Genomic DNA, 57,671 nt, shown 5'->3' on the forward strand with positions numbered 1-57,671 from the left:
GCGTGGTTTATTGCGCTGTGGCTGTGCTGGAAGATGAAGGAGAAGCGGGCCCGATCGTTGAATGGTGAGTTGAACGCCAAATCTGCCTCGTCCTGAGGCAGACATCTTAGCCATAACCCGATTTTGCTGACGTTTCCCACTTTAGCGCCTGACTCATTTCCATCTCCAGTCGAATAGCAGCACAGTTCGTCTCAAGATGCTCCACTTTACTTTCAAAGTCGCTGAGACTGCTGCTCTCTATTTCGAGGATCATATAGGCGATCTCATGGCGACACTCTTCACCAAAGGTCTTCAACTTTTTCTCTTTAAGCAGCCACTGAACCAGCAACTCTTTTTTCTCCTCTTCTGGTGTTCGCCGCTTACTGAATTTCAGAAAGCGAACCTGAAGCAGCAGCTGATGGTAAAAGAGAGCAATGCTATCGAGTTGTTTTAGATGCATGTCGCATCCTCTTTTATGAGTCGATAAAAATGAGGAACCAGCCTGCTTTCACAGGCTGAGTAAAGCGCTTAAAGCGGGGAAGCAGGTGCAGCAGCTTGATCGTAGCCACCCCAGACTGACTGATCGAACTCAATCATTGAGCCGGTCATCAATCCGGACTCTTCGCTGGCGAGGAATGCCACTGCGCGCGCCACTTCTTCCGGTTGGATCAGGCGGCCAAACGGCTGAGACGCTGCCGCTTTCTCCAGCCAGTTATTCTCTGCGCTGTGATATTGCTTCATGATGCGATCTTCGCCTTCCGATGCCATCCAGCCAATGTTGAGGCCATTCACACGAATGCGGTTACGCAATAAGGCGTAGGCGGTGTTGCGTGTCAGGGTGGCCAGCGCGCCCTTGGAAGAGCAGTACGCGGCGATAAACGGTTGCCCCGCCAGCGATGACATCGAACAGATATTCACGATGCTGCCCGCAATGTTATCGCGGCGCATCAGCTTGATGGCTTCCTGCATCAGGAAGAACGGGCCACGAACGTTGGTGGCGAAGATGCGGTCGAAGAGTTCGGGATCGGTATCTAAGATAGTACCGCGATCGCTCATGCCGCCGGCATTAACCAAAATATCGACGCGACCATGCAGTTTATCTGAGGTGGCGATGACGTGACGGCAATCCTCTACGTTAGATAAATCCGCACGCACGAAATCCACTTTGGTTTCACTTTCTCCGTTTAAACGCTCGGCAACCTTGGTCCCTTTCTCCTGATTCCGGCCACAAATCACCACTGCGCTAGCGCCCAACTGCGTAAACTGACGCGCAATCGCTGCGCCCACGCCTTGCGTACCACCGGTAACCACGGCCACTTTACCTGTTAACTGGTTCATCATATTGCTCCTGAAATGACTGAATAACCGGCTGCGTCGAGCGCAGAACGAAGTGTTTTATAACCAATAAGCGCGTATTCCAGCGGCGGTGCTTTCGCTGGGTCTTGCTCTGCTTCCACCACAAACCAGCCCTGATAGCCGATTTGCGCCAACTTATTAACAATGGCACTGAAATCGATCATGCCATCGCCGGGGACGGTAAAAATCCCTTGCAGCACGGCATCAAGGAAGGAATCGCGATGTCGATCTAAGGTGCGCAGGACCTCTTCGCGCACGTCTTTGGTATGTACGTGAATGATGCGATCGCCATGTTTTTCCAGAATTCGCAGTGGATCGACGCCTGCAAACACCAGGTGACCGGCGTCAAACAGTAGCCCAACCTCTGGCGTGGTGACGGCCATCAAGCGGTCAATATCATGTTCATCCTCAATGGCGGTTCCCATGTGATGATGGAAAGCCAGCGGCACGCCGTAGTCCTGGCAAAACGCTGCAAACTGGATCAGTTTTTCGCCGTACTCGCGCATCTGCTCATCAGTAAGACGACAGCGCTTCGCCAGTGGCACATGTTGCTGATTTTGGATGGTGCCGGCCGTTTCGCCATATACCAGGCAAGCCGCGCCGCAATCACGAAACAGCTGCATTTGCGGCAGTGATTTTTTGATCTCCTCCTCCACGCTGTTGTCCAGCAAGGTGCCGGAGTACCAGCCTGACACCAAATCCAGCTGATACTCTTGCAGTAGCGGCTTTAGCGCGTCAGCAGTTTTGGGAAACTTACCGCCGGTTTCAACACCCTGAAATCCCGCCTGATGACTTTCAGACAAGCAGGTCGTGAGCGGCGTATCCCCACCCAACTGCGGCAAGTCATCGTTCGACCAGGCAATGGGCGCGATGCCCAGTTTGGCTTTTAACATCATAAACTCCCTGATTAAATGCCGACGCGCTGCGCCTGGCGACCTTTAACGTGCTCTTCACGCGCCTGGTTAACGCTGTCTCGTGCGCTGACTTCCGGCACGCCGACATCCCACCAGGCATCGCCCGGCGTCCAGTCAAACGGATGAGTATCGATGGAGATGACCGTGGTGCGATCGTTACCTTTGGCCCAGCCGATCGCTTCCTCAAGCTCATCCAGCGAGGAGACCTTGCGCGCCAGTGCCCCCATGGATTGCGCATGAGCGACGAAATCGACGTGAAACGGCTCCTGTACCCGACAATCCTTCAGCAGGTTATTAAATGAGGCGCCGCCCTTGGCATTTTGCAGACGGTTGATCACCGCATAGCCGCCGTTATCGCACACCAGCAAAATGAATTTGTGGCCCGAAAGAACGCTGGAGTAGATATCTGAATTCATCATCATGTAGGTGCCGTCACCAATCATCACGAACACGTCGCGCTCCTGCTCAGCCATCGCCACGCCCCAGCCAGCGGAGAGTTCATAGCCCATGCAGGAGAAGCCAAATTCGCAATCAAACGTGCCTGGATTCTTCACCCGCCAACCTTTCACCAGTTCACCGGGCAGTCCGCCCGCCGCGCTGATGATGTAATCTTCTGCCGCCGCCGCTGCATTCACTACGCCAATCACCTGCGCGTAGGTGGGATCGCCCTCCGATACCGTGCGTTCCTGCCGCGCCGCAATCAGTTCGTTCCATTTGGCAAACGCCCGGCGACCTTTTTCCAGCCAGCTATCGGCTGCTTTCCAGCTGCCGAGCGCCGTGTGCAGTTCGCTAATGCCTTCACGGGCATCACACTCCAGCGGGATGGCCAGATGCTTGTGCGCATCAAAGCGCGCGGCGTTGAGCGCAATAAATTGAGCTTTATGATCGAATACCGTCCATGAACCGGTGACGAAATCCATCAAACGCGTCCCCACCGCAATCACCACATCTGCCTCGGCGGCCAGCGCATTGGCCGAGGTTGAACCGAGAATGCCAATCGGCCCGCAATGAATGGGGTCATCGTGGGTAAACGCGCCCTTTCCGGCGATGGTTTCCACCACCGGGATGCCATGCGCCAGGGCAAACTGCGCCAGTTCTGCTTCAGCCTGCGAATAGCGCACGCCGCCACCAGAAATAATCAGCGGACGTTTAGCCTGTCTCAGGCACTCAGCAGCGCGTGCCAGCAGTTGGCGATCGGGACGTGGACGTGGTATCAGATGCAAACGCGGAGCAAAGAACTCTTCTGGGTAATCCCACGCCATCTCCTGCACGTCCTGGCATACGCCAATAAAGGCTGGGCCACAGTCGCCGGGATCGAGCAGGGTTGCCACGGCTTGTGGCAGAGAGGAGAGGATCTGTTCAGGATAGGTAATTCGATCCCAGTAGCGCGACACCGCTTTAAAGGCATCATTCACCGTTTGGGTCGGATCGTTGAAATGCTCGACCTGCTGCATTACCGGATCGGGATGGCGACGGGCAAAGCTATCACCGCAGATCATTAAAAGCGGCAGACGACTGGTATGTGCTACGCCCGCAGCGGTGAGCAGATTGGTGGTGCCAGGACCAATCGAGGCGGTAACTACCATGATTTGACGTCGCACCATCGCCTTGGCAAATCCCACGGCGGCAAACGCCATCGACTGCTCATTCTGCCCGCGCCAGGTGGGTAATACATTTTGCGCCTCTTCTAGCGCTTCGCCCAGGCAAGTGACATTACCGTGGCCAAAAATGCCATACACGCCCGGAAACAGCGGCACGCGTTTGCCATCCACCTCGGTAAACTGATTGCTCAGATAGCGAACTATCGCCTGAGCCGTCGTGCAACGAATCGTAGCCATATCCTTACTCACTTTTCAGAGATGCTGCTGTGCAGCATGGTGTTATATTTCACAACTTAAGTTGCTAAAAACAAATAACCGCAATATAAGTTGCAACTTCAGGCGACAAAACTCCCACTCTACTGCGAGCGGGAGCCCGTTAATTCAATTATGCGCGGTTGCGTTTACGCTGTGATTCTGTGCGCTTCTCACGTTCAGTAATGGTTTCGATGCGCGGCTGCGCGACTTCCGGCTGCAATACTGCTGCCAGCGCCATGGCGATGCTTTGCGCCAGACAAACCGGCGCGGCCAGCGATCGCGAAAAGCTGTACTCCTCTTCCGGAATGTTGAACAGCACGCTGGCGCTTTTAGCTAACGGTGATAGCGGCCCATCGCTAATGGCGATGACCGGAATGGTGCGCGCGCTGGCATGGTCGGCAATGGCGATCACCTCTTTGGCATAATGGCGAAACGCGATGGCGATAAGCACGTCACTTTCACGCATATTGTTAGCCATTTCCGGCGCCAGCCCGCCGGCGGAATCTAGCAGGATCACCCGGCGGTTCAGCATGGTGAGCATATAACGCAGCAATAATGCAATCGGCTCGGAGCGCAACTGACCGGCGATATAGATAGTTTCCGCCTCCTTCAGATACCCCGCGGTCGCATCGAGATCGCTTTCCGCTACGTTGCTCAGCAGCTCCTGCAGCGTAGCAATGTCCCGTATCACCAGGCTTTGCAAAAAGCCGAGGCTGCCCTTCTGCTCATTCTTACGTAGATCATTCTCCAGGGCGGTGATGCGCTCGTTGTAACCCGGTGCCGCCGTGGCGAGTCGGGTCTGAAATACGCTCTGCATCTGTTTGAAACCGCTATAGCCAAACACCTGCGCAAAACGCACCAGCACCGAGGGGTGCAGACCACATTTCGCGGCTACAGCGTTAATCGATTCCAGCGCCACCGTGTTCGGATTTTGCGTCACATAACGCGCCGCCTGCTGATGCCGCACCGACAGCTGCGCATAGCGTTTAGTAATCTCATCCACAATTTGCTCGTAATTTTCATGCGGCAGCGTGGTCTGCATCTTCTCAATCTTGCTCATCCATCATTCCTTTTCGGCGTACAGCCCATCTCGCCAGCACGCTACCGCAATAAAAATTGCAAGTAAAATCTTAATGCAATTAGTTCTAACGCATTCGCTGCCAACAGGGAAAAGCTCTGCGTGATATTTGTGATTAGGTTCGAAGAATTCACTTTTAGTCTGATTGAAACACCTTTTTCGAAGAAATCAAACCGACTTTATATTCTGATTTATATAGATAATTTAAACTAAAACCTCAATTTAACCTCACGCCTGCCATTGCATTGCAATTTTTATTGCTCCGATCCTAACATTGCAACTATCAATGCTGCTGAGGGATTCCCATCCCAGGTCTTCCCTCCCAGCTGACCGTTTCAGGCTGTCGCTTGAGCCTGAAACTGCTACCGGAGGAATGGATCAACATGTATCAAAACTTTGGACAGTTTATTAACGGCGAATGGTGTCAGGGCAGCGGTGCAGAACCGGTGATCGTCACCGATCCCGGCAACGGGCAAACGCTGGGTGAAATTGCCGCCGCCTCTGTTGCCGACACCCAATCTGCGCTGGCCAGCGCAGAAGCGGCGCTGGTCGCATGGCGAACTACCTCAGGCTGGGCGCGGGCGGATTTGCTGCAGGCGGTTGCAAAAGAGATGACAGTAACAGCGGCAGAAGCCGCTGAGATCATCTCGAAGGAGAGTGGCAAACCGTTCGCGCAGGCCAGGCGCGAATGGGAATTATCGACCGACCAATTTATCTGGTACGCCGAAGAGGCGCGTCGTATCTATGGCCGCATTGTAGAAAGCCGGGTGCCAGGCGGACGCTGTGAAGTGTCGCACGAACCGGTCGGCGTGGTGGCGGCGTTTACCGCGTGGAATTTCCCGGTGGTGTTGGTGGCACGCAAGCTTGCACCCGCGCTCGCCGCCGGCTGCACGGTGGTGTTGCGTCCCTCCAGTGAAGTTCCTGGCTCCGCCATGATGATTTTTGAGTGTCTGCGCAAAGCGGGACTGCCGGCTGGCGTGGCCAATCTGGTTGTTGGGCCGACTGCCGCAACCTATGAACCCTTGATTGCTTCGCCCGTGGTGAAGAAAGTCTCACTAACCGGCTCAACGCAACTCGGTCAGCAGATGATTCGGGATTCAGCGGCCACGATTAAGCGCCTTAGCATGGAGTTGGGCGGCAACGCGCCGGTCATCGTCTATGACGATGCCGATCTGGAAAAAGTGCTCGACCTTTCCGTGGTCACCAAATTTGCCAACTGTGGCCAGGTTTGTGTCACTTGCGATCGCTTTTATGTCCACCAAAGCCGCTATCACGACTTCGTACAAGGCTTTGCCGAGCGTGCGAAAAAAATCAAGGTCGGATACGGGCTGGATGAAGGCACGCAAATGGGCCCACTGATCAATCCTCGTCGCCTCAAAGCCATCGAGACGATCGTGGCGGATGCGCGCGAGAAAGGAGCACGCATCGTGGCCGGCGGCGAACGTATCGAATTAAACGGCGGCTACTTCTTCGCTCCAACCGTGATTGCCGACGCCCCCGACGACGCGCTGGCGATCGCCGAAGAAAATTTTGGTCCGATTGCCGCCATCACCTCATTTAGCGACATCGACGATCTTTGGCGCCGCGTTAATAACTCTGATTTTGCTCTTTCCGCTTACGCCTTTACCCGCGATCCGGCCCGCATTCGTGAAACCGTGGCGCGCCTCGAATCCGGCATGGTCGGTATTAATAGCTATGCGCTGGCCGCTGCCGAAGTGCCGTTTGGCGGCGTGAAAGCCAGCGGCATGGGGCGTGAAGGCGGAAGTGAGGGTATTCACGACTATATGAACGTCAAACTGGCGCAAATCGTGCTGTAAGGAACGGATTGATGAAGCTGAATAATATCAAAGCACGCTGGAATGCAGGGCAAACCGTACTCAATGGCTGGCTTAGCATCGCCAACGCCTTCACAGCTGAAATCATGGCTGAGCAGGGTTACGACGCACTAACCATCGATTTGCAGCACGGTTTTGTCGGCTATGACCAGGCAACGCATATGCTGCAGGCGATGCGCGCCAGCGGCGTTGCCCCAATGGTGCGCGTGCCCTGGTTAGAGCCGGGCATCATTATGAAGTCACTGGATGCCGGTGCGTGGGGCATTATTTGTCCGATGATCAGCACCGCAGAGCAAGCGCAGGCGCTGGTCTCCTGCGTGCGTTATCCACCCCACGGCAGCCGCAGTTTTGGCCCAACGCGCGTGACATTCTCCGCCGGCCAGGATTACGGCCAGCATGCCGACGATCACGTGGTGTGCCTGGCGATGATCGAAACCGCCGAAGCCTTTGACAATATCGAAGCGATTGTCGCTACCCCCGGACTGGACGGCGTCTATATCGGGCCAGCCGATCTGACGCTAGGACTTACCGGCAGAAAATATCGCACGGGTTTTGATCGCACTGAACCGGAAATTGTCGATGCGATTAAGCATATTCTCGCCACTGCGCATCGTGCTGGGAAGAAAGCGTGTTTGCACAACGGTTCTGCCGCTTATGCGGCCAACGCGGCGCAATGGGGGTTCGATTTAGTCACGCTTTCTAACGACGTCCAGCTGTTACGTGGCGCAGCAGCCAGCAGCGTGCAGCAATTCCGCGAACTCAACGGTGACGGCCAGGCAACGCAATCAACCCAGGCGGGAGGTTACTGAGATGCCAAACATTCTGGTTGCCGGAAAAATTCATCCGGCCGGGCTCGATATTCTGCATAACGCGCCTGGATTCAACGTGCAGTTGGTGCACGAGGTCAGCGTGGCGAGTTATGCGCCCTTTATTGCCGAAGCGGATGCGCTATTAATCCGTACGCAGCCGCTCACGGCTAAAGAGATCTTTGCTGGAAAAAATCTGCGCATGGTGTCACGTCACGGCGTGGGTTATGACTCGGTTGACGTTGCCGCTCTTACCGAACGCAACATTCCGCTGACCATTGTCGGCAATGTGAATTCACTTTCCGTGGCGGAACATACGCTGTCCTTGCTGCTGGCTCTGGCAAAACGCATCTGCTATTTCGATAGCAGCATTCGTGAGGGTGAATGGAATCGTCGCAACAGTTTTTCCGCCGTAGAGGTGGCTGGCAGAACCTTATTCATCCTCGGTTTTGGTCGTATCGGCCGCGAAGTGGCGCGCCTGGCGAAAAGCTTCCGCATGAAAGTCATCGCCTACGATCCTTTCCTGCCCGATAACAGTTTCGTAGAAAGCGGCGTAACCCGCGTTGCAGACATTAATGAGGGCCTGCAACAGGCCGATGCGGTCACTATCCATTTGCCTTTAAGCGGTGATAAAGCGGTGATTGGCGCGGACGAACTGGCGCTGATGAAACGCCACGCCATTTTAATCAATACCGCGCGCGGTGGCATTGTCGATGAAGAGGCGCTGGCAACCGCCCTGCAAAACGATGCATTGGGTGGCGTGGGTCTTGATGTATTACAGCAGGAGCCGCCCGCGCTAAATACCGCGCTACTGGACCAGCGCGACAAATTAATTCTCAGCCCACATTCCGCAGGACTTACCGAAGAGGCGGCGATGCGAATGTCGATTTCCGCTGCCACCAATATCGTCAACTTTTTCACTGGTCAGCTCGATACGGATCTGGTGGTCAATAAGCAGGTTCTTGCGCTTAACGACCTGATGAGCCAATTGCCCTGATAACAATAAACCTCTCGACCCGGAGAACATCATGCTCAAAATTGCCATCCTCGGCGCTGGCCGCATTGGTCAGGTTCATGCCGCCAACGTGGCGCGTCATAAAGACGCTCAGTTGGTTATGGTTGCCGATCCCTTTAATGAAAATGCCCATGCGTTAACGGCTTTATGGGGTGGTCGCGCGGTGCAAGATCCGCTTGAGGCGATTAACGATCCCGCTGTCGATGCCGTGGTGATCGGGACACCGACCGATACCCACGTTGAGCTGATGCTGGCCGCTGCCAACGCGGGCAAAGCCGTGCTGTGTGAAAAGCCGGTCGACCTTGATATCCACAAAGCACTGGCGGCCGAAAAAGCGCTGGGCGAAAAGGCCAGCAGAGTGATGCTGGGTTTTAATCGCCGCTTCGATCCCGGCTTTAACGAAATTCATCAGCGGATTGCTAAGGGAGATATTGGTGACCTGCACCAGGTGGTGATCACCAGCCGCGATCCTGGTTTGGCACCGTTGAACTATCTCAAGCATTCCGGCGGTATCTTCCGCGATATGGTGATCCATGATTTTGACCTCGCGCGCTGGATTTTGGGTGAGGAACCCGTTGAGGTGTTTGCCAGTGGCAGCCGCCTGTTTGAGCCTTCGCTGGAAGCGTTAGGGGATTACGACACGGTGATGGTGCAGCTGCGCACCGCCTCCGGTAAACAGTGTCAGATCAACTGCAGCCGCCAGGCGGTATATGGCTACGATCAGCGTCTGGAAGCGTTTGGATCTGGCGGCATGATGATCAATGACAACCATCGTGAAACCACGGTGCGCCATTTTGGCGCCCAGCACACCGAAGTACGTGGCCCGCTGCTGGACTTCTTTATGCAGCGCTATGCCGATGCGTATCGGCTGGAAATCGACGCTTTCATTCAGGCCATCGGCAACGGCAGCGCGCTACCTGTCAACATTCATGATGGCTGTCAGGCGCTACGACTTGCCGATGCCGCTCAGCTGTCAGCCGACACTCAGAGCGTAGTGAAATTGAATTAAGGACTTTATTGGCAAGGACGCCACCCTAATTTTCGTTATTACTCTTTAAATCATGCACAAAATTAAGCGCGTTGTTAGTAAACCCTACGTAAGTGAAGTTAATAATAAAACACCCGACATCAGATTAGTTCTGAGACTAATAATTAACGTGGAAGATCATTATGAAAAAATTCATCTTACTCTGTCTTACCTTACTTTCACTAAGCTCTGCAGTGAATGCCGTACAGGTCGGCGTCAGCATCGCCCAAATGGATGATGTATTCCTCTCTCGCCTGAGAGGCTATATTATCGAGCAGGCGAAAACCCATCCGGATATGAAAATTCAATTTGAGGATGCTCAGGGCGCCGTTGATAAACAATTGAGTCAGGTGCAAAGTTTTATTAACGGTAAAGTCGACGTAATTATTGTTAACCCGGTTGATACCCAGGGAACCAAAAATATGGCTGATGCGGCACGCGCCGCTAAGGTACCCCTCATCTTCCTCAACCGTATGCCTTCAGATGCGAAAATGGGTGATGGCGTGAGCTATATCGGCAGCGATGAAATAGAAGCCGGACGTTTACAGATGCAGTATCTGGCAGATCAAGTGAAAGATCGTAAAAGCGTTAACGTCGCCATCATGAAAGGGTTATTAAGCAATGATGCTACCCGCTTCAGAACTCAGGGAGCAAAAGAGATCATTGCCAAACATCCTAATATGCATGTGATTGTTGAAGATACCGCAAAATGGATGCGTGAAGATGGCATGAATCTGATGAATAACTGGATTCTATCGGGCGACAAAATAGATATTCTTTCTGCCAACGCAGATGAAATGGCTATTGGTGCCGCCATGGCCATTAAAAGTAATGGCATTAAAATTGGTAAAGATATTTTAGTCGGTGGTACCGACGGCGGACCAAATGGATTACAGGCGATTAAAACCGGCTTACTTACCGTTACCGTATTCCAGGATGCAAAATCACAAGCTTATGGTGCGGTGGATATGGCGGAAAAAGCCGCCAAAGGTGAAAAGGTCCAGGATATTAACTTTATTCCGTTTCAGTTAGTCACACCGAAAAATTACCAGAAGTTCATGACAAATTAACCGTCGTTTTTTCTGTGTCTGACGTTGGCACCTGTGAAGGTTGCAGGTGCATTTTTTTAATTTGGAGACGTTATGAAAACCATTAAAGGCCCTGCGGTATTTCTGGCGCAGTTCGCTGGCGACGATGCACCGTTTAACTCTTTATCTGGCATGGCTGGCTGGGCAGCGGAAAAAGGATTTAAAGGCGTAGAAATTCCCAGCTGGGATCAACGCCTCATTGATTTGGCGCAAGCCGCCGAGAGCCAAACCTATGCGGATGAGATCCTTGGCGTACTGGCTGAACATGACCTGCAGTTGACCGATTTAGCCAGCCACTTGCAAGGACAGCTGGTTGCACTGCATTCTGCGTTTGATTTACCCGCCGATAGCTTTGCCCCAGCCGGTCTGCGCAATGACCCACATGCACGCCAGCAGTGGGCAACTGAACAGCTTTATCTGGCAGCGCGCGCATCACGCCGCTTAGGCCTGGAGAAACATGTCACTTTTTCGGGCACGCTGCTGTGGCCATTTCTCTATCCCTATCCGCAGTGGCCAGAAGGCTTGATTGATGAGGGCTTTAACGAGCTGGCACGGCGCTGGACACCGATTCTTAACGCATTCGACGAACAGGGAATCGATCTCTGTTACGAAATCCACCCCACGGAAGATTTGCATGATGGTTTGACCTTTGAGCGTTTTTTGGAAAAAACCCACCACCATCCACGCTGCAACATCATGTATGACCCCAGTCATTTGGTATTACAGGGCATTGATTACCTGACCTATATCGATCACTACCACCAACGCATTAAGGCTTTCCACGTTAAAGACGCTGAATTTAGGCCGAATGGCAAAACTGGCGCCTATGGCGGCTACCAACCCTGGACCAGCCGCGCTGGTCGCTTTCGTTCACCCGGCGATGGCCAGACCGATTTCAGCGGCATTTTCTCTAAATTGACCGGCTACGGCTTCGATGGCTGGGCAGTGCTGGAGTGGGAATGCTGCTTTAAAAACCCGGAAGATGGCGCACGTGAAGGCGCTCAGTTCATCAGCGACCACATTATTCGCGTTACCGATAAACCGTTTGATGATTTCTGTAAGTCCTGGGCCGACCCATCACTTAATCGTAAAATTTTGGGCATTGAAGGAGCAAAACATGCATAGGTCACCGTTGAGTGGACGTCGTATCCGATTAGGCATGGTTGGCGGTGGCGAAGGTGCCTACATTGGCGGAATCCATCGTTTTGCCGCACGTCTTGACGATCAGTATGAACTGGTCGCGGGCGCGTTTGACGTTGATGCCGAGCAGGGGCATCGCTTTGCAGCGCAAAACTACATCGCGACTGAGCGATCTTACCGTGATTATGCCAGCATGGCGCAGGCTGAGGCGGCACGCGCTGACGGCATTGATGTGGTCGCCATCTGCACACCAAACTTTACCCACTTCCCCATCGCGAAGGCCTTCCTCGAAGCCGGCATTGATGTGATTTGTGAGAAACCGCTCACCACCACGTTGCGCGATGCTGAAGCGTTGGCCGAGGTTGTGAGTCAGACCGGACGCTTTCTGGGTGTCACTTATACCTATTCTGGCTATCCGCTAATTGTGGAAGCCCGGATGCGCGTCCAGGCCGGACTGATTGGCAAAGTGCGAACGGTGCAGGTTGAGTATCCGCTGGAGTGGATGGCAACCGGCGTCGAGCTGAAAAACAATCAGCAGGCGGCATGGCGAGTCGACCCGCAAAAGAATGGGCGCGGCGGCTCGATTGGCGATATTGGTACCCATTCCTATCATCTCGCGGGATATGTGACCGGATTAAAAGCGGAGAGCGTGATGGCTGATTTAGCCACCTTTGTAGAAGGACGTGCTCTGGACGATAACGCCCACGTACTGATTCGCTACGAAGGCGGCGCGCGCGGCATGCTGTGGTCTTCACAGGTGGCGATTGGTTGTTCCAATGCGCTGCGGCTGCGGGTGTACGGTGAAACCGGCAGCCTGACATGGGCGCAAGAGCAGCCAAACGAACTGATTTACACCTCATTGGAAGGGTATACCCAGATTATTAAACGGGGACGTGACGATCTGGATGCGATAACCCGGGCGCGCACCCGCACACCACCCGGCCATCCTGAGGGTTATATCGAAGCCTTTACCAATCTGTATAGCGGCTTCGCGGCTGCACTGCGGGCGCGTGATGAAAAACGTGCTGTTTCAGGCATTGGCGCAGTTATTCCACAAATCCATGATGGCCTGAAGGGCGTAGCCTTTGTCGATGCGGTCGTCGATAGCCATCAGCAGGGAACGGTGTGGAAACAACCGAAATATCGCTGATGCCTTCTGAAGCCTGACGCCGTCAGGCTTCTTAGGTGTACATGTTGTAGCGCATGATGATATTTATACGCGAATAAGGCGCATAGTTGCGCTCTTCCGGCAAAAATCCGTGAAACTCCAGCAGTGTTTTAAAGGAGTGTTGCGCATCCAGTTGCAGATTATGCTCAATCAGCGCATCGATTTTTCCCGCCTGCATCAGGGCGCGATTCTCCCGGTCCAGATCGTGCCCAACAAAAACCTTCGGCTGAATGTTACGTTCATCCAGCGCCCGCAAAATTCCGCCATTTCCTCCGCCTACGGTATAAACCGCATCGATGTGAGGATGATCCTGTAGAAAGAGTTGCAGGGTTTCATACATCAGATGATCGATGCCCGATCCACCCGCGATAACCTTAATCTGATACTGCGGAGAAAAGGATTTCATCCCTTGCTGAAAGCCACGTATGCGATCCTGCTCACCGACAAAAGCTTTATTGCCGGTGATTGCGGCAATGGTGCCCGCTTCGCTTCCCAACCACTTTGACATCAGGAAGGCCGCCGACTGGCCCGCGCTAACGTTGTCCATGCCGATATAACGCAGGCGATGACTGCCGGTGATATCCGTGACCACCGTGACCACCGGAATGCGCTGCTTAATCAAATTATTAATAACTGGCACCAGCTGACTCGAATTCATCGCTTTCAGGATGATGCCGTGCGTGCTGAGCGAGCACTTTTTCAACAGCCGTTCAACCTCGTCCACCGTCATCTCTTCACTGCAGTGGAAGCGGAGCTGGATTTTAAATGAGGCGAAACTGGATATCTGGCTGCTGAACGCCTCTTTCACCAGCTCACTGAAACGCTCCGGCGTATGCATGATGACATCGAAATAAAGGGTTCGCCCTTGCGCCAGACTGCTTTTCTGCTGCAGTTCCAGGTCGGCTAAGGCTTGCTGGATGCGGTGCTGCGTTTGAGGATGCACGCGACCGCGATTATGCATGGCGCGATCAATGGTGGCGAGGCTCAAACCGGACTGAGCTGAGATCTGTTTCTGGGTAAATTTAGGCATAGGTCACATGATGTATGAGTGAGGTTTTTTTGACGTGCTGTTAATGAAATGTAGCTGCTATTTTAACACTCATCAACCCTGTCATGCCGACTGCTGATAACCTGCTGGCGTGCGATGACGCTCTATCACTCCATCAAGAAAATGAGGTCGTTATGATGTCACCCTATTTTGCCCGTGAAGATCAGGTCTCTGTTGAAGACTTCAAAACATTCTGTACCCAGCAGCTCGATGCCAGTGAATATCCGCTGGCGAGCGAAGCAGCGGCAAACGTGCTAATTTACGATCGTGCCACGCTGGATAAAGCGGCCGAAAAAGATAAAAAAGCGCTGCTGAGCGAGCTGCACAAAGCGCTCTCATACGGCCCTGGCGTGTTCGTGGTACGGGGGTTATTCAGCGATCTTGACGTTATTGATCGCACCTCGCAGGTTTTCGAAACCATTATGAGCAATGAGGCCAAATCCAAAATTCAGGCCGATCACTTCTCGCGTGCAGGCAACAATGGTCGTATCTGGAATGCGCTGCAAAAACTGGGTGAAACCAGTCCGCAAACCTTCGTGGATTACTACGCCAATCCGACGTTGGAGATAATTTGTCAGGCCTGGCTGGGCCCGGCGTGGAGCATGACCTCGCAAGTGAATCAGGTCCGCCCCGGCGGTGAAGCTCAGCAGCCGCACCGGGATTACCACCTTGGCTTCCAGCAAAGTGCATTCGCTGCAGAATTCCCGGTGCCGGTGCAGATTCTTTCGCAATATCTGACCCTGCAAGGTGCTGTAGCGCATTCTGACATGCCGCTGGCGTCGGGCCCGACCCGTTTATTGCCGTGGTCGCATCAGTATGAGCTGGGTTATATCGCCTATCGTGACCCGGGGTTTGTTGAGTTCTTTAATCAGAATTACGTCCAGCTACCGCTGGAAAAAGGTGATGGTCTGTTCTTTAACCCGGCGCTGTTCCATGCCGCAGGTAACAACACCACCACCGATCACGTCAGGACCGCGAATCTGCTGCAGGTTTCCTCCGCATTTGGCGTGCCGATGGAGAAAGTGAACCACGAACAGTTACTCAAGCTGATTTACCCCTTGCTAAAAAACAGCCAGCTTACCCAGCAGGAGCTGAACACCGTGATCAACGTGGCTGCGCGGGGTTACTCCTTCCCCACCAATCTCGACACCGATCCACCGCTGGGCGGAATGGTGCCGCAAACGCAGCAGGCACTGGTACACGAAGCGGTGGAGCAAGCGTGGAGCGCCAGCCAGTTTAATCAAAAGCTGGATGAGCAAAGTACCAGAAGGGAAGCGTAAAGTACCAGGCCGGGCAATTGTCCGGCCTGATCACTTCATCAACACCTGAAACTGCGGGTTAAACTCGTCGAAAATCGGCAGCGCGGCGGCGCCTAACGCAGCGGTATCGCTGCCGGTCATGCCGATTTTTAAGCGCGTTCCGGTGAGGTAGCGGCCACGCACCGATTGATACAACGGCGGCAGGCGGCGAATGATTTTATCCAGCAGTACGGCGGGCATCATGCCGCCGATAATCACGCTTTCGGCATCGAAGATGCACTCCAGCAAGTTAATCGCCTGACGCAGCGGCGTTAACACGGTATCAATCCACTTATCGAACAGCGCCGGGTCGACTTCGAGTAAATCTTCCGGTAAGGCGGTCATCGGATCGAGGCCACAAAATTCATAGGCAGCCTGCAGTGAAACATAACGCTCCAGACAGCCGTGATTGCCGCAGTAACATTCGCGTCCGCCCGGTTCCACCACCACATGCCCGACTTCCCCGGCGTTATGCGCGTGACCGCTGTAGACATGGCCATCCATGATGATGCCCGCGCCCAAACCGGTGCCAATGTAGAGATAGACAAACGAATTGAGCTGGCGCGCCACGCCATGAAAACGTTCGCCAATCGCCGCCACCGTGGCATCATTTTCTAATGTGACCGGCACGCCGCTCATGGCGGCCAGTTTGGCCTCAATATCCACCTGTTCCCAGCCGTGCAGCGTGGTGGGCCCCATCGAAGAGATGCCCTCAACACCAAACGGACCGGGCATCACCACCCCCATTCCCAGCACTTTGTGCCAGCGCTCGCCCAGCTGCGTTTTGATCTCGCTCAGCACCTCGGCGATGCGCGCTAATGTGGCATCCGGTTGCGGCTTTTGCACCAGAATAAGGCGGCGGAAATGAATTTCGCCTGTGAGATCCACCAGCACAATCAGCAGCGTTTGGTGATCAAGATGAATGCCAATCGAGAAGGCGCTGGCGGGATTGAGCGTTACTGGAATCGCCGGTTGGCCACGTCCTTGTTTGCGCGGCGCGCGGCTGGTAAGCAGTTCGGCTTGCTCCAGTTCCGCTACGATATTCGACACCGTTTGTGGCGTCAGCGCGGTGAGACGGGCCAGTTCGGCGCGGGTCAATTCGCCGTGCAGGCGAATGGCTTCAATGATCACGCGACGATTGTGCGCCCGTGCATGTTCCAGATTGGTTCCCGATGTTTTCACCTTGCTCCCTTCCCTCTTCAACCGCGCTGTGAATAGCCGCATCAATATCCCTGATCGCCCACAGTGATTACAACCCCTTCGGGTAGTTGACTGGGTGTTGCTCAAGAAGAGTGACGTATATCTTAATGGTTTTTCATCGGGAGGCGGAGAATCTGAAGAATAGCGTGATGTTCCCTGATACCTGCTTCCCTTCTGGCGTCTTCCTTTTATTTGCGGTCATGTTCAAGGGCGAGCCTTACTTTTTTGCCTTCAGGACACAGCGGTCACTATTGTCAATGTGAATTGAGAAAATTGATCTGAGAAGGGATTTTTATTCAACTTATTACTTTAATTAGTTTTTGCGTTGTTGATGTGCCAAAACCTTTGTATACCAAGAACACTCCGTGTTTGTTAGTTCCCGGATGGAATAGTTGTAAAAGATGTCATGAAAAATCCTAAAACAACCTTATTAAGTCTAGGTTTAACAGCACTATATTATCTTTATAAATCATTGATTATAAGAGAGTGTTTACTTGCCCTGGAGCTTTGTACTGATTATCTGTTAATTTTAGCTAAATATACTTTAGTAAATTTTTTGTTTTCCGATGCGATGAATTGAAACAAAAAAGCAACATTTGTGTTTTTAAACTTTAAAAACTTCACTATGTAGTTTTTTGTATCGCATTGAATATTCATAGTGGTGATTTACTTTAATAAATTAGTCCCATTGTCACATTTCCTCCATTTTAATAACATTTATTACGCCAGAGGATCACTAAAGCTTGTCGAATGGAGAAAGCGCTGACATGGAAATGGGAACGGTAAACTTCTAAGGAGTCTTTGTGCCTTTAGTCTCTGACGAGCTTCTGTATGGATACACGATTTTCCAGCATCTTGAGTATCGGCTTTCAACCAGAACGCTTATTAACATCAAGAATGGACGTATTAAAAGATTCGGAACGACGAAAGCGAGACTGTTCGAGTATCTCCTGGCGGGGATGCAAAATGAAATTGTCTATGATAATGACATTATCATAGACGTTTTTGAAGATTATGGACTCCGGTGTTCGAAATCCTATTTGTTGTCAATGATGAAGAAAATCCAGAATGCGTTTAATAGCGTGGGCTTTGAACGCTACCCTTTTACCAGAATATATAGGAAAGCGTACAAAATCGACTGCGAATCTTTAGAACGCATATATGTTTTTAAACCTTCTTCACAATGTCGATGATTAATTTCGCAAGGAATACATTTTGACAGCGCTATTAGTTTTCTCACGAAACTTTGCCATAAGCCAGGCCGTCACCTCATTGACCTCAGCCAATGGGAAAATATTTTATTTTGACAATCGGTTGGAGTTTTTAGTCAGCGCGACCGTCCTAAATAACTCTTACATTCTTATCGATACAATAGGCGAAAATAGCGAGGACATTCGCTGGCTCTATCACCGACTTGCAGCGAGGGAGTTATTACGTCTAACCTATTTTATTGCACCAGACAATAACAAGGAGAACATTTATTTAAAATTCTTCCGTCTTGTCACCACGCTTAAAGATCTTAAGCAGCTGTGCGATCGCGTCTCTAAATATCGGGTAGCAGAAAGCCCATGCGTATTAAAAGACGTGTTGTACCAGAGACTATCGACGCGACTGTCGAACGATCATTTAAACTTTCTTCTAAGGGTTTATGATAAATCGACAAGCCAGTATCGAATTAGAAATAAATGCGAAAATAACAAGAATTACTATGTAAGAAATCGTCTGGCGCTAGGCAGCGGTCTGGAGATGAAACAGCTTATTTTACTTTTATCATCGCACAGCCTGAGGTAATCATAGATAAATAACGCCCATTTATTGCCACGAACTAAAGAATTTTAATTTAGCGGTCCTGTTCCGCTCTTCCTGCGCAAAAAATAATTTTGTGCAGGCAACTTCAATCCTGAGGATATATAGCAATGCAAATTAAGTTAAGCAGTGTCTTTCGAAATATGGTTGTGGCTGCAGCTGTTTCTGGAATAACGTTTGCCGCCAGTGCAGCAGATGGAAAGATCAACTTTACCGGCACCATTCTGGATTCTGCCTGTACGATTGATACCAATACGGCGAATCAGACCGTTAACCTCGGCAAAATCCCGAAAAGCTCATTTAACGCGGCCGGGGCCGTTGCTGCCGCAACCCGGTTCAGCATTGTGTTGAACAACTGCCCTGCGGCCGTTACTTCTGCCTCCATTAAGTTTGATGGTAATGCGGACAGCTCCGACACCAATATTCTTGCACTAAACAGCGGTCAAACAGCGAAAGGCGTTGGCGTAGCGTTTTATGAAGAGGATGGCATCACCGCGATTCCGCTGGCTACCCAGTCTAAGAGCATCACGCTTGATACCAGCGCAGGCGAAGAACCCGCTAACAGCAATAAGATGACCTTCGTAGCGAAATATAAGGCGACGCAGGCTGCCGTGGTAGCGGGAACGGCAAACGCAACGTCAGATTTTACCATTACTTATCAGTAACGCGCCGGGCGTACCTAAGGTGCGCCCTATTGTCTCTCGCTGAAATGTCGGGGAAGTATGATGAGTCAACTTATTCGAACGATTGTATTATTAGGCGCTTGCTTACTCTCCCTGCCGGGGCAGGCAAGCATAACCGTCGGCGGAACGCGCTTAATTTATAACGAAACTGAAAACGAAGCCTCACTCCCTGTGAGTAACAGTCAGGATGGTGTTCCCTATTTAATTCAGTCATGGGTTGAGTTAAGTGAAAACTCAAAGGAGCAGGTTCCTTTTATCGTCACGCCGCCGCTTTTCCGCCTAGACGGTGGTCATGAAAATACGTTGCGGGTCATTTATACCGGCGAAAAGAAACTGCCTGAAAATCGCGAGTCTATTTTTTGGCTAAACGTTAAATCTATTCCTTCGATGACCCGGTCAGATGAAAATCGGCTGCTCATTGCCGTTAAGACGCGCATGAAGCTTTTCTACCGGCCTGCGGCTCTGACCTCAGAAAAAGCAGGTGAGGCATGGACGAAATTAACGTTTGAGCCGCGTGGGGAACGGCTAGTAATTATTAATCCGACGCCATTCTATGTTTCTCTTCATTCATTAAAAGTTGGCAATAAAACCATTGCACAGCCGCCAATGATTTCACCCTTCAGTTCCGAAACGATAGCAGGAAGTGGAAATCAGGTGACATGGAAAGCAATAAATGATTTTGGTGGGGTAACCACAGAAAAGCGCCAAATGCTGAAATAAAAAATATTAACATTACGCTATGTCACTCGCGCAGGTAAGCAAGGTGAATACTGTTTCTTTTTCTCGATATGCATTTTTATCTGACTCGTGGCCTCACCGCGTAAGTCAACTCTCGACAATAGCACTCTTTATTTCGGGCGTTTTTCCCGCAGCCGCGGGCGAACTTTATTTCATGGCCGATGCGCTTGAAAAAACACACTCGACTTCCGGGAGCATCGATTTGGGCCGCTTCGAGCGAGGAGAGCAGTTACCCGGCACCTACAGGGTGGAAATCTGGCTTAATGAGAACTATATCCGAACGGAAAATATCTCTTTTGTTTCTGTAAAAGGGTTCGGGCTGGCACCGGAGCTTAACCGTGGTGTGCTGGAATCACTCGGTGTCAGGGTTAAGGCATTTCCTGAATTAGCCATGCTGCCGACCGAAGTCATTATTACCGATCCCGGCGCATTTATCCCGGATGCCACCACCCGGCTAGATTTTGACAAGCAGAGACTGGATATCTCGATCCCTCAATCGGCGCTTAACACGCGTGCGCGCGGCACCGTTGACCCGTCGCTGTGGAACCAGGGCATTTCTGCATTGCTGGTAAATTACAGCATTAACGGGTCGCGCAACTGGAGCAGAGACGGTGAGACGCAAGAACAGTTTTACACCAACCTGCAAAGCGGTATTAACGCGGGGCCGTGGCGTCTGCGTAACTACAGCATCGCGACGAAGAACAATGGAAAACAGTCATTTTCGTCGCTAAATACCACCCTGAGCCGCGACGTCCAGTTTTTGAGAGGTCAGTTTCAACTGGGGGAAACCAGCACACCCGGCGAGGTGTTTGACAGCGTGATGTTTCGCGGCGCGCAGATTTTCTCCGATGACACCATGCTGCCGGAGAGCATGCGCGGCTTCGCCCCCATCATTCGGGGGATCGCCCGCACCAACGCCACGGTTACCGTGAAGCAAAACGGCTACACGGTTTATCAAACCTACGTGGCGCCCGGCAGCTTTGAAATTCGCGATCTTTATCCTACGTCGGCGAGCGGCGATTTGGACATTGTCGTTGCAGAAGCCGACGGCAGCATCCAGCATTTCGTGCAGCCCTTCTCTGCGGTTCCCGTCATGCTGCGGGAAGGACGCGTGAAGTATGCGTTGAGCGCAGGAGAGTACCGAACCACGAAGAATGGCGCGCAAACGCCCTCATTCGGCCTGGGCACACTGGCCTATGGCCTCTCCAATAATCTCACGCTGTACGGCGGCGTCCTGGGGGCGAGCAACTATGCGTCCGGGGTAATTGGCACCGGCCTCAGTTTTGGAGATATAGGCTCGCTGTCGGCGGACATTACCGCTGCCGATAGCCAACTCGTTGATGAGAAAAACCGCCGTAGCCGCGGGCAGTCCTATCGCGTGCAGTACTCGAAAACGGTGGCCACCACCGACACCACCGTGACGCTCGCCAGCTATCGCTACTCCACGCAAGGGTTTTATACCTTTCAGGAAGTGAATGAATTCAGCAGCCAGCGCTACAACAAGCGAAGCCGACTGCAGCTCAACCTTAGCCAGTCGCTGCAAAGCTGGGGAAATTTCTATATCTCGGCATACCAGCAGGATTACTGGAGCAAGCGGGGCTATGAACGCAACGTCAGTACCGGCTTTAACACCAGTATTCGCGATATCAATTACTCGCTTGGCTACACCTACAACGAAACGCCGGGCAAAGATCGTAAGGACCAGATTGTAGCCTTCAGCTTGCAGGTGCCACTGAGCAAATGGCTACCGCAAAGCTGGGGCAACTACAGCGTGAATATGCAAAAGAACGGTCCTGAAACGCACCAGGTGGGGCTGAGCGGCACCGCACTCGCCGATAATAATCTGAGCTACCTGGTCCAGCAGGGCTATACCTCTTCGGGTGGGGAATCGAGAAGCTCCCTAAGTGGAACCTATAAGGGCGGCTATGGCACCGTGAGCGCGGGCTACAACCACAGCCAACAGAACAGCCAGCTGAATTTCGGCCTGCAGGGCGGGATCGTCGCCCATGAGCATGGCGTGACGTTCTCTCAGCCACTGGGAGATACCGTGGTGCTGCTTGAAGCGCAGGGCACATCCGGCGTTAGGGTGCGCAATAACCCCGGCGTTAAAACGGACTGGCGCGGCTACGCGGTGGTGCCCTATGCCAGTGCCTATCAGGAAAACCGTATTGCGCTAGACACGGGTTCGCTGGGGGTGGACGTGGATGTTGCCGAGTCGGTGGTCAATGTCGTGCCTACGCGCGGCGCCGTGGTGCGCGCTACGTTCAATACGCGAACAGGGGTTCGGGCCTTGATAACGCTGATGTATCAGAATTCGCCGGTGCCCTTTGGCGCGACGGTAAAGCTCAACGAAAGCGATGCGATGAGCATTGTGGGAAGCGACGGCGAGGTCTATATGAGCGGCCTGAACGACGGTGACGGCCTGACGGTACAGTGGGGAGCGAAAACCTGCCGCGCCAAAATAACCTTGAACACGTTACCGGGTAAAATTCAGCGCACCACCGCAGCTTGTCTTTAAATTTCTCATTGCGTTGATTCGCACTATTACTTTTGCGAGAGAAGGTCTGCGCCTCGCCTAAAATGAAGGAATATAAGATGTCCACCGTATTTAAAATCTCGACGGCTGTTATGGGTAGCGCTATTTCTCTAAATGCATTTGCGCTGTGTTCTGCAAACGACGTATCGATCAACTTTGATAACAATATTGTCGTTCAACGGGATGCGCCCGTTGGGACGGTATTAGCAACTATAACCACCAGTAATCCCATGCAATGTGACCCTGAGGGTCAGATAATTGGATACGATGGCTCGTGGTTTATTCAGCTCTCGGGGTCGAATGCGGATTATGGCACCTCGCCGCTGGCCAACGTGCGGGCGACGGAGGTCCAGGGCATTGGCATCCGATGGAAGAACTTTTCTAGCACCACGGGAACCAGCGAGTTTGTCTCACGAATGAACCTTAATAACGCGAGCTGGAGGCGAGGGATCCTCCAGAATGGCGTATCAACGTTCACGGATACCTTTGAGCTAATCAAAACAAGCACCACCCCGGCGACGGGCTCTATACCCGCGCTGACATTAAATATGGAATACAGCACGCCGGTCAGTAATAACATTACCCGCCTGCCGCTTTATAAATACATATTTTCGCCGATGAATATCAGCACCGCATCCTGTCAGATAGAAGATAAAAATTTGAATATTAATATGGGGATTGCACTGTTGCCGAAGTTTAATGGCGTGGGCAGCACCCAAAATCCGGTGACGTTTTCCATACCGCTTATCTGTAGTGAACAGACCGCAGTAAATGTGACGCTGGATAACGTCAGCCCGCTTGCCGACCCTGCCAACGGCGTATTGGGGTTAAACAGCAGCTCGACAGCAAAAGGTCTGGGCATTCAGCTGAAATACAACGATGTGCCCGTTCAGTTCGGCAAGCTCATTAATTACGGTATGACAACCTCGCCAGGGGAGGTCGTTAATATTCCCATTAAAGCCGCATATTACATGACCTCAGCGAATGCGCAGTCAGGCTCGGTGAGCGCCACGGCGTCATTTACCATGACCTATCGTTAAACTTTATATGAAATGTCCTGGTGCGGTGATGAGCGAAAGGGACCATCTGGCCCAATGACGTTGGTTTGCCATTGCGGCATGCGCCTTAATGTCGCAATGCGCAATGCATCTGCACCTAAACCATGCATCCTGAAAAGCGTTAATGCGACCTCCATAGGCTTGCCCTCGTTTGTACCCGCCTGAATATCTATGATCGGCCACACAATTTACAACCTGTTTACCTGACAGGCACAAAAATCTGTGCAAAGTATTCACCAGCGGCAAACAAGATTTATGCCCTGGCACGTCAATTGCTTTAGCTAACCGATGTCAGCCGCAGCAACCTGACAACCTGTGCGCGTTATTAAATCCATCAAATTGATTTAATAAAACACCCTCTTTTTGCATCAAGGCGGAAACACCATGAAAATCCGATTTAATCCAGTCATGAAAGGATGTTTTGCAGCAGTTCTGTTAGCCAGCGCAGCCAGCGCGGCAGCGGCCACCACGTTGAATGCGCTGTTTATGACGCAGGCGGCGTACAGCGAAAATGATATCCGCGCCATGACGCAGGCGTTCCAGAAAACGCACCCGGATGTGCAGGTCAATCTCGAGTTTGTACCGTACGAAGCGCTACACGACAAAATTGTCGCGGCGCGTGGCGCGGGCGGTAACGGCTACGATGTGGTGCTGTTCGATGCCATCTGGCCAGCGGAATTCACTAAGTTTGACTTATTGCAGGACGTCAGCAGCCGCATCAGTGCCGACGAAAAAGAAAAGATTTTCCCCGGCGCAATGAACACCGTCGAATTCAAAGGCAAAACCCTTGGCATGCCGTGGATCCTCGATACCAAATATCTCTATTACAACAAAGCGATGCTGGAAAAAGCCGGTATCACCACGCCGCCACAAACCTGGCAGCAGGTGATGGACGATGCGCGCATCATCAAGCAGAAAAACATCGTTAAATATCCGCTGGTGTGGAGCTGGTCGCAGGCGGAAGCGCTGGTGTGCGATTACACCACGCTGGTGTCGGGTTTTGGCGGCACGTTCTATAACAACAACAAACTTGATTTCTCCTCCCCAGCCTCGCTGCAAGCGGTAAAACTGATGAAAAGCTCGCTGGATGAAGGGCTGAGCAATCCGGCATCGCGTGAGTATCTGGAAGAGGATGTGCGTAAAGCCTTCTCCAATGGCGATGCGGCTTTCGCGCTCAACTGGACCTACATGTACAACATGGCCAACGATCCTAAGCAAAGTAAAGTCGCCGGTCAGGTGGGCATCGTTCCCGCACCGGGTGACGCGCCGGGCAAATTCGGTGCGGTTAACGGATCAATGGGCCTTGGCATCACCAAAGGCAGCACGCACGCGGATCAGGCATGGCAATACATCAGCTACATGACCTCGCAGCCGGTGCAGAACCAATACGCCACGCTGAGCCTGCCGATTTGGAAAAGCTCCTATCAGGATCCGGCCGTGCTTAAAAATCAGGAAAGCCTGATCGCTGCAGCGGATAAATCGCTCAATGTGATGCTGTCGCGTCCGGAAACTGCCGACTATTCACGTCTCTCCAACACGCTGCAGCAGCAGTTGCAGCAGGTGCTGGTTGGCAGCGCAACGCCAGATGCCGCGCTGCAAGCGGTTGATAAGAGTGCGGCGCGTCTGCGCTAAGGGGCAACAATGCTAAGTTTGCGTCAACGCGAACAACGGCAGGCATGGGTGCTGTTAGCACCCATGTTGTTGGTGATGTTGTTGCTCACCGCATGGCCGCTGTTGCGCACTATCTGGCTGAGTTTCACCGATGCCGCCTTGATTGGCAGCGGTGAAGCGCCGGGCTGGATTGGATTTGAAAACTATCTGTTTGCGATCACCGATGCGGATTTTCGCAGTTCGCTATGGCGCACGCTCTACTTCACCGTGGTGTCCGTAGCGATTGAGGGTGTGATTGGCGTGTTGGTGGCGCTGTTGCTCAATCAAAAATTTGCGGGTCGCAATGTGCTGCGCGTGCTGGTGATTTTACCGTGGGCGCTGCCGACCATCGTCAACGCCATGATGTGGCGCCTGAACTTCAATCCAGATTACGGCAGCATCAACGCTCTGCTCACGCAGCTGGGCATCATTGATGGCTATCGCAGCTGGCTCGGTTCGCCAGATTCCGCGCTTAACGCGGTGATGTTTGCCGATATCTGGAAAAACTATCCGCTGGTGACCTTGCTGGTGCTGGCGGCGTTACAGTCGATTCCCAACGATCTGTTTGAGGCCGCACGGCTGGACGGCGCATCGGCATGGCGCCGTTTCCGCGCCATCACCTTTCCGGCCATTGTCGGCCCGCTCAGCGTGGCATTAGTTTTACGCACCATCGACGCCTTCAAGATCTTCGACATCATCTATGTGATGACGCGCGGTGGCCCAGTCGATAGCACCAAAACCCTGAGTTTCTACGTTTATCAGGAGTCGTTTAGCTATCTACGCGCCGGCAGCGGTGCGGCTTACGCGATGTTGATGACATTACTGTGCGCGGTGCTGATCACCTTGTACATGCTGTTACTGTGGCGGCAGCGCCGCAAAGGGAGCGCTCATGAAGGTTAAATTGCGCCATGTCGGAAAATACGCTGCCGCGCTGCTGGTGGCATTTTCGGTGTTAGCGCCGATGGGCTGGCTGTTTTTGATGAGCGTCAGCGCCGCCAGCGATCTCACCCGCGTGCCGCTGGAGTGGCTGCCGCGCCAGTGGGATTTCACCCGCTACGGCAAGCTGCTGTCGCTGGAGCCCGGACAACCGGGTGTGCTGTTCCTGCATGCGCTCGGCAACAGTCTGTTGGTGGCAACCGGCGCGACCATTATCTGTCTGTTACTGGCGGTTCCGGCAGCGTTCAGCTTCTCGCGCTATCGCGGGCGCGACGGCTGGCTGTTCGCTTCACTCGCTATCTATATGGTGCCGCCGGTGGCGTTCGTGCTGCCGCTGTACTTCCTGTTGCAACAGTTTGATCTACTCAACACGCGGCCCGGATTGATCATCGTTTACTGCTCGCTGATTTTGCCGTTCCTCACCTGGATGCTGAAAAACCAGTTCGATACGCTGCCGCAGGATATTGAACAGGCGGCAAGGCTCGATGGCCTGCGCGTCTGGCAAGTGCTGCTGCGCATTACGCTGCCGCTGGCGAAGCCGGTATTGGGTGCCGCCGCGTTATTTGGCTGGCTGCTGGCGTGGGACGAGTTTTTCTATGCGCTGCTGTTTACCAGCAATATCGCTGCACAAACCTTGCCGGTCACCATTGCCGGATTTACCGCCGGACGCGCCACCGATGATGGCTTGATCGCTGCCGTTGGCATTCTGGCTTCTGTTCCACCGCTGTTTATTGCCATCTGGCTGCAAAAGACGCTGGTTAGCGGCCTTGCCAGTGGCGGGAGTAAAGGATGATGGATCATAAACTCACCGCCACGCTGTACGTGGTGGGGAACATTAATGTCGATTTGATCATGGGCACGCTGGATAGCTGGCCGCAGCGCGGCACCGAGGTGATGCTGAACCACAGCGAACTGCGCCCGGGCGGATCGGCGGGCAACTGCGCGCTGGCGCTGGAAGCGATGCAGGTGCGCCATCGCGCCGTCGCTAATCAGGGTAATGATGGCCTGAGCACCTGGCTGGCGAGTCATTTTCCGCACAGCGCCGCGCACTGGACGCGCTATAGCTGCGAAACCTCGCTTACCGTTGGCGTAACGCATTCCGATCACGAGCGCTCCTTCCTGAGTAATCTTGGCCATATCGTCAAGCTTACCGCGCAGGATGTGCTGGATCAGCTGCCGGCAAACGCGGCTGACGGCGATATCGTGCTGCTGTGCGGCACCTTTTTGTGTTTGCAACTGTATGCCGACTATCCGGCGCTGCTTACTGAGCTACAACAGCGCGGTTTTATTATCGCCGTTGATACCGGTTGGCCGCCGCAGGGCTGGAGCGACGAGGTACGTCAGCAGATCGCGCAATGGCTGCCGCTGTGCGACTGGCTGCTGCTCAATGAAGTGGAAACGTTAGGATTGGCCGCGAATGTCGATTTGCCCGCCAGCGCGCAAACCCTGGCGCAACAACTGAGCGGACGCGGCGGCTGCGTGGTGAAATGCGGCCCGCAGGGTGCGCGCTGCTGGCAGGCTGAACAGGCGGTGAGCCAGCCTGCGCGGGCGGTGACGGTGGTGGATACCATCGGCGCGGGCGACAGTTTTAACGCTGGATTCCTCACCGCCCTGCTGCATCAGCAAGATCTCACCACCGCTTTGCAATGGGGTATTTCGGTGGCGTCACTGGCTATCAGCACTTTGCCGCGTCGTTATCCCGACTGGCATCAACTGCAACTTTCCCAGGAGTTTTAAATTATGGCCAGTGTTGAACTCGTAAAAGTGGCCAAACGCTACGCAAAACAGTCGGTGCTGCACCCGCTCGACCTCACCATTCCAGACGGCAGCTTCACCGTGTTGGTCGGCCCATCCGGCTGCGGGAAATCGACGTTGCTGCGTCTGCTGGCTGGGCTGGAAAGCCTGTCGGATGGCGCGATTCTGATGGACAACGTGCAGATCAACGACCGCGATCCGGCCGATCGCGATATCGCGATGGTGTTTCAGAGCTATGCGCTCTACCCGCACTTAACCGTGGCGGAAAATCTGGCGTTTCATATGCAGGTGAAGAAGGTGAAGCGCGAAGATCAGCAGAGCAAAATTGAGCGCATCGCCGGGATTCTCGGCATCGACAAGCTGCTGCAACGCTATCCGCGCGCGCTGTCGGGCGGACAGCGTCAGCGTGTAGCGATGGGCCGCGCGATGGTGCGCAATCCCAAAGTGTTCCTTTTTGATGAACCGCTTTCGAACCTTGATGCCCAGTTACGTATGGAACTGCGCGCCGAGATCAAGTCGCTGCATCAGCGTTTCAAAACCACCATGGTTTATGTGACGCACGATCAGGTCGAGGCAATGACGCTGGCCGATCAAATCGTGGTGATGAAGGAGGGGCGCATTGTGCAACAAGGCGCACCACTGGCGATTTACGATCGTCCGGCGGATACCTTTGTCGCGCGCTTTATCGGCTCGCCGCCGATGAATTTGTTAGCGGCGCAGTTGAACACCCGCGATGGCGTGCCTGGCGTGCAGTGTCAGGATCTGTGGCAGCCGCTGCCCGCTCGCTGGCAAGCGGCGGCGCGCGAGCGTGAAGGTGCGGCGGTGACGCTCGGCGTGCGCCCGCACGATCTGCTGGAAGCCAATAGCAACGCAGCGGCGCGGGTGAACGTGGTGGAGATCACCGGTGAATCCACCTTGTTGCATCTTGAATGGCACGGTCAGCCGTTGCATATGCAGATCGCCGGCCGCCACGCGGCGGTAAGCGGCGAAAGTATTATGTTGGGCTTTAACGCTGAGAAAATTCATCTGTTTGATGCGGAGACGGGGCTAAGGCTGGGTGAGTCACTTTAAGTCGGTGTTAAGGTCAGATTAAGCCTTCCCGATGGCAGATAGGCAGATCGTAGTAGCCGGCGCAGCGCGTTTCTGATGGCTGCGCCAGCTAAGTCTTAGCGGCGAGTGGAGAGCGTTTGCAACACGTTCAGCTCGGCCACGGCTTCCTGCATCGCATCCATCCCAGCCGTCAACATGCGCAGGCTATCCAACTGTTTCGCCATATCTTCACGCTCATCACGGGAGCGATGACTCATCGCGGCAATCGTATCGGCAGCGTGAATACTGCGATCTGCCATGTCCGTGGCCGTTTGTACCGTATTGGTGGCAACCTCGCGAATGCGTGAAATAGTGCTAACGGCATCGTTGATATTGCTCGCCGTGGCTTCCGCCTGTTCTTTGGAGGAGTGAGCCAGACGGCGCACTTCGCCCGCCACCACGGCGAACCCTCTGCCCGCCTCGCCAGCGCGCGCGGCTTCAACCGCCGCATTGAGCGACAGGATATTGGTTTGAAAAGCAATATTGCTGATGCCATGCGTAATGACGTTGATGCCGTTTGATATGTCTTCCAGCTCGTCCAGCCTTGCGCCTAAGCGACTTTGCGCCTGCTGGCTCTGTTTGGCGATATCGCTGATGGTACGGATGGTGCTCTCCGCCATCGTTAGCGCCTCGCTCTGTCGCTGTGTTGCGGCCTCCAGCACCGGCAACGCTTGTACAATAGGCGCTAACTCCTGCTGATAAGATACCACGCGCGCCAGCACGCCCGACTGCACTCGGTTCAGCGCCTCCCAGCGGCGCAAAGCGCGCTGAGCGTAATGCGCGGCATAGCTGGCATACTCCACCGGAAATTGCGCCATCGCATTCACGGCGTGATTGAAGAATACCAACGCAGAGAGCGTCTGGTTGATCGGCACCCCAAGAATTTCGCCAAAGCTGGAGAATCCAGCGGCGGGAATTCCATTAAAGAAATGCGCATCGTGAAGTTGATCGGCATTGCCTGCGCGGCGCAGTATACAGTCGTTCATCAGGATCGCTGCCGGTTTGCCATGACGTCGGGTAAACGCCTGCCAGTCACCGAGCGTGGCCTGTTTAAAATCGGTTTCACGCATTAAATAGAGCCGATCGCCAAACTCCAGGTCACAAAAAAACTGTACGCTTCCGCTCTCCATTTTTGCTACAGAGCGAATAAAAAACGCTTCTCCCACCTTAACGGCAAACGTCAGACCTTTCAGCCGCGCGCTAATCTGCTGTTCATCACAGTCAAGATACTCGGCCAGTGCCTGCGTGAACGGCTGCTGCTGCCCCTGCTGATTAAATACCGAGGTCAATGTACGCTTAATCGGATCGGCTTCCGCAATCAGCCAGCTTTTATTTAATGGCTCAAAGTTTTGGCTCTTAAAGGGAGCAAAGGATTTACCCGCCGCCATTCGGCAGAAAACGATCACGGCTTTTCCTTGCAGCACGCGACCACCCACGCCAATCCATGTACCGTCAAAGGTGACTCGTCCGCCAGCAGAGCCGCCAATCGCCAGGCAAGGAAAACGGCCGCTTTTGTACCAGGCCTGCATCATAAACCCTTCCGATGCCGACAATCCGTCACAATAAATCATGGCGAAAGTGCGGTCAGCAGAGAGCGGCATGCGCAGCTTCAGTGCGGCAAGCTCATCATGAATGGCGTTAATACGATCGGTCGCCGTGTGGGTGTCATGAAGATGCAGGTCAACAATATGCGTTTCATGTTCCGCAATCAGGTTTCGAGGCAACCACAGCCAGCTCCCCTCCTGGCCATCCCCTTTGCAGTAAGTGGTCCTCTTGCCACTGGTACTGAGCGCACCGTTCGAGGAAAGCGTTATGACGGTCAGATCTGCCGATGTAAAACGTTGCCATGCCTGACTGACTTTCTGGAAATCAGCCTCTGGCGGCACAAACGTCAGCAAAATGCCCGCAGCACGTTGGCTGAGACCTGCTGCTGAGAGCGATGTCGGCAGGCTGCCACAGTTAAAGATCCCATCAGCGGGTTGAGACGCCCCGGCAAAACGGGAACCGATCAAACTTCTGCCCATTGTCTTGATGACAGACATATTATTATTTCCAAAGTCATTAAAAGGAATGAATGTGCTGGTGTGGTAAAAAAGAGGGCTAAAAGCAGGTCCGTTCGCAATCAGTACTCATGAATCCTACTCAGCATCAAAGATGAGCTGAGCATGCGTTATCGACTCACACGGCCATAGCTTCAACAATTACTGTGATTGATATCGCCGATACACGGCTGCCAGACAACGCAACGAGCGATCAGGAGAAAGGCATGACGATGCATTAGCCGAGGAGTGGTTCAATCAGCGTGTTGCCTCCCGCGATTGAACTCACCACCACAAGTGGATCCAGGGCGTGAGCCTTTAGGTTTACAATTGAGTTAAGCCGGCGTGAGGAGTTGGCTTTAAAGACTGTGAGAAAAGTCAGGCTTATAAATTATTTATCGCATACGCTGTAATCGCGCCATGCGCCTTTGCATCTTCGTGTTGCATGGCAATGTCGACGTCACAATGTTGCTTCTCTAAGGATTCGATATGACCCCCTTTCACCAACTTACGGCCAACAGTTTGCATGGCCAGCGCATATCTATGGCGGACTACGCTGGCAAGGTGGTTCTGGTGGTGAATACCGCCAGCCATTGTGGATTCACGCCACAGTATGCAGGCCTCGAAACGCTCTACAGGAAATACGCCGACCAGGGTCTGGTGGTGCTTGGGTTTCCCTGCAACCAGTTCGGTAGACAGGAACCTGGCGGCGTCGATGAGATCGCACAAACCTGCCACATCCACTACGGAGTGAGCTTCCCGATGTTCGAGAAAGTGGAGGTCAATGGCGCGGCTACACACCCGGTATTTCGTTACCTAAAAGACGCATTGCCTGGCTTGTTGGGTCGTCGCATCAAATGGAACTTCACTAAGTTTCTCATTGGACGCAACGGTAAACCGCTCAAACGTTTTGCACCGATTTCTACGCCAGAGAAAATGGAAGCCACAATTCTTGCTGCACTTGAAAGCAAAGCGTTCCTTTGATGCGAATCATTAACCTCAAGAGAGGTTCAGAGAACGTAATTATATCCGTGTGAGGTGACTATCCGCTCGCGCTCAACGCGGCCCGTCGACGCCTCTCTGCGTAAAAACCAGCTTCCCGAGGGATGTTTTCCGTTTTCTAATCGGATCCCCTACACTACCTCCCGCAGATCACAACCTGTAAGCAATAATCCTGTACGGATAGTTGTCGGGTTTTTAGTCTCGTGAGTGCGAACCCTTGCCACAATGTTTATCGGTGACTGTTAATAAGAAGGAAGTATGATGCTTGTGCCCAATTGGCGTTTTACACAAACCCTATACCCAACGTCATTCCAGGTATGAGTCGTCCGCTGTTTGTTTCTCTGGATGGCCCCAAGGGAGTGGGTAAAACCACACTGTTGGAAGCCATTACGAAAGTACTCAGGGCAGATAACAAGAAGGTGATCCGACTGTGCGAGAAAAAAAGCGATCCCTTCAGAGGAGAAACAATGGCCCTTGTGAACAGACTCGCCAGACATCCCGCGCTGGATTTGGAATTCGACGTCTGTGAGCGCTTTGCTGAAAGCCGTGCATGGATTTCCCAACATGTGCTGACTAAACAACCACCGGGCAGCATCATCTTGATGGATCGTTGGTATCCGTCGGAAGCCGCGTTTCGCCGCAGCGTTCCATTTGCAGAGATTTTACAGCTTAACCTTGAGCGAAATGTGCGAATACCCGACCTGCATGTTGGGGTTGTCACAGCACCTGACATTTCATGGGCAAGGGCCGCGGCCAGAACGCGTGGACTAAGTAGTACTGTGATTCATAAGCTGGATGAGCATGTCGCTTGTACCCAGGCGTTCGAGCGAGAAGTTGCCGAGCACGGCTGGGTTTTATGCCGGAATGAAGGAAAGATCGAAGACGCAACAATGCAGGTTATTTCTGAAATCTACAACTTGCCTGGCTGCCCGATAGACATCGAGGTTGCTGGCAAATCTTCTGCTCTGCTGTAGCTAGCTCGAACTGCTTGAAGGCTATCAAGTGCTTTAGGGGTATTGCATAAGAAGGAAGGTGCATCCTGTCGCAGGAGTCAGTGCGCAGTCAGAAAGATTTTTTTTAATTACTGAAAACGGTAACATAGGCACCCTACCACCATCCTTGCCGCAGCTTCTCTTGCCTCACTTTCAATGCGGCCATTTCATATTTATGGGTAATTTTATGCTGTCCCTGAAAGCGATAAACAGAAATAAAAACATTCTATTGAGAAAAATAAAAAAAACAGCACTGTTGTGTCTTATCCGAACTCTGCGAAGCCGACAAACTTTTGAACCTGATAATGCACGTAATATATTGCTGCTTCGCCTCGACGATAAAATTGGCGACATGGTTGTGACGACCGGTACGGCATTTATGCTGGCAGAAAAAGGGTACAGAGTATCCGTGCTCACCGGTCCGGTGTGCGGGCAATTGCTGCAGAACTGCGACTATTTTGATCAGGTTATACCGTACAAAAATCGTATGTCACTTGATCAGCTTTGCGCTCAGAACTTCGATGTTGTCATCGATTTTGACGATGTCGAGGATTTTGAACGTCTTAAATTGGCGTGGCGCATGAGACGCAGCCACCATGTCGGTTTTAATAAAAAACTCCCCGGCATTTATCATCCTTCCATCCCTTATCTTGATGCCGAGCAGCATATCACTGAGCGCCATAAGCGCGTGCTGGCACTGTTTAATATTCACAACACTGCATTTCATTATCAGCTCGGGCACTGTATTACAGAACATAATAAAGTGACCAATGCCCTGCAGATGATAAAAAGCGACATTGTCGTTTCCATTAATCCATTCTCTGGTGGTCCGGATAAAGATTTCTCTGAAGAACAGGTCATCTCGCTCATCCACTTTATTCATTCGATTAATGCAAAAATAAAAGTGGTGGTCATCGGGCAGAACAGCAAAGTCGGTCAATTCAGTGCGAATGGCGCCCTCATTGTGCCGGAAAGTACCATCAATACCGCAATAGAAATTGTCCGCCTATCCGATGTTGTGGTGAGTACGGATACTTCCATCGTCCATATTGCTAACGCACTTAATCGCCCGCTGGTGGCGCTTTATAATAAGCGCAAGCTCAAAGATACCGGCTTGCCTGGGTATAAAATCTGGGGGCCTAATTATCCTCAGGGAAATCAAATTGTGGTTGAAAATGACCACATCAGCGATTATTCAATCAGCACCATTTTCCCGGCGGTTGAGAATGCCATCCGGGCGGCGGGTGTGTTGAAGCGCTAATTAACTCGCTTCAACTTTTCACGCGCTATCCCGAACGGCAGAGTTTTCATGATTACTGCTCTGTGTTTTTCTCAGACTGATTCAGTGACGCGCGGCGTAATCATTTCATGCGATCGCAGTGTGATACGAACCGGGGCAGATTTGTATGACGGCGTGCCGCTCTCCTTGTCATAGTAATCAAGAGGGATCAAAACGTTAGCTTCAGGATAGTAGGCCCCGATCGATCCCGGTGAAATGGCATAGCGGATCACCGTCATGGATTCCAGCCGCATGCGGTATCCCGGCACCGCAGATTCCAGATCCACAACATCTCCGTGCTCAAGACCGAGACGCTCAAGATCAGCGTCACACATAAACAGTACGTCACGGCGGCCAAACACGCCGCGGTAGCGATCGTCCATGGCATAAATTGTCGTGTTGTACTGATCGTGACTGCGCAGCGTAATCAGACGTAGCACGTCCTCGCCTTGCACAGTCAAGTCCTCATGCGTGCCCTGATAAATTGAAAACATCGCTTTACCGGTTGGGGTCGGCCAGATGCGTTCCCGTGGCGGCAGCGGCATCTGAAAGCCGCCGGGAACGCGAATACGGGCGTTGTAGTCCTCGAATCCGGGTATGGTTTTTTCGATCAGGTCGCGGATGAGATCGTAATCGGCTACCAGTTCATACCAGGGAACCCGCGTATCCGGCAGAGCCGCCTTGGCCATCCCGGCGATAATCGCGGGTTCAGAACGCAGCATCGGCGACGCAGGCTTCAGCTTACCGGAAGAGGCGTGCACCATAGACATGGAGTCTTCCACAGTGACCGACTGACGGATGCCAGACTGCTCATCCAGCTCGGTGCGACCGAGGCACGGTAGCAAAAGCGTCTCTTTCCCAGTCAGAAGATGCGTACGGTTCAGCTTGGTGGCGATGTGGACGCTGAGCTCAAGTTCACGCATCGCCGGGAAACTCACCTCTGAATCGGGCAGCGCCACGGCAAAGTTTCCCCCCAGGCAAATAAGCGCCTTCGCCCGCTTTTCCACCATCGCTTTCATCGCCTGCACCGCATCGTGACCATGCTGCGACGGTGGCGTAAACCCGAACACGTTTTCGAGCTTGCTGAGAAAATCGGATGAGGGTTTCTCAGTGATTCCCACGGTGCGATTACCCTGCACGTTGGAGTGACCACGCAGCGGACACACGCCAGCGCCGGGCTTACCCATGTTGCCTCGCATCAGCAGCAGATTGACCAACAGTCGCACGTTGTCCGTACCGCGGTTGTGCTGTGTGATGCCCATACCATAGGTCAGGATAGTGGCGTTCGATTTGACGTAAGCCTGTGCAACACGCGTGAGATCTGCCTGCTTCAGGCCCGAGTCCTGCTCAATCGATGCCCAGGACGTGGCTTCAATGTCGGCCGCAAAATGCTCGAATCCCTCCGTGTGCTCGCGGATAAACGCATGATCCAGCGCCGCGCCGGTTTCAGCCTCAATCGCCAGCACCGCTTTGGCGATGCCCTTAAGCGCAGCCGAATCGCCACCGGCGCGGACTAAGTAATAGGTTGAGGCTATGTCGGTTGAGCTGTTTGTTGCCATCTCCATGACATTCTGCGGATCGGCAAAGCGCTCAAGCGCGCGTTCGCGCAGCGGGTTGAACACGATAATGGGAACGTCACGGCGCGCCAACTCATGCAGCGTGCCCATCATGCAGCGTGCCCATCATGCGCGGATGGTTGGTACCTGGATTGTGACCCATTGAGAGGATCAGTTCTGCGCTGTCGAAGTCATCCAGTGACACCGTGCCTTTGCCGATCCCGATCGACTGAGGCAGGCCTACGCTTGTAGCTTCGTGACACATATTTGAACAGTCAGGGAAATTGTTGGTTCCGTACTCCCGGGCAAACAGCTGGAACAGATAGGCCGCTTCGTTTGACGCCCGACCGGAGGTATAAAACTCGACGTCGTCCGGCTGTAACGTGGACAGCTTGTGGGCGATGCGCGTGAAGGCCTCTTCCCAGCTGACTTCGGTAAAAGTGTCGCTTGCGGCATCATAGCGCAACGGCGTGGTCAACCTGCCGTACCCTTCCAGCTCATAGTCGGTCCGTTGCAGCAGCGAGGTCACGGTGTTTTCGCCAAGAAATGCCGGTGTGACGCGTTTGGTGGTGGCTTCCCATGTGACCGCTTTAGCGCCATTTTCACAGAACTGGAAGGTCGAGCCATGATCCTTATCTGGCCAGGCGCAGCCGGGGCAGTCAAAACCTTCGGGCTGATTGGTGCGCATCAGCGTGGACGGCGCTTTAAAGGTATCCATCTGATTTTTAACTGCGATTGCGGTCGCCTTGAGGGCACCCCAACCGCCTGCCGGGCCGTCATAGGGGTGCACGCCTGGAACCGTGCGATGATTTTTTTTGCTCATAACCAATCCGGCTAACGTTCATGAATGTTATGGCGTGGCGGCATCTGTGGATAGGGCTGAACGAATAAGACGATGCTCACAAATGGCGCCTGAGCCTGAGTATCCCTTCATCTAATGATGATTTGATTAAATTGAAAGTAGCAAAGAAAAGCAGGCGCCATACGCTGGTTAGCAATTGGTTACTTATTTTCCTTCATCGCGTTAATGAATGTCAGGCAGCCGCGCCGGGATGATTTAACGTCAAGCGCTTTGACGTTAAATCAGAGTTACCCTTCCGCTGTTACTGACTGAAATGTACGGCGATTGAGGCTGGTAAATATCACCAGCAGCGTCATCATCATCAGCTCAACGCCGAGCGTGCCAGTGATCGCCATAAGATGATTGCCATGTTGATAGATTTGAGTAAACACGCCGCCCAGCAGCATCGGGCCTAAGCCCAGCGCCGATTGCTGGACGGTGGAAAGCACCGCGCTGCCCGCGCCCGCCTGATGATGTGGTACGCCACTCATGCCAATCCGATAAAAGGTGCTGACAATAAAGGACTGACCAAAGCCAATCAGCACCGTGGCGGGAATCAGCGTGATAATCCCCACCTGTGGCCAGGCAAATTGCAGCGTGGCAATCAGCACCAGCAAACCCACCATCTGGATGCCGCAGCCCATCAGCAAGGTCGCGCGCTTACCTAAACGCTCGACGATGCGCGTAGATTGCATCGCCCCGATAAAATAGGCCACGCCCAGCGCGATAAATGCATTGCCCGACTGAAACGCCGTCAGCCCTAAACCGGCCTGCAGCGTCAGCGCTACCGAGAACATAAAGCCGCTCCAGCAGGAGAAGAACAGCACCGCCAGCGTCAGACCAAAACGCACGCTCGGCAGACGCAGCAGTGAAGGCGGTAACAAGGGTGCGCCGTGCGCGGCTTCCAGTCGCAGTGAACTCTGGCGCAGACGATGCAGAAACAGTGGGAACAGCACCAGCAGCAAGATGCACGGCCACGACCAGTGCAGCAGCGGGCCGAGCGCCAGGGCCAGCATCAGGCAACCAATCGCCCCCGCCAGCAGTAACGTACCGCTGACATCCACCGGCACGCGTTGGGTGTTCTGCGTTTCAGGTATAAAACGGCGCGCGGTGATCAGCACGAACAGGCAAATGGGGAGGTTAATCAGGAACACGCTGCGCCAGCCGTATCCGCCGATGTCGGCTTTGATCAGAAAACCACCCAGCACCTGACCAATGATAAACGCCAGTCCGCCAATACCGCCGTAAAGCCCAATGGCACGCGCATGCGCTCTGCCCTTCAACGTGATGTGCAGCGTAGCGAGGATTTGCGGCACGATAAAGGCCGCGCCCACGCCTTGCAGCGCGCGGGCAAACATCAACAGGCCGACGCTATTGGCAATACCACATAATAAAGAGGCAATACCGAAGATCCCTACGCCGGCGAGGAACACGCGGCGGCGCCCGTAATTATCACCAAGCCGCCCGCCCATCGCCAGACAGATCGCAAACGCGATGCCATACACGGCAACGATCAGCGCCAATTCAATCGCCGTGGCCTGCAGCGTGTGGGCCATCGCGTCTAACGCTACGTTAACGATAGAAAAATCAATCATGGGCAGCAGTTGCCCGGCAAGCAGGACCATCAATCCTGTGCGTTGAAGTTGCGATGTCTGCATCGGTTTTACCTTGTTTTTGCGGTCAGTACGGCATAGCATCGCCTAACCGTTAAACGGGTACCAGTTCTTGATTATCATGGTATAAATACTACCCGTCTTGTCGAAGGATCTGCTTATGAGCCTGGCATCCGCGCTTGTTACTACCGAACAAAACAACCGCAAATTACTTGGCACGTTTCTGCGAACGCGCCGCGAAAACCTCGATCCCAATCGACTCGGCTTGCCGCGCATGCGTCACCGCCGTACGCCAGGGTTGCGGCGTGAAGAAGTCGCGCAGTTGGCGGATGTGGGCGTGACCTGGTATACGTGGCTGGAACAAGGGCGCGATATTAAAGCCTCGCCGAAAACCCTGACGGCGATTGCTGCCGCGTTGCAATGCAATGATGTGGAAACCCAACACCTGTTTTCACTCGCCGGGCATGCGTTACCCTCGATGCGTGTGGTGGCAGCCTGTTGCAAAATTGCCGCACACAATCAGCAAATGCTTGATGCCATCCAATTACCGGCGATTATTGAAACGCCGCGCTTCGATATTCTCGGTTACAACGCCGCGTGGTGTGCTTTGATGGGCGTTGATTTGGCAGAAATCGCGCCAGAAGATCGTAACTGCATTTGGCTGGCATTCAATCATCCGATCTGGCGTAAAGCGCTAAATGACTGGGATGAAGTGATGCCGCAAATGGTGGCGATGTTTCGCGGACAGATGGGCGAGCACCTTGGCGATCCCCACTGGGAAAGTTTTCTTGCCCGCTTGTTGAACAGTTCAGATGAGTTTGCTCACACCTGGCAGCGCTATGAATTGGGCCAGGTGGAGAACCGCGTGAAACGCTTTTATCGCGCCGAAGTAGGCGAACTGACGCTGCGGCAAAATAACTGGTGGTCGGCGTCACGTAACGGCGATCGTCTACTGGTGTATGTGCCGGACGATGAAACCAGCGCCGCGGCACTGCAGCAGTTAATCAACCCCTGATTATCCAGCCTTGCTCGTCAACGCCGGAACCGGTGTCTGCGGGCGGGCGCCCTCCTGGCTGGTTAAAAGAATCTGACCCAACAAGCTGTCTTTGTTCACTACGCCATATTTCAGGTTGGTATCCAGATATTTGCGGTCAAATCCCGTCAGTTTAGTGAGCGGCGGCAACACTTCCGGCAGGCGATCCACCATCAGCATGCGGCTCAATTTCACCGGACGCCATTCCACCAAACTTTGATAGAGCAGCGCGCTGGCTTCGCATTTGCGCAGATAGAAGTTGTACTGATTGTTTTCACGTAATGCCTGCTGCTGCGCGATATACACCACCAGATAATCCGGCGGCGTAATACCCTGAACAATGGTTTCGTAATCTGGCAGCGCGAGAAGACGACGGAAAAATTCGTCGGCACCCACCTCGACAATCGGTCGGAAAAAATGTAACCAGCGGGCGATGAAAGCGTTATGTTTAGGTGCGGCCAGAAACCAGGATTCAATCACCGGATAGGCTTTATCCAGCGTGGAACTGTCGCGATAAAACGCAATCAGGTCATAACGATTATCAACATTCACCGCCAGCAACGTGTCCATCGTGCGGTTGAGAATGATAGTGGCATCCATCCAGATACCGCCATAGCGGTGCAGCAGTTCCAGCCTGATAACGTCACTTTTGTGTGAAGGGCGCATATCCTGATGCACGAACTGCAGATCGGGCAGATAGTGCTGGAGATTGAGGTTATTGATAACGGTTACCAGATAACCCGGATTTTCACGCACGATCTTATCGACAAAGATCTGCACTTCTTCCGGCAGCGTTTCACTTTCCCAATACATCCATATCTGACGTGGAATAGCGGCTGGCGCGGTCTGGCCTGCCAGCAAAATAATATCCTGCTCTGCGGCCGGGTTGTAATTGGGCAACCTTCTGCGTTTAGTCAGCTTTTTTTCCGCCAGTAAACCTAATGAGACCAGATGGGTTTTAAATTTATTCTTTTTCATCGTTTCTCCAGCAGCACAGCCGCCAGTTAACTACTTATTGCTGTCAAAAAGGCACACATCAGCCCTGCATGTCATGCTGCAGAAAGCCGATAAAAGCCCGGAAAATTGGCTCAAAATTATCAAACAGCGCTCATCGCGACAATTTAATAAACTGCCGAAACCTCACTTTAAGAGAATACGTAGAGCGCCGGGATTGCGGGAGACGGCCTCAGCTTTGTGAAACGTTACGCAAAGCTGAACATCTTAGAAAAACGGTTAAAATTAATACTGGATATATAAACAGTATTGCGTATACTTATTCAACAGCCACAGGGCTGAGTAAGTCTGCAAGAGGTGATAATGATGATGATCTCAACGGAAAGTCTGTCTGCTTTGAATGCATCGATGATGATGAGCAGCCGCGAAATTGCCCACGTTACTGGCATCACGCACGGCGAAGTGAAGCGCCTGATTAAAAGCCTGGAAACCGCACAGCGCCTTTCCCAGCCTTTGACGGTGAATCTCTATGAGCATCAGGGTGAAGTGCGGCAGGCATTTCATCTTAATAAGCGCGATTCATTATTAGCCGTAGCCCGGCTTTCGCCTGGTTTCACTGCCGAATTACTCGATCTTTGGCAGCAACGGGAACAGTTTACCCATTTGCCTGATTTCACTAATCCGGCGGAAGCGGCTCGTGCCTGGGCAGAACAGTTTGAGCAGCGCCGCGCGGCCGAGCAGCAACTTGCGTTGTCTGCTCCAAAGGCAGAGTTTTTTGATCGCTTTGTGGAGATCGAAGACTCGCTCGGCTTTCGTCAGCTGTGCAAAATGTTGAAAGTAAAGGAAACTGAGTTTCGCGAGTTCCTGTTAGAACGCAACATCATGTATCGCGAAAAAGGGTCGCTGGCACCGCAGCAGCACCATATGCAGGCGGGTTATTTTACCCTTCGCTCCGGGCGTGGCGAGAATCAACACGCTTTCTCACAAGCACGCTTCACCGCCAAAGGCGTGAAATGGGTGGCCAGTTTATGGGCGGGGCATCTGTCGGCTCAGCCGAAAGGTGTGGCTGCTTAGATGTGCGCAGGCATTATAGCGGCGCACTTTGTTTCGCGATAAAGCGCGCCGCTACAGAATGTGCGAGCATTTAGTGCAGAGTTTAGCGGTCTGGCTCCATACTAACGGTGTTTACCCCGTGAATGACAATGTCATCAGCATCTCATGCCACGCCATCCCGCCATGCTCCGAATTCGACGGTTTGACGTACTGATAGCCCCATTTTTTATACAGCTCGACGTGCTGGGTTTTGCACATCAAATGAATGGTTTGCTTGTCCATATTCTTCATCAGCTTGATAAACTGCTGCATCAACAGCGATGCATAACCTTTACCCTGATAAGCGGGATCGAGCACCACCGACATGATGACGGCGTTAGGCGCTGCCGGATCGTGGCCAATCAACTCTTTGAAGGCTTCATCCGACATCACAACTTCCCAAGCGCAACCGGCGTTAATAAAGCCAATCACCTTGCCGTCTGTTTCCAGACATAAAAATCCCTGCGGATACTGCGCGATGCGAGTGGCAATTTTTTCGCGCGTGGCGGCTTCATCACCTTCGTAGGCATCAATTTCTATCGCGTAACACCGATCCACATCTGCCAGGCTGGCTTCTCTAAACACTAACGTCGACACAACAAACCTCTCTGATTCATGTCTGAACGGCGGCCATTGTACGCACGTTCCGTAGCGGCGCAATTTATTGCGCAATATCGAGATAGGGCAAGATCCGCCATTCAGGTGCTAGCTAAATCGCGCCGCTCCAGGATCGGCGCGATGCAGATTTATTCCAGCGTCACCACACGGTTTTCCCGCGCACTAATAAAAGCGGCATCCAATACCTTCAGCACTGCAATTGCCTGATCGGGCGTGACCGGCGGTTCAGTACCGTTACGTACCGCGTCGACAAATGCTTCGTAGTAAGCGTGATACGCACCCTGCTCTGACGGAACCACTTCCTCGCCTTCAGCAATGTGCAAAGTGCCCCAGTGTTCACGCTGCTCATAACCCCAACCTGCTAAGTCATCGGCTGGGCGTTTACCGGCAAAAATCGCCTGCGCCTGCACATCCGTACCTTGCGACAGATAGCTGCCTTTCTCGCCGTACACGCGCAACTCACGCGCCACAAGTCGATTAACTTTGCTTGAAGAAACGTAAGAGTGACTGCCATTGTCATGTGTCAGGGTAATAAAGAAACCCGCGTCGGTTGGGCCTTCAGCTACCTCAATGCTATCCAACTGGGCATAGACGCTGTTAACTGGGCCCAGAAGCCACAATGCCTGATCAACCAGGTGACTGCCCATATCGCGTAACAATCCACCATTCGGGCCACCTTCCAACGTTTGCGGCTCGTCGAGATCCATGCGGTTATGCAAACGCCAAACCTTGCCTAAGCGTTGTTGCTCGATCAGTTTCTTCAGCGTCTGCATATCAGCATCAAAACGACGATTGTGATACACCCCCAGCACCACACCTTTCGCGGCAGCCGCAGCGGCCAGCTCGCGACCGGTTTTAGCGTTGGGCGCAAAAGGTTTATCAGCGATCACCGCCACACCGGCATCAATTGCTTCCAGCACCAACTCGCGGCGGGTTTGCGCCGGCGTGGTGATGGTGACAATATCCACGCCAGCCGCCAGCATGTCAGTCAGACTGGCAAAAATTGCCACATTGGGGAAATCCGCTTTCACTTTTGCGATGGTTGCAGGCGCACGTGCAACAATACCCGCCAGCTCTAATCCTTTTGCTGCTGCAATAAAGGGGGCGTGGAAATTTTTGCCGCCGGTACCGTAACCCACAATGCCAATTTTCATGCTGCCTCCATGTGAAATGAAAAAATAGTAAATGTCGTTTCTGATGATAGTTGTTACCGCCTGAGCGCGTCGACTTTTCCACTCAACATTATCTAATGCCCTGAAAACTCATTTAGTGCCCTTACAATTCAACAGGTAAATTATCCAACTAAAAATGTATTGAATTTTTATAACTCTCATCACTATTTTTACGACTTTTTTACGGGGCGGTCGGATAGATTAAAACCATCGACAGCCTTAGAGATTTAAAGGAATAGCGAAAGATGAAAAGCATCGAATTAACAGGCAGCGGATCAATTAACAGCAGGTCTGCGGTTGCTGACCTGGCAGAACAACAACGGCTTAAAATGCTGTCACCGCGTAAATGGTTTAAAGGCGATTTTTCAATTAGCACGGATAAAACGTTACTCAATACGCACTTTCTATTTTCAGTTTTGAGCCATCACGATTCAGATAAGCGACATATTGCCTTAGCCTTGCGCGGCAGTCTGTGTTTTGGCGTTTACCGTAATGAGCGCCAAATCGGTTTCGCGCGCATCATTTCGGATTTAGCCGGTACCGCCATTATCCGGGATATCTATATTTCGCCGGAATACCGCTTCATCGGATTAGGCTCATGGTTGTTGAGTTGCTGCCTGACACATCCGGCGATGCATAAAAGCCAAACCGTTATTGGCTGGGGAAGCGACGCCTCGCATTTCCTGAAAAAGAATGGCTTCAAACCGGTTGCAAATATGCCTGAAATGCACCTTGTGCAGGTTCATCCGCATAACGTAAGCGGTCAGTTCTCACCGGTCCATTAACGCGTGTGAGTGTCTATCATGAGCGGCATTATGCAATTTTTATTACGCCAACCCCTCTTCAATTCTCTGCCCCATATTCACAACCGGCAGGTTAAGCAACGGATGAAACCTATGTCAGGCTTAATTTTGGTATCGCACAATCAAAATAATGCTTCAACCCTTTCGACCATTTATGAAAGCATTCTCACGCGTCGCGGCGGCATGTGGGTCAAATGGAGTGGGGAGTTTGAATCTTTTACAACTGAACCTCATCGTGAACTGAATTTTAATAGTGGTAAAGAATTCGATACCCTTACGTTTCGGTTAACCAAAGCGGAATATGAAGAAGGTTATCATCAATACATCCATCAGGGATTATGGCCGGTATTTCATCAGCGCCCCGACATGGCGCGTTTTTCCACCAGCAGCCAAATCGGTTATATGAAACTGAATGAAACCTACACGCGCGCCATCAGTGAATATGCTATGCCCGATGATGATATTTGGTTGCAGGATTATCACCTGATTCCCACAATTAAAATGCTGCGTGATGCCGGTCTGATAAATCGTATCGGTTTCTTTTTCCATCAACCGTTCCCGGCGGGACAATCATTTGAATCAGTGCCGAACTGGCGCTATCTGGCCGATTCATTATTGTGCGCCGATCTGATTGGCTTCCAGACCACCCACGACATGAACAATTTCACTGCATGGATAGAATCCAGATTCCGTTGTGAACGCCAAACGCCTTACACGCTGCGCATTCATGGCCGCCAGATTCGGGTAGGCGTATTTCCGGTAGGCATCGATACCGCAGAAACCAGCGCGTTAGCCGAAAGCAATAGCTGCCAGTATATGGAGCAGCAGTGTCGTGCAACCTTACCGGAGAATCTCATCCTCAGCGGCGGGCATTTTGACGATAGCACCGGAACGCCCTACCGCATTAGTGCGATTGAGGTGTTACTGCGGCAACACGAGGAGTATCACCACCAATTTTCACTGGTACAGCTGGCTTCAGCGGCATCCGGTTATAGCCATCGCATTAAGGAGTTATCGCGCGATTTGGAGAGCCGCTGCGGCGAAATGAACGGCGTGCATGGCGAGCTGAACTGGTATCCGGTGAGGTATTTGAGCAATCATTATTCGCGTGAAGAACTGTGCGGATTTTACCGAGCCGCGCGCGTGGCGCTGGTCACACCACTGATAGCCGGGATGAGTTTGATGGCGAAAACCTATGTAGCCGTGCAGGATCGTGCCAATCCCGGCGTGCTAATTCTGTCGCAGTTTGCCGGTGCCGCCGAGCAGATGCAGGGCGCGTTATTGGTGAATCCTTACGATCCCGATGCAATAGCGGATGCCATTCATACCGCGCTCATCATGCCCCTTTCGGTGCGTCGCGAACGTCATGCTAACCTGATCAAAAATCTGCACCTGCATGATTGCCACAAATGGGCCGAAAACTTCATCAATGCACTACAGCCGCGGGAACAGGATTTCGATTTAACACTAAAGTCAGGTGCGATTATTTCCAATGGTTTTAGTGGGCGGTTGCGTTATTGATCCTGAGAAGGAATGATGCCGCCTGCGGGCGGCGATCATGACGTTGTAATATCCCTCATTACTGTGCCGCCGGGAAGTTGCGCTTGATGGGCGCGAACGCATCCACGCTTTTACCCAGCAGACGCGGCGGGCGGAAGTCGCTCAGCAATTCACTCGCCACATCATTGATGAGCTCTTCAGCCACCAGCTTGCCAATCAACGGCGACAGCGTGATGCCGCTGTGTGTCACCGCCACATACACGCGCTGATGGGCGGTGACATAACCCAAGGCTGGTAAACCGTCTGCAGGACGCGCACGTTGCCCCACCACAATCTGTTCTATCTGCAACTCGCCCGCATCCGCAAACAGTGCGTGATAACGTTCGCGGAACTGTGCAGCGATCTCGCTAGTGATCGAGGGAGGTGCGGCAGAATCGGCCAAATGATCCAATTCTAAGGCTTGCAGCAGCAAACGTCCGCCGCCGTCCGGGCGTACATTGAGTTGTGGAGAGATGAGATTGGCATTGAGCGACAGCGGCTGCGGCGCGGTACGCACCAGAAAACTGCAGGCCACCGCGTTCGGTTTGCTGGTATCCAGCAGCGCCAGATTGAGTCCGAGCGACTTCAGCAGCTGATTGGCCCAGCGCCCGGTGGCTAACACCACACGATCCCCCTGCCACCGCTCGCCGTTTTCAAGCTGCAGCGTAACCCGCTCTGCCGTTTCGCTGATGCTATTGATACGTTGCTGCTGATACAGCACCGCGCCGCGCGCTTTAGCTTCAGACCATAAGCGCGCCAGATAAAGCGCCGGATGTAGCAGCGATTCGGTCGGGAAATGCCATACGCTGCCGCTGATGGCCTGCGCCCGCAGCTCTGGGATATCGCGCAGCACATCGGCTGGCGACGCTTCACGTGCCGCATACCCCACCGATTGCAATGAAGTGGCGCGCTGCTGCAAACGTTGCTGCGCATCGCCCTCGGCCGCCCATTCCCAGGTTCCGCCGGTTTCCAGCCAGCGCAAACCGTTCGGCTGTGCATGCTGCAGCTTGAGATGCTCTTCCATCGAGAGCGCATTGAGCAGGTGATAGCTGTGGGGCTGTTTGCCGTTAGAGTTAACCCAGGCAAACGTCGTGCTGCTGGTACCCGCACCGATGTGCTGCTGTTCGAATACGGTAACGTCAACGCCCTGCAACGCTAAGGCACGCGCCACCGCTAATCCGATAACGCCGCCACCGATAATTGCAATTCTCTGTGCTGTCATAATGGGCTCCTGAATGAAGTGCCGATATCATAACAGCCTGGCTGAGCGAAAATGGCTATTGCTAAAGAGGGAATATTGCTCAGGATATAAGAATTTCGTCTGCATCGGGACGCTAAAATTATACCGAAGTCAGAATCTTCCCATCAGCGAAATAAGCCAGCAAATTCTCCAGCACATTATTGGTCATTTGCGCACGGGTTTCATGGGTTGCACTGGCAATATGCGGTGTTAACAGCACATTATCCAGTTCACGCAGCGCGGGATTAATTTTAGGCTCGTCCGGATAAACATCGAGTGCGGCTCCTTTAATGGTTCCCTGCTGCAGAGCGGCGATAAGATCGGCTTCGTTGAGCACCGTGCCCCGCGCGATATTGATCACAACGCCGTCTTTACCGAGCGCGGCCAGCACGTTGGCATTAACCAGTTGCACATTCTCTGCGCTGCCCGGCAATGCCAGCACCAGAAAATCGCTAAAGGCGGCGAGCTGCTCGATATTGTCGCAACGTTTATAGCTGACATCTTTCGCCGAACGCGCGGTATACGCCACTTCCATACCAAAAGCTTCAGCACGACGAGCAATAGCTAAACCAATTGCACCCAAACCGGCGATACCGATTCTTTTTCCGCTGGCGCGGCTGGAGAGTTCAACACCGTTATTTTCCCATGCACCCGATTTCGCAAACTGATGGTAAGCCACCAAATTACGCGAGAAGGCTAGCGTCAGCGTCAAAGCCAAATCGGCGACATCATCAGTGAGAATGTCGCGGGTGATACTGACCTGAATATCGTGTGCGGCAGTATATTTAAGGTCAATACGATCGGTGCCAACGCCAAATACGGCGATCGCTTTGCAAGCGGGCAGTTGCTCTAATAATGCCGTTTCCACACCGACATCGCCCCGCGTGACAATAGCCTTAAGCTGTTCGGCGTGCTGCTGAATAAATTGTGCCGGATCGTGCTGCTCATATAAGCGATGACATTGAAAATGTTGCGTGAGTTTTTCATCCAGTTGCGGCATCAACGGTTGAATAATCAGAATGGCAGGTTGTGAAGTGGTCATTTTATTTTCCTTTAGCGGTATTTGTCGGTCACCAGACTAACGGAGTTATTTATGTTACGGCGCAGCTGTTACTTATTTCGCTAATAAGATCACGTTGAGATAATTACATGCAATGCATCAATATAGTGACTCAATCGGCGCTAAATCATAAAATGAAAAATGTCCAATGTGCTTGATGTCATCGATAAACCTTGCCGTAATCGCGAATCCAGATAAACCGTAATCCCATACAGGGTGCATGGAACTGGCTCGCTTAGCCTTCACTGCTTTAAGCCAAACAGATCCATGATGAATTCGTCAGGATGATAGATTTAATTGGCAAATTCAGCCAGTAGCCCTTTCGAAAAATCATTCAGGCTCATCGTGATAATGACTTCAGCCTTATACCATATAGCTACAGCGACAACATGGCGGGCAGTGGAATGCAACGAATAAGCGGTTCAAATTTCGTCCCCTTACATCGGAAAGTGCTCTATTCAACTATGCCTGAGTTTTTGCCAGCTTATCCTCAGTGATGTCAGGCTTGTTACTGCGTGAATTACGCTGCCATTCATCCTGAATAGTGCCTGTTCATTTTGGTTGGAATCGCCCGGTCAGATCGATGCGAAGCAGTACATCGCGTTGTGTTGATGGATAAAAGTAAGCATCCAGTGAACGCGCATTGTTGAACAGAGTTTATGACGGCAGTCTGCTCACTCTTCCGTTATACGGGGAGTGAGCACCTTGACGTCCACCAAAATCCGTTATTCCCTGTCGACCCGACGACCCCACCTTCGTGACTGGCAGCTGAGCAGACTGTCTAAAGTCGCTTAAGCACGCCTGCACAACCTAAAACCTTCGGCAACGGGACGCTCAACCTCACCGGCTGCTCCGTGACCGCCAGCCCCGCGGCACTTGTCGACATGCGCGACGGCATCGACACCCTCACCCGCAGGGTGGCTGAGCAGCGGCATCCGGCAACGGAAGGCAATAATGCGTTCATCTTCACCATCAAGGAGCGTACCCGCCTGAAAATACTCATGAGTGACCGTAACGGCGTCTGGCTCTGTACTCCACGCCTGCACCAGGGTCACTTCACCTGGCCGCGCGACGGCGATGAGGCCTGCCAGGTCACCCCGGAACAGTTCGCCTGGCTCATCGCTGGCGTCGACGAGCAGCGCCTGACGGGCGGACCGGCGGAAAAATAGGACGAGTAAGATACGAAAAGGACGCCGCGACCGGGCCGACATTAACCGTCAGCTTCGCGAGCTGTTGCCCGCCCGCGGAACCCAAAGCAGAAACCGCTGATGAAGGTGTTTCGTAACGGGCTGACGGAGAAGAAGAGTGTTCAGCGCCGGGCGGCGCGCTGCATAAGGCCATCACGTATACGCTGAAGCGGTGGTCGTCGCTGCAGACGTATCCGGACGACGGTCGTGTGCCGCTGGATAACACCCAGTGCGAACGGGCGATGGGGCGGAAAGCGTGGCTGTCCGCGGGTTCGCCGCATACGGACGAGCGGATGCCGGACCTGGTGAGCCGGGTAGAAACGGCGCGGCTGTACGGCCTGAATCCAGGGTCGTAGCTGCGTGAGGTGCTGGAAAACGGTCGTCATGGCCGGCTTCGCGGCTGGATGAGCAACTGCCGTAAGCCATAAACTCACCGCAGTAATCCCCCGTGTGGAAACAACCATCATCCCGACTAGCTGCGCAAGGTGAGTTCACCGGATGAATAGGCTCAACTCCCTTTACATGCTAAGTTAATTAAGCACCTGCTCACCTGCATTTTTCTCAAGTCGATAGACATCAATCATGGAAAATATCACCAGGAGTGATACCCCGATAAACGCCCACTTAACATCCGCTTGCAGTGGTGCGTAATGGTGATTCCACAGCATCGACATTCGCAGCGCCAGTGCTGAAATAGCTATGCCTGCGCTCATTGCGAACTGGAAGAAAATACTAAAAATTACCGATGCATCACTCATCTTTTCCTGAGGTATATCCGCGAAGCCAAGACTGTTATAGCAACTAAACTGGAGGGAGCGCGTAAGTCCCCCGACAAATAATATTAAAGCAATAGTGAAATAGCCCATGCCCGGATCCAGCGTCGCGCAACTTAAAATAGCGAATAGGCTTATAACCCCATTCCCTAACAATAAGCGTCTAAAGCCCCACCGTTTCATTAGCCAGGTAGTCGCAGGCTTCATGGCAAGATTCCCTGCAAAGACCCACAGCACCATTGTTCCTGCTTCTACGGCGCTCCAGCCAAAACTAATCTGAAATAATAAAGGTAACAAAAACGGAATGGCATTAATGGATGCCCGGAAGAATGAACCGCCTATTACTGCGCTTCTGAATGTGGCAATCGTCATGACATTAAAAGGCAATAGCGGATTTCTATGGTTCAGGCTGTGACGGAAAGTAAGTAGGCCAAATAAGATGCCGCCAGCAATCAGTATAAAGCCGCTTTCAACTTTGCTGTGACCAAGAAACTCCAATCCAACGATCAGCATCACGCACGCCGCTGCGGTGAAAATAAAGCCCTTCACGTCAAAGTGACGTTTGATAACATCTTTGGTTTGCGGTACGAGGAAAAATGTCATGACGAGGGCGATAAGACCCAAAGGGATATTCAGCCAGAATATCCATGACCAATGGCTGTAAGTCACAATTAGGCCACCAAATGGCGGTCCCAGCACAGGAGCAATCAATCCGGGCCATGAAATAAACGCGATGGTTTTCACCATGTCTTTTTTGGCCGTCATCCTGAGTACCACCATTCGACCAACCGGTACCATTAGCGCGCCACCCACACCTTGCAGCACACGGCTAAAAGTGAACATCGCTAAATCGTTACTCAGACCACACATTATTGAAGCAAGCGTAAATAGCAGAATCGCACCAGCGAAAACGTATCGGGCACCAATGCGACCAGCCAGCCAACCACTGATGGGGATAAAGATGGCCACTGCGAGAAGATAGGCGCTAATGCCGATATTCAGTTCAACCGGGCTAACGCTAAAATCTTTGGCCATTTGGGGTATCGCGGTTGCAATAACCGTGGCGTCGAGATTCTCCATAAAAAATGTGACAGCCACCAATAACGCCAGCCAGACGCTATTACCAGAAGTTGGGTTGCCGTTATGGCGGCTGTAATTCATTACGGTGAATTCCTTTCAGTCACTCAAATTATTACGGATTGGCCTGAGCCTCTTGGCGCGCTTTAGTCACCACGCTGGATGACACTGGCGGAGCGGCATTTCCCCAACTGTTGCGGACGAATGTCATTACTGCAGCCGCATCTTTGTCACTTAAACGCCAGGCAAATGCAGGCATTGCTGGGCCTGTAGGTGCCGCATCGGTTGAGACAGCTTTCGCGCCGCGTAAAATCACGCGCGTCAAAGTGGCAGGATCATCGGCCAGAACAGAACCGCTGCCCTTTAGTGAAGGGAACATTTTTGCTACACCTTCACCATTTGCCATGTGACACGCTGAGCAGTTGACGGCGTATACCTGCTGGCCAAGCTTCATCGCTTCATCATCTGGACTCACCGGCTTGGGCGGTTTTATATCGGCTTTTTGGCTGAGCAAATAGATGGCTATCGCACGTAAATCATCGCTTTGCATATGCTGCGTTGAATTAGTTATCACTTCGGCCATAGGACCTGACGCCGCTGCAAACTGGTTCCTGCCGGTTCTGAGATATTCGACGATGTCTTCAGCCTTCCAGTTGCCGATGCCCTGATATTTATCGCCTGTGATGGTTGGCGCAACCCATCCCTGAAGGGTGTAACCCCGAAGATGTCCATCACTGGTATCTCCACCCAGGAAGTTCTTGCTGTTATGGCATGTCGAGCAGTGCGCCAGACCTTCAGCTAGATACGCTCCACGATTCCATTCCGCACTCTGAGTTGGATCCGGTTTAAACTCTCCTTTCTTGAAGAAAAGCAAGTTCCAGCCCATCAGGCTTTCCCGAATATTGAACGGGAATGGCAGCTGATTTGACTCAACCTTGTTGTGCACCGGTTCTAAAGTATTGAGATACGCTCTGATTGCCAGCAGGTCGGGCTTTGAAACTTTGGTGTAGGCCGTGTAAGGAAACGCACCGTAAAGATATTCACCGTTATGTCCAATCCCTTCCTGCATCGCACGCAGGAACTGGTCATCTGTCCAGGCGCCAATGCCGGTTTCACGATCTGGCGTTAGATTAGGTGCAATGAGATTGCCAAATGGGGTTTCAATCGCCTTTCCCCCTGACATCGGTTTAGCCCCTTCTGGCGTATGACACGCCGTACAATCGCCAACCGTGGCGAGATAGCGCCCCTTTTCAATGTCTGGGAAGAAGGTATTGGCCGCATAGCTGACGTTCGTCCCACTCAAAACAGCAAATAGAGTGGCAGTTATTATCGGTTTAACGGTTTTCATTATGCCTGCACCAATGGACCGGGTTGCTTGAGATACTGTTTGACGATGGCATCTGCTGCCCAATAGGCTAGTGCGCCAACGGTTGCGGTTGGGTTATATCCCGCGTTTTGCGGAAACGCTGACCCACCAATGACAAACAAATTGGGCACATCCCAGGATTGCAGGTATTTATTCACGACGCTGTCTTTGGGCGACTCTCCCATAATCGCTCCGCCCGTATTATGCGTACTTTGGAAAGGAACGATATTGTAAGGCCCTTGTGGCACGTGCATAACGGTCTGGCTGGCACCCATGGCTTTCGCAACATCCAGCGCCTTATTGGTAACGTAAGCAGACATCTTCAAGTCATTTTCTGGGAAGTCGAACGTTAGGCGCATCATGCTACGGCCATGACGGTCTTTATAAGTAGGATCGAGATCGAGGTAGTTTGACCGCGTGGGGTAAGAACTTCCCTGCGTCCTGACCACCGTCGTGCTCAGGTAGTGTTGTTTGGTCGCTTTTTTCCATTCACGGCCCCATTTGGGCGTACCTGGCGGCGTCATACGATTGGTAATTGGCCATCCACTGGTGACATTCGACATGATGCAAGCGCCACCAAAAAAGCCCAATCCATTATGGTCAAAGTTGTCACCGTTGTATTCATCGACACCCTGACCAACACCACCACCGGAAATAAACGGATTGAAGTTTTTATCTTCAAAAAATAGCTGAATACTGGAGTTGGTTTGGTAGGCGTAATTTTTACCAATCAGCCCTTTACCGGTTTTAGGATCGTAAGGTTCGCCAATCCCAGAGGCAAACAGCAAGCGTACATTTGGTATGGTAAACGCAGTCAGGATCACCAGATCAGCTGGCTGCTCGTAGCGTTGCCCACTGGCATCAATATAAACCACGCCAGTAGCAACTTTTCCGCTTTCATCCATCACAACATGCAGAACTTCAGATTGAACCTGAGCCGTAAAGTTGGAGTAACGCATAAGCGCAGGGATGATGTTGGTCTGTGGGGTTGATTTGGAGTAATTGGCACATCCGCAACGCGAGCAGTATCCACAGTAAGTGCAAGGTGCCATCGTTACACCATAGGTATTGCTGTAAACACCCGACGCATTCGCGCTTGGCGTCGGGAAAGGCTTCATACCTATTTTTCGGGCTGACTCAGCAAACAGCTTTGCCGCAAAGGTCATCTTCATTGGCGGTAAAGGAAAATCTTCTGAGCGATTACCTTCAAAAGGATTTCCACCTTCCTGAACCTTTCCGTTTATCACGCCGCCTTTACCACCAATACCAGCCATGCGCTCAAATTTGGTGTAGTAAGGTTCCAGTTCGTCATAGGTAATACCCCAGTCCTTAATCAAAAGGTCATCTGGAATCGCCTTTTCACCATAACGACGGGTTAAATGAGATCGTAATTCAAAGTCAGTCGGGTTGTAGCGCCAGGTCAAACCGCTCCAGTGCGCTCCCGAGCCACCTAGACCTGTCCCCAGCAAGAAGGAGCCATATTCCCGTATGGGGAGCGCAGTCTGGTGAGACGCATTGCGGAAGGTATAAGTATCTTCTGCAGCGGTGATCATCAACTCTTGCTGCACTACATAACGCAGTTCGTCCTGTACGTAGCCAACGTTGAAGTCATCAGCGGTATCACGCCAGGGACCACGTTCAAACGCAATGACATCCAGTCCTGTTTTGGCAAGTTCGATTGCCATGATCGAACCCGCCCAGCCAAGACCTACAATGGCAATATCTTTTTTAGGTAGCTTTTTGATTTCAGTATTCATTTAGGACTCGGGCGTGTAACCGTAGATGCTAACGGGAGGATGTGGATAGGTTTCGTTATGGCGTTCGATCCAATCGAGGTAGTCGTATTTCGCGCCGGGATAACCAATCATTTTCCATCCCACCATGTCGCGGTTGCCGCCATAGACGGGATCGGCAAAAAAGCCTTCCATGGTGCGTGCCAGCAAGGTTTTGAAGAAATCTTTGCTACTGACTTCGCCCAGCAGAACGATCTTGCCAGCCTCAAGCAAATGAAGAGCAGCCTCACGTGCATCTTCAGTCAGCTCGTTGAATGCTTTTTTATATTCTTTAATGCAAAAGTTATTAAATGCTGTCAGACCGCGGCGAAACTCCTCAGCGGGCGTTAGAGGCGATTGCCTGCCTTGAGATGCAAGAGGTGATGCACCATAAGGTCCATTCATATAAAGACGAGAACCCTGACCAAATCGCCCTGCCATTTGGCGGTCAATAAACAGCGTACATCCCGCCTCTTTACCGCTTGGACTCAGCTCATCGGCTGGGATCAGCGTTTCGACCAACGCATCTACAATAACTCTCTCTTTTGGCGTAAAAAACTCCCACTGCAGGGGATCGATTTTTGGCGGTGGCGATGCCTCATCCGCTGTCCACGGAGTACCTGTACCACCGCTGATTGTTGCTGCTGTAGCTAGGGGGGAACTGAGTGCAATAAGCGATCCTGCGCCGAGGAAACGTCTTCTGCTCAGTCCTGTTTTTTGATCTGACATTGAATGAATCTCACATCTCAGTGATGAAGTAAAAATAAATGGCGAGGGCTTAATTTATTTGCATTTTTGTTTACTTAAATGCAGATTGGTAGTTTTTTTATGTATGTAATTGTAAAAGTGGTTTAACTACGATTTAACGAATTTTAAGGGGGTAGAAGGGAGCTGTAGGAGATAAAGGAGTGAAAATGAGAGGAATCATTTAATCATGCAGCTTTTAGCAGGTGGCCATTAAGCAGCGTGGATTTATAAAATATGAAATGATCTAAAATCATCAATGTAAACATGTAGTTAAGCGCACATAAAACTGCATTTTATAATTGCATTTAATACAATTCAAATGCAATAATATTGTTAAATTTTGTACTTCTTCCTGCATTTTTTAGGGCTTTCTTCATGAAAATAAGCGCTCTTACGGAAAGGCTTTCGCAAAAAATAATCACGATGATCGACAGTGGCGGATTGTCGCCGGGTGCACACCTAAGTGTACCCAAGTTGGCTGAAACATTTGATGTTTCACGTTCACCCGTGCGTGAGGCCCTGGTTTACCTTGAACACAAAGGCATTCTTCAGCAGCAGCATAACCGTGGTTTCTTTGTAAAGCAGGATTATGCGCCTCAGACTCAGAGCTCACATGAAAGTGAAGTGGATAACGATCTTCCTGAATACTATCAATTAGCGGAAGACTGGCTGCAGGATAAAATCGAATCTGAAGTAAACGAACTTTATTTACTTAAGCGTTATAACCTTTCGAAGACTCAGCTCACGACCATTCTGGCGCGCGGTATCAGTGAGGGATGGGTTGAACGTAAACAGGGTTATGGCTGGCGTTTTCTTCCCGTTGCCAAGACCAAAGCCGCGCTAGAGCATATTTTCAGCTTCCGCATGGTGATTGAACCAATGGCAATTTTGGAATCCACCTTCAAAGCCCCGCAGAGCAAAATCGATGAGATTAAGCGCGAGTTGGAGATGCTATTAGAGAGCGGCATTCAGCGTTTATCGCCTACTCAGCTCCAGTTAGCGGGTTACCGCTTTCATGAGACTGTCATCAGTTTTTCTAACAACCCATTTTTTGAGATATCACTGCGCAACGTCAACCGCATGCGCCGTTTAATGGATTACCGCATTATGGATGACCGCAGCCGCTACTACGCTGAAGTTAAAGATCATATGCACTTGCTGTCATTAATTGAGGCAGGGCAACTGATCGAAGCATCATATATGATGAAGCAGCACCTCGCTGTCGCGCTAGATAACAAAAAACAACGTAGTATCGGAGTATAAAAAAATGGCCCAAATGGGCCATTTTTTCATCAGCGCCATTAACCGCCAGGCGAGTAAAGTGGATAAAGACCCAATAGCAAACCCGATGCCAGGAAGATCATGCAGAGCAGGAAAGCCCATTTGAAGGTGTATTTCTGATGGTCGCTGAATTCTACTCCGGCTAATCCGACCAACAGATAGGTTGATGCCACTAACGGACTCAGTAAGTGGATTGGCTGCCCAACCAACGATGCACGACCAATTTCGACCGGATCAATGCCATACACTTTCGCTGCTTCTGCCAGAACCGGCAGTACACCGTAATAGAAGGCATCATTCGACATAAAGAAGGTGCCAGGCAAGCTGATCAATGCCGTAATCGGTGCCAGATAAGGGCCCCATGAATCGGGTAACACATCCAGCAGAGATGCCGACATTGCGGTGACCATTCCAGTACCCGAGAGGATACCGGCGAAAATACCCGCAGCCAGGAAGATAGATGTCTGGTTCAGCGCAGCAGGCGCATGCGCTGCAATACGCTGACGCTGGGCATCAATGTGCGGATAGTTGATCAACAACGCCAGAGCAAATGCCACCATGAACAGCACCGACAGGGGCAGCAACTCCATCACCAGCGATCCCATCAGTAACAGTGTCAGACCCGCGTTAAGCCAGAACAGTTTTGGACGACGCAGCTCCTCATTGACTTCATTGATTGCCGGCAGATAGCTTTCTGCATCGTCTTCAGTGACTGATCCATAACCATTGGTATTGATACTCAGCTTACCTAAACGACGGCGTTCACGAATACCGATATACCAAGACAGCACCAATACTCCGACAAAACCGCAAACCATAGTTGGAATCAGCGGAATAAACAGATCGCTGGATTCAACTTTCAAGGATGCCGCAACGCGAGCCAGTGGACCGCCCCATGGCAGCAAGTTAGTAATACTTCCGGAGAGGAAGACTACGCAAGTCAGCGCCAGTGGGTCCAGACGAATACGTTTAAACAAGGGCAGCATTGCCGTTACGCAGATCATATAGGTCGTTGATCCATCACCATCAAGTGACACCATCGCCGCCAGAATCGCGCTGCACATAACCGCTTTAACCGGGTCACCATTAATAATCCGTAAAAAGAAGCGAATAATCGGATCAAATAAACCGGTATCAAACATGGTGCTGAAGTAGAGAATGGCAAAAATAACCATGATGGCAGTCGGAGCGACTTTTTTAAGCCCCTCAATCATCATCTCGCCCATCTCTCCGCCGAATCCGGCAATCAGAGCAAATATTATTGGAATAATGATCAGTGCGACGAGTGCAGAAAGTTTTTTGGTCATGATGAGGATCATAAAGACCACAATCATGCCATATCCCAGAAGCGAGAGCATAAGAGCCTCCAACGCATATTATTGCTAATATGCGCGATAATTAATTTGACGGAAATTTTGAGCAGGACGTTCTGTTAATTTATTAGCCCATATGCAGGCCGCCATTAACAGAGAAATCAGCACCCGTGGCAAATCCTGATTCGTCAGATGCCAGCCAGGAGCATATAGAGGCGATTTCCTGCGGAGAGCCCAGGCGACGCACTGGAATTTCCTGAACA

48 protein-coding genes and 2 pseudogenes (2 of these 50 only partly in view) are annotated in these 57,671 nt (G+C 52.3%); 29 read left to right on the plus strand and 21 right to left on the minus strand.

Features of this window, described 5'->3' with window-relative positions; genetic code table 11:
* Positions 1-96, plus strand: the final stretch of a protein-coding gene (locus AC6I8K_RS21850; protein WP_483818255.1) for an amino acid permease. The gene continues 1,353 nt to the left of window position 1, outside the view; 96 of the gene's 1,449 nt are visible here — the last part of the coding sequence; the start codon falls outside the window, past its left edge; the stop codon is at positions 94-96.
* Positions 97-106: 10 nt separating this feature from the next.
* Here the strand turns inward: AC6I8K_RS21850 and AC6I8K_RS21855 are convergent, their stop codons facing one another.
* The 5 genes from AC6I8K_RS21855 to AC6I8K_RS21875 all read right to left on the minus strand — a co-directional run bounded on the left by AC6I8K_RS21855 (position 107) and on the right by AC6I8K_RS21875 (position 5,165).
* Positions 107-439 carry a hypothetical protein gene (locus AC6I8K_RS21855; protein ID WP_483818254.1) on the minus strand — a complete coding sequence of 111 codons (333 nt, stop codon included), beginning with the start codon at positions 437-439 and terminating at the stop codon, positions 107-109.
* A gap of 68 nt (positions 440-507) precedes the next feature.
* Complete coding sequence (locus AC6I8K_RS21860; RefSeq protein WP_483818531.1) at positions 508-1,317, minus strand: SDR family oxidoreductase; 810 nt, start codon at positions 1,315-1,317, stop codon at positions 508-510.
* Positions 1,317-2,231 (minus strand): myo-inosose-2 dehydratase, encoded by a 915-nt coding sequence (gene iolE / locus AC6I8K_RS21865; RefSeq protein WP_483818253.1) that lies wholly within the window; start codon positions 2,229-2,231, stop codon positions 1,317-1,319. The genes AC6I8K_RS21860 and iolE overlap by 1 nt, the downstream gene beginning before the upstream one ends.
* 11 nt (positions 2,232-2,242) lie before the next feature.
* On the minus strand, positions 2,243-4,087 hold the full coding sequence (gene iolD / locus AC6I8K_RS21870) for a 3D-(3,5/4)-trihydroxycyclohexane-1,2-dione acylhydrolase (decyclizing) (protein WP_497827589.1): 1,845 nt from the start codon (positions 4,085-4,087) through the stop codon (positions 2,243-2,245).
* Between the two features lie 148 nt (positions 4,088-4,235).
* A complete protein-coding gene (locus tag AC6I8K_RS21875) occupies positions 4,236-5,165 on the minus strand; it encodes a MurR/RpiR family transcriptional regulator (protein WP_483818251.1) in 930 nt (309 codons plus the stop codon).
* Positions 5,166-5,566: 401 nt separating this feature from the next.
* Between AC6I8K_RS21875 and AC6I8K_RS21880 the strand changes: the two genes are divergently transcribed.
* The 7 genes from AC6I8K_RS21880 (at position 5,567) to AC6I8K_RS21910 (ending at position 13,244) form a co-directional block, all read left to right on the plus strand.
* Positions 5,567-7,000: an NAD-dependent succinate-semialdehyde dehydrogenase gene (locus AC6I8K_RS21880; protein ID WP_483818250.1), complete on the plus strand. Its 1,434-nt coding sequence runs from the start codon at positions 5,567-5,569 to the stop codon at positions 6,998-7,000.
* A gap of 11 nt (positions 7,001-7,011) precedes the next feature.
* On the plus strand, positions 7,012-7,827 hold the full coding sequence (locus AC6I8K_RS21885; protein WP_483818249.1) for an HpcH/HpaI aldolase family protein: 816 nt from the start codon (positions 7,012-7,014) through the stop codon (positions 7,825-7,827).
* Position 7,828: 1 nt separating this feature from the next.
* On the plus strand, positions 7,829-8,821 hold the full coding sequence (locus AC6I8K_RS21890) for a hydroxyacid dehydrogenase (protein ID WP_483818248.1): 993 nt from the start codon (positions 7,829-7,831) through the stop codon (positions 8,819-8,821).
* A 31-nt stretch (positions 8,822-8,852) separates the two neighbouring features.
* Positions 8,853-9,848: an inositol 2-dehydrogenase gene (gene iolG, locus AC6I8K_RS21895; protein WP_483818247.1), complete on the plus strand. Its 996-nt coding sequence runs from the start codon at positions 8,853-8,855 to the stop codon at positions 9,846-9,848.
* A gap of 161 nt (positions 9,849-10,009) precedes the next feature.
* Positions 10,010-10,936, plus strand: coding sequence for a substrate-binding domain-containing protein (locus AC6I8K_RS21900; RefSeq protein ID WP_497827590.1), 927 nt, complete (start codon positions 10,010-10,012; stop codon positions 10,934-10,936).
* Positions 10,937-11,008: 72 nt separating this feature from the next.
* The gene (locus tag AC6I8K_RS21905; protein ID WP_483818245.1) at positions 11,009-12,079 is read left to right on the plus strand and encodes a sugar phosphate isomerase/epimerase family protein; all 1,071 of its coding nucleotides are present in this window, start codon (positions 11,009-11,011) and stop codon (positions 12,077-12,079) included.
* Positions 12,072-13,244 carry a Gfo/Idh/MocA family protein gene (locus AC6I8K_RS21910; RefSeq protein ID WP_497827591.1) on the plus strand — a complete coding sequence of 391 codons (1,173 nt, stop codon included), beginning with the start codon at positions 12,072-12,074 and terminating at the stop codon, positions 13,242-13,244. The genes AC6I8K_RS21905 and AC6I8K_RS21910 overlap by 8 nt, the downstream gene beginning before the upstream one ends.
* A 31-nt stretch (positions 13,245-13,275) precedes the next feature.
* Here AC6I8K_RS21910 and AC6I8K_RS21915 read toward each other — a convergent pair whose 3' ends face one another.
* Positions 13,276-14,292 carry a substrate-binding domain-containing protein gene (locus tag AC6I8K_RS21915; RefSeq protein WP_483818243.1) on the minus strand — a complete coding sequence of 339 codons (1,017 nt, stop codon included), beginning with the start codon at positions 14,290-14,292 and terminating at the stop codon, positions 13,276-13,278.
* A gap of 152 nt (positions 14,293-14,444) precedes the next feature.
* Between AC6I8K_RS21915 and AC6I8K_RS21920 the strand changes: the two genes are divergently transcribed.
* Positions 14,445-15,590: a phytanoyl-CoA dioxygenase family protein gene (locus AC6I8K_RS21920; protein ID WP_483818242.1), complete on the plus strand. Its 1,146-nt coding sequence runs from the start codon at positions 14,445-14,447 to the stop codon at positions 15,588-15,590.
* Positions 15,591-15,620: 30 nt separating this feature from the next.
* On the opposite strand, the gene AC6I8K_RS21925 is transcribed toward AC6I8K_RS21920, so the two are convergent.
* On the minus strand, positions 15,621-16,790 hold the full coding sequence (locus AC6I8K_RS21925) for an ROK family transcriptional regulator (protein WP_483818241.1): 1,170 nt from the start codon (positions 16,788-16,790) through the stop codon (positions 15,621-15,623).
* A 1,233-nt stretch (positions 16,791-18,023) separates the two neighbouring features.
* Between AC6I8K_RS21925 and AC6I8K_RS21930 the strand changes: the two genes are divergently transcribed.
* The 10 genes from AC6I8K_RS21930 to AC6I8K_RS21975 all read left to right on the plus strand — a co-directional run bounded on the left by AC6I8K_RS21930 (position 18,024) and on the right by AC6I8K_RS21975 (position 29,041).
* Positions 18,024-18,599: a hypothetical protein gene (locus tag AC6I8K_RS21930; RefSeq protein ID WP_497827592.1), complete on the plus strand. Its 576-nt coding sequence runs from the start codon at positions 18,024-18,026 to the stop codon at positions 18,597-18,599.
* Between the two features lie 125 nt (positions 18,600-18,724).
* Positions 18,725-19,279, plus strand: a complete 555-nt coding sequence (locus tag AC6I8K_RS21935) for a fimbrial protein (RefSeq protein ID WP_064739816.1) — start codon at positions 18,725-18,727, stop codon at positions 19,277-19,279.
* A 57-nt stretch (positions 19,280-19,336) separates the two neighbouring features.
* Positions 19,337-20,017, plus strand: a complete 681-nt coding sequence (locus AC6I8K_RS21940; protein WP_483818239.1) for a fimbrial biogenesis chaperone — start codon at positions 19,337-19,339, stop codon at positions 20,015-20,017.
* A 43-nt stretch (positions 20,018-20,060) separates the two neighbouring features.
* Positions 20,061-22,553, plus strand: a complete 2,493-nt coding sequence (locus tag AC6I8K_RS21945; RefSeq protein WP_483818238.1) for a fimbria/pilus outer membrane usher protein — start codon at positions 20,061-20,063, stop codon at positions 22,551-22,553.
* Positions 22,554-22,630: 77 nt separating this feature from the next.
* Positions 22,631-23,611, plus strand: coding sequence for a fimbrial protein (locus AC6I8K_RS21950; protein WP_483818237.1), 981 nt, complete (start codon positions 22,631-22,633; stop codon positions 23,609-23,611).
* A 426-nt stretch (positions 23,612-24,037) separates the two neighbouring features.
* Positions 24,038-25,261 carry an extracellular solute-binding protein gene (locus tag AC6I8K_RS21955; RefSeq protein WP_497827674.1) on the plus strand — a complete coding sequence of 408 codons (1,224 nt, stop codon included), beginning with the start codon at positions 24,038-24,040 and terminating at the stop codon, positions 25,259-25,261.
* A 9-nt stretch (positions 25,262-25,270) separates the two neighbouring features.
* Entirely contained in the window at positions 25,271-26,179 is a 909-nt protein-coding gene (locus AC6I8K_RS21960) for a carbohydrate ABC transporter permease (RefSeq protein WP_497827593.1), read from the plus strand.
* On the plus strand, positions 26,169-27,008 hold the full coding sequence (locus AC6I8K_RS21965) for a carbohydrate ABC transporter permease (RefSeq protein WP_497827594.1): 840 nt from the start codon (positions 26,169-26,171) through the stop codon (positions 27,006-27,008). The genes AC6I8K_RS21960 and AC6I8K_RS21965 overlap by 11 nt, the downstream gene beginning before the upstream one ends.
* On the plus strand, positions 27,008-27,952 hold the full coding sequence (locus tag AC6I8K_RS21970) for a carbohydrate kinase family protein (RefSeq protein WP_497827675.1): 945 nt from the start codon (positions 27,008-27,010) through the stop codon (positions 27,950-27,952). Before AC6I8K_RS21965 ends, AC6I8K_RS21970 begins: the two co-directional genes overlap by 1 nt.
* 3 nt (positions 27,953-27,955) lie before the next feature.
* Positions 27,956-29,041 (plus strand): ABC transporter ATP-binding protein, encoded by a 1,086-nt coding sequence (locus AC6I8K_RS21975; RefSeq protein ID WP_497827595.1) that lies wholly within the window; start codon positions 27,956-27,958, stop codon positions 29,039-29,041.
* 95 nt (positions 29,042-29,136) lie between these two features.
* On the opposite strand, the gene AC6I8K_RS21980 is transcribed toward AC6I8K_RS21975, so the two are convergent.
* Positions 29,137-31,101 carry a methyl-accepting chemotaxis protein gene (locus AC6I8K_RS21980; protein ID WP_497827596.1) on the minus strand — a complete coding sequence of 655 codons (1,965 nt, stop codon included), beginning with the start codon at positions 31,099-31,101 and terminating at the stop codon, positions 29,137-29,139.
* A gap of 486 nt (positions 31,102-31,587) precedes the next feature.
* Between AC6I8K_RS21980 and AC6I8K_RS21985 the strand changes: the two genes are divergently transcribed.
* The 3 genes from AC6I8K_RS21985 to AC6I8K_RS21995 all read left to right on the plus strand — a co-directional run bounded on the left by AC6I8K_RS21985 (position 31,588) and on the right by AC6I8K_RS21995 (position 34,353).
* Positions 31,588-32,082: a glutathione peroxidase gene (locus AC6I8K_RS21985; RefSeq protein WP_064739806.1), complete on the plus strand. Its 495-nt coding sequence runs from the start codon at positions 31,588-31,590 to the stop codon at positions 32,080-32,082.
* 335 nt (positions 32,083-32,417) lie between these two features.
* Positions 32,418-33,074 (plus strand): dTMP kinase, encoded by a 657-nt coding sequence (locus tag AC6I8K_RS21990; RefSeq protein WP_497827597.1) that lies wholly within the window; start codon positions 32,418-32,420, stop codon positions 33,072-33,074.
* A gap of 58 nt (positions 33,075-33,132) precedes the next feature.
* On the plus strand, positions 33,133-34,353 hold the full coding sequence (locus tag AC6I8K_RS21995; RefSeq protein WP_497827598.1) for a glycosyltransferase family 9 protein: 1,221 nt from the start codon (positions 33,133-33,135) through the stop codon (positions 34,351-34,353).
* A 71-nt stretch (positions 34,354-34,424) separates the two neighbouring features.
* Here the strand turns inward: AC6I8K_RS21995 and AC6I8K_RS22000 are convergent.
* Positions 34,425-36,750: pseudogene (locus AC6I8K_RS22000) on the minus strand (FdhF/YdeP family oxidoreductase).
* 266 nt (positions 36,751-37,016) lie between these two features.
* The gene (locus AC6I8K_RS22005; protein ID WP_497827599.1) at positions 37,017-38,426 is read right to left on the minus strand and encodes an MFS transporter; all 1,410 of its coding nucleotides are present in this window, start codon (positions 38,424-38,426) and stop codon (positions 37,017-37,019) included.
* 115 nt (positions 38,427-38,541) lie between these two features.
* On the opposite strand from AC6I8K_RS22005, the gene AC6I8K_RS22010 reads away from it, so the two are divergent.
* Positions 38,542-39,396, plus strand: a complete 855-nt coding sequence (locus tag AC6I8K_RS22010; RefSeq protein ID WP_064739802.1) for a helix-turn-helix transcriptional regulator — start codon at positions 38,542-38,544, stop codon at positions 39,394-39,396.
* On the opposite strand, the gene AC6I8K_RS22015 is transcribed toward AC6I8K_RS22010, so the two are convergent.
* Positions 39,397-40,392 (minus strand): glycosyltransferase family 32 protein, encoded by a 996-nt coding sequence (locus AC6I8K_RS22015; protein ID WP_497827600.1) that lies wholly within the window; start codon positions 40,390-40,392, stop codon positions 39,397-39,399.
* 342 nt (positions 40,393-40,734) lie between these two features.
* On the opposite strand from AC6I8K_RS22015, the gene AC6I8K_RS22020 reads away from it, so the two are divergent.
* Positions 40,735-41,442 (plus strand): phage antirepressor KilAC domain-containing protein, encoded by a 708-nt coding sequence (locus tag AC6I8K_RS22020; protein ID WP_196762357.1) that lies wholly within the window; start codon positions 40,735-40,737, stop codon positions 41,440-41,442.
* Between the two features lie 111 nt (positions 41,443-41,553).
* Here the strand turns inward: AC6I8K_RS22020 and AC6I8K_RS22025 are convergent, their stop codons facing one another.
* Together AC6I8K_RS22025 and AC6I8K_RS22030 are read right to left on the minus strand one after the other, a co-directional pair.
* Entirely contained in the window at positions 41,554-42,057 is a 504-nt protein-coding gene (locus AC6I8K_RS22025) for a GNAT family N-acetyltransferase (RefSeq protein WP_064739799.1), read from the minus strand.
* A 149-nt stretch (positions 42,058-42,206) separates the two neighbouring features.
* Positions 42,207-43,232, minus strand: coding sequence for a Gfo/Idh/MocA family oxidoreductase (locus AC6I8K_RS22030; protein ID WP_497827601.1), 1,026 nt, complete (start codon positions 43,230-43,232; stop codon positions 42,207-42,209).
* 263 nt (positions 43,233-43,495) lie between these two features.
* Between AC6I8K_RS22030 and AC6I8K_RS22035 the strand changes: the two genes are divergently transcribed.
* Positions 43,496-44,035 (plus strand): GNAT family N-acetyltransferase, encoded by a 540-nt coding sequence (locus AC6I8K_RS22035; RefSeq protein ID WP_497827602.1) that lies wholly within the window; start codon positions 43,496-43,498, stop codon positions 44,033-44,035.
* A gap of 111 nt (positions 44,036-44,146) precedes the next feature.
* Entirely contained in the window at positions 44,147-45,574 is a 1,428-nt protein-coding gene (locus tag AC6I8K_RS22040; protein WP_497827603.1) for an alpha,alpha-trehalose-phosphate synthase (UDP-forming), read from the plus strand.
* Positions 45,575-45,632: 58 nt separating this feature from the next.
* Here AC6I8K_RS22040 and AC6I8K_RS22045 read toward each other — a convergent pair whose 3' ends face one another.
* Positions 45,633-46,814, minus strand: coding sequence for an NAD(P)/FAD-dependent oxidoreductase (locus AC6I8K_RS22045; RefSeq protein ID WP_497827604.1), 1,182 nt, complete (start codon positions 46,812-46,814; stop codon positions 45,633-45,635).
* Positions 46,815-46,932: 118 nt separating this feature from the next.
* Positions 46,933-47,874 carry a 2-hydroxyacid dehydrogenase gene (locus AC6I8K_RS22050; protein WP_497827605.1) on the minus strand — a complete coding sequence of 314 codons (942 nt, stop codon included), beginning with the start codon at positions 47,872-47,874 and terminating at the stop codon, positions 46,933-46,935.
* 872 nt (positions 47,875-48,746) lie between these two features.
* Here AC6I8K_RS22050 and tnpB point away from each other — a divergent pair.
* The gene (gene tnpB / locus AC6I8K_RS22055) at positions 48,747-49,061 is read left to right on the plus strand and encodes an IS66 family insertion sequence element accessory protein TnpB (RefSeq protein WP_483818223.1); all 315 of its coding nucleotides are present in this window, start codon (positions 48,747-48,749) and stop codon (positions 49,059-49,061) included.
* A 155-nt stretch (positions 49,062-49,216) separates the two neighbouring features.
* A pseudogene (locus tag AC6I8K_RS22060) lies at positions 49,217-49,435 on the plus strand (IS66 family transposase); the annotation flags it as partial.
* A gap of 174 nt (positions 49,436-49,609) precedes the next feature.
* Here the strand turns inward: AC6I8K_RS22060 and AC6I8K_RS22065 are convergent.
* Genes AC6I8K_RS22065 through AC6I8K_RS22080 form a run of 4 tightly spaced genes read right to left on the minus strand, consistent with a single transcriptional unit; the run spans position 49,610 to position 54,796 of the window.
* The gene (locus AC6I8K_RS22065; RefSeq protein WP_483818221.1) at positions 49,610-51,013 is read right to left on the minus strand and encodes an MFS transporter; all 1,404 of its coding nucleotides are present in this window, start codon (positions 51,011-51,013) and stop codon (positions 49,610-49,612) included.
* 31 nt (positions 51,014-51,044) lie between these two features.
* The gene (locus AC6I8K_RS22070) at positions 51,045-52,277 is read right to left on the minus strand and encodes a c-type cytochrome (protein ID WP_497827606.1); all 1,233 of its coding nucleotides are present in this window, start codon (positions 52,275-52,277) and stop codon (positions 51,045-51,047) included.
* Positions 52,277-54,052 carry a GMC family oxidoreductase gene (locus tag AC6I8K_RS22075; protein ID WP_497827607.1) on the minus strand — a complete coding sequence of 592 codons (1,776 nt, stop codon included), beginning with the start codon at positions 54,050-54,052 and terminating at the stop codon, positions 52,277-52,279. Before AC6I8K_RS22075 ends, AC6I8K_RS22070 begins: the two co-directional genes overlap by 1 nt.
* Positions 54,053-54,796, minus strand: coding sequence for a gluconate 2-dehydrogenase subunit 3 family protein (locus AC6I8K_RS22080; RefSeq protein WP_483818218.1), 744 nt, complete (start codon positions 54,794-54,796; stop codon positions 54,053-54,055).
* 393 nt (positions 54,797-55,189) lie between these two features.
* On the opposite strand from AC6I8K_RS22080, the gene AC6I8K_RS22085 reads away from it, so the two are divergent.
* On the plus strand, positions 55,190-56,077 hold the full coding sequence (locus tag AC6I8K_RS22085; RefSeq protein ID WP_483818217.1) for a GntR family transcriptional regulator: 888 nt from the start codon (positions 55,190-55,192) through the stop codon (positions 56,075-56,077).
* Positions 56,078-56,115: 38 nt separating this feature from the next.
* Here AC6I8K_RS22085 and AC6I8K_RS22090 read toward each other — a convergent pair whose 3' ends face one another.
* Positions 56,116-57,453, minus strand: a complete 1,338-nt coding sequence (locus AC6I8K_RS22090) for a CitMHS family transporter (protein WP_007886567.1) — start codon at positions 57,451-57,453, stop codon at positions 56,116-56,118.
* Positions 57,454-57,535: 82 nt separating this feature from the next.
* A protein-coding gene (gene phbB / locus AC6I8K_RS22095) for an acetoacetyl-CoA reductase (RefSeq protein WP_007886565.1) crosses the window boundary here: on the minus strand, positions 57,536-57,671 show its 3' end. It continues 608 nt past the right edge of the window; only the last 136 of its 744 coding nucleotides appear in the window; the start codon falls outside the window, past its right edge; it ends in the stop codon at positions 57,536-57,538.

It is taken from the genome of Pantoea sp. X-Soil-ISGK-421 (assembly GCF_059730785.1).

Coding starts and splice junctions, on each gene's coding strand:
- AC6I8K_RS21855 (WP_483818254.1), bottom strand. CDS start 439: ATGCATCTAAAACAACTCGATAGCATTGCTCTCTTTTACCATCAGCTG.
- AC6I8K_RS21860 (WP_483818531.1), bottom strand. CDS start 1,317: ATGAACCAGTTAACAGGTAAAGTGGCCGTGGTTACCGGTGGTACGCAA.
- iolE (WP_483818253.1), bottom strand. CDS start 2,231: ATGATGTTAAAAGCCAAACTGGGCATCGCGCCCATTGCCTGGTCGAAC.
- iolD (WP_497827589.1), bottom strand. CDS start 4,087: ATGGCTACGATTCGTTGCACGACGGCTCAGGCGATAGTTCGCTATCTG.
- AC6I8K_RS21875 (WP_483818251.1), bottom strand. CDS start 5,165: ATGAGCAAGATTGAGAAGATGCAGACCACGCTGCCGCATGAAAATTAC.
- AC6I8K_RS21880 (WP_483818250.1), top strand. CDS start 5,567: ATGTATCAAAACTTTGGACAGTTTATTAACGGCGAATGGTGTCAGGGC.
- AC6I8K_RS21885 (WP_483818249.1), top strand. CDS start 7,012: ATGAAGCTGAATAATATCAAAGCACGCTGGAATGCAGGGCAAACCGTA.
- AC6I8K_RS21890 (WP_483818248.1), top strand. CDS start 7,829: ATGCCAAACATTCTGGTTGCCGGAAAAATTCATCCGGCCGGGCTCGAT.
- iolG (WP_483818247.1), top strand. CDS start 8,853: ATGCTCAAAATTGCCATCCTCGGCGCTGGCCGCATTGGTCAGGTTCAT.
- AC6I8K_RS21900 (WP_497827590.1), top strand. CDS start 10,010: ATGAAAAAATTCATCTTACTCTGTCTTACCTTACTTTCACTAAGCTCT.
- AC6I8K_RS21905 (WP_483818245.1), top strand. CDS start 11,009: ATGAAAACCATTAAAGGCCCTGCGGTATTTCTGGCGCAGTTCGCTGGC.
- AC6I8K_RS21910 (WP_497827591.1), top strand. CDS start 12,072: ATGCATAGGTCACCGTTGAGTGGACGTCGTATCCGATTAGGCATGGTT.
- AC6I8K_RS21915 (WP_483818243.1), bottom strand. CDS start 14,292: ATGCCTAAATTTACCCAGAAACAGATCTCAGCTCAGTCCGGTTTGAGC.
- AC6I8K_RS21920 (WP_483818242.1), top strand. CDS start 14,445: ATGATGTCACCCTATTTTGCCCGTGAAGATCAGGTCTCTGTTGAAGAC.
- AC6I8K_RS21935 (WP_064739816.1), top strand. CDS start 18,725: ATGCAAATTAAGTTAAGCAGTGTCTTTCGAAATATGGTTGTGGCTGCA.
- AC6I8K_RS21940 (WP_483818239.1), top strand. CDS start 19,337: ATGATGAGTCAACTTATTCGAACGATTGTATTATTAGGCGCTTGCTTA.
- AC6I8K_RS21950 (WP_483818237.1), top strand. CDS start 22,631: ATGTCCACCGTATTTAAAATCTCGACGGCTGTTATGGGTAGCGCTATT.
- AC6I8K_RS21955 (WP_497827674.1), top strand. CDS start 24,038: ATGAAAGGATGTTTTGCAGCAGTTCTGTTAGCCAGCGCAGCCAGCGCG.
- AC6I8K_RS21960 (WP_497827593.1), top strand. CDS start 25,271: ATGCTAAGTTTGCGTCAACGCGAACAACGGCAGGCATGGGTGCTGTTA.
- AC6I8K_RS21965 (WP_497827594.1), top strand. CDS start 26,169: ATGAAGGTTAAATTGCGCCATGTCGGAAAATACGCTGCCGCGCTGCTG.
- AC6I8K_RS21970 (WP_497827675.1), top strand. CDS start 27,008: ATGGATCATAAACTCACCGCCACGCTGTACGTGGTGGGGAACATTAAT.
- AC6I8K_RS21975 (WP_497827595.1), top strand. CDS start 27,956: ATGGCCAGTGTTGAACTCGTAAAAGTGGCCAAACGCTACGCAAAACAG.
- AC6I8K_RS21980 (WP_497827596.1), bottom strand. CDS start 31,101: ATGTCTGTCATCAAGACAATGGGCAGAAGTTTGATCGGTTCCCGTTTT.
- AC6I8K_RS21985 (WP_064739806.1), top strand. CDS start 31,588: ATGACCCCCTTTCACCAACTTACGGCCAACAGTTTGCATGGCCAGCGC.
- AC6I8K_RS21990 (WP_497827597.1), top strand. CDS start 32,418: ATGAGTCGTCCGCTGTTTGTTTCTCTGGATGGCCCCAAGGGAGTGGGT.
- AC6I8K_RS22005 (WP_497827599.1), bottom strand. CDS start 38,426: ATGCAGACATCGCAACTTCAACGCACAGGATTGATGGTCCTGCTTGCC.
- AC6I8K_RS22010 (WP_064739802.1), top strand. CDS start 38,542: ATGAGCCTGGCATCCGCGCTTGTTACTACCGAACAAAACAACCGCAAA.
- AC6I8K_RS22015 (WP_497827600.1), bottom strand. CDS start 40,392: ATGAAAAAGAATAAATTTAAAACCCATCTGGTCTCATTAGGTTTACTG.
- AC6I8K_RS22020 (WP_196762357.1), top strand. CDS start 40,735: ATGATGATCTCAACGGAAAGTCTGTCTGCTTTGAATGCATCGATGATG.
- AC6I8K_RS22030 (WP_497827601.1), bottom strand. CDS start 43,232: ATGAAAATTGGCATTGTGGGTTACGGTACCGGCGGCAAAAATTTCCAC.
- AC6I8K_RS22035 (WP_497827602.1), top strand. CDS start 43,496: ATGAAAAGCATCGAATTAACAGGCAGCGGATCAATTAACAGCAGGTCT.
- AC6I8K_RS22040 (WP_497827603.1), top strand. CDS start 44,147: ATGTCAGGCTTAATTTTGGTATCGCACAATCAAAATAATGCTTCAACC.
- AC6I8K_RS22045 (WP_497827604.1), bottom strand. CDS start 46,814: ATGACAGCACAGAGAATTGCAATTATCGGTGGCGGCGTTATCGGATTA.
- AC6I8K_RS22050 (WP_497827605.1), bottom strand. CDS start 47,874: ATGACCACTTCACAACCTGCCATTCTGATTATTCAACCGTTGATGCCG.
- AC6I8K_RS22065 (WP_483818221.1), bottom strand. CDS start 51,013: ATGAATTACAGCCGCCATAACGGCAACCCAACTTCTGGTAATAGCGTC.
- AC6I8K_RS22070 (WP_497827606.1), bottom strand. CDS start 52,277: ATGAAAACCGTTAAACCGATAATAACTGCCACTCTATTTGCTGTTTTG.
- AC6I8K_RS22075 (WP_497827607.1), bottom strand. CDS start 54,052: ATGAATACTGAAATCAAAAAGCTACCTAAAAAAGATATTGCCATTGTA.
- AC6I8K_RS22080 (WP_483818218.1), bottom strand. CDS start 54,796: ATGTCAGATCAAAAAACAGGACTGAGCAGAAGACGTTTCCTCGGCGCA.
- AC6I8K_RS22085 (WP_483818217.1), top strand. CDS start 55,190: ATGAAAATAAGCGCTCTTACGGAAAGGCTTTCGCAAAAAATAATCACG.
- AC6I8K_RS22090 (WP_007886567.1), bottom strand. CDS start 57,453: ATGCTCTCGCTTCTGGGATATGGCATGATTGTGGTCTTTATGATCCTC.